The organism is Streptomyces sp. NPDC056486 (assembly GCF_042795295.1).
Classification (GTDB): Bacteria; Actinomycetota; Actinomycetes; order Streptomycetales; family Streptomycetaceae; genus Streptomyces.
This window is the reverse complement of sequence record NZ_JBHTSF010000009.1, coordinates 1-56,985: the sequence shown is the minus strand read 5'-3', so window position 1 is coordinate 56,985 and position 56,985 is coordinate 1. Positions and strand designations below refer to the sequence as shown.

The following is a 56,985-nucleotide window of genomic DNA, read 5'->3' as shown; positions in this document are numbered from 1 at the left end:
GCAGAGGAGGGCGGGTCACTGACCATGCTCGCCACCGTGCTCGTGGAGACCGGATCGCGCGCCGACGACTACTACTTCGAAGAGCTCAAGGGCACCGGCAACATGGAGCTCCGCCTCGACCGGGGCATGGCCGAACGCCGCGTCTTCCCCGCCGTCGACGTCACCCCGTCCGGCACGCGCCGCGATGAACTCCTGGTCCCCGCCGATGAGTTGACCGCTGTACGCGGGCTGCGGCGAGCCCTGCACGGCAGGGACCCGCAGGGCAACCTGGAGGCGATCCTCGATCGCCTCCGCAAGACCCCGGACAACGCCGCCTTCCTGCGGCAGGTGCAGCAGACCGTGCCCGGCGCCGGTTCCTCCAAGGTCAACGGCGGCTGAGGATGCCTCTACGGGCGCGTGACATGCACCCGATACCGGCCCTCCGCGTCGACGTCCGACACCGTGATGCGTACGCCAGTCTTCTTGTCCGTGAAGGTCTGTCCGGGCTCGTAGGTCGCGTCGGAGAGCTCCGCGTGGACGTTCGGCTGGCGCGTGCAGCCGCCGCTGTCCTTCGTGGAGTCGGCGACGCTGATCGGTCCCCGGCCCGTGTCGACCTCCGCGTCCACCCGGTAGATCAGGACGCCGGGCTTGCAGATCGCCTCGTCGTTGCCGCCGCGGGTGCGCACCTCGACGGCGTACCCCTTCGTCGTGCTCATCGGCACGAAGGCGAGCTTGGTGCCGCCGTTCGTCGCCAGCGGGCTCAGCGTGTGCTCGGTGGTGCCCGCGTTCGACGCGCAGCTGATCTGGTCGTCGTCGAGCCAGCCGAGCTTCCACTTGTGCCAGGCGAGGAGGTCGTTGTTGGCGCCCCAGTCCTCGCTCATGATGTCCCAGTGGCCGACCGCGCCGCCGCCCTCCTGCGTGTAGAGGTCGGGCAGGCCGAAGACGTGGCCGTTCTCGTGCGGGAGTACGCGGTAGCCGGTCTCGCCGTAGTTTCCCGAGCCGTCGTCCTGGCGGCTGTAGACGAAGGACGCGTTGGAGACAGGGACGCCGTCCGCGACGGGCGCCTCGGTGTTGCCCGCGAAGGTCACCGACAGGACCGTGTCGAGCGCGGAAGGGCCCGCGTTCGGCGTGATGAGGATGTTCACCAGGTCGTAATCCCGGAAGTCCACGTCCGGGTCCGCGGCGGCCACGATGTCCCGGACCAGCTCGCGGTAGCCCGGGTCGAAGGGCGCGCCGCGCTCTATCCCGTACTCCTTGAAGCTCTTGGGCATCCGCAGCCAGTCGGAGACCGGCGACTCGGGGCGGTAGTCGAGACGTCCGTAGGAGCTGGTGCGAAACCAGTCCGATGTCTGCGGGAAGAACTCCGCGAGGCGGTCGAGCGCGCTGCCCTCGCCGGGGGCGTCGGAGAAGTCGACCATGAGGTTCAGGGCCCGGACGGTGCCTGTGGAGCGGGAGTAGCCGGAAGACGTGGGCACGCCCTCCGACATCTGGACGCCCATCGTGCCGCTGATCATGCACGGGCTGAGGGTCGTCGCGCGGGCCAGGGACACGGGGCCCGCCGCCGAGGGGGACTCCTCCATCAGGCGGCCGGTGCTCGCCGATGTGGTGACCGTGAGGGCAAGGATGGCGCAGGTGGCCAGTGCCGCGCCACGTCGGGCTCCGCGTATCTGCCTCCAGGTCGGCTGCTGCATCCGTGGGCCTTCCCCTCGCGGCAGCCGCCGGTCCTGGCTGCACCCTTTCGATCACCCTGTGCCGGTGGGTGCGCGGGCGCTCGCTGGGTGCGACCGATCGTGGGTTTTTCGCGCACAGAGGTGTGACGCGGGTCACGGGAAGAAAGTCGGGGAGCGGGAAATATCCGGGGAGTCTTTCCCCGTTTAGACCTGAGTCCGAGCGAAACGGGGAGTGATTCCCCGCATCGCGCACCCGAGGCTCCGGCACCGTCCGGGGCGTCAGAGGCTCCGGCACCGTCCGGAGTCCCGACCACAAGCTTGAGGAGAGCCGCCGTGGAGACCGCGACCGCTGAGCAGCGCCGCACGCCCCGCCCGCGGGCCGACGCGCTGCGCAACCGGGAGCGGATCGTCGCCGCCGCACGCGAGATGTTCGTCGAGTTCGGCCCCGAGGTGCCGTTCGACGAGGTCGCGCGCAGGGCCGGCGTCGGCAACGCGACGGTCTACCGGCACTTCTCCGACCGTTCCGAACTGGTCCACCAGGTCGTCCTTCTTGTCACCGACCGCGTCTCGGCACACGCCGAGGAGGCGATCGCGGCGGCCGACGCCGACGCGAGCGTCGCGTTCGACGCCCTGCGCCGGTTCGTACATGCTTCCGCCGACGAGCGCATCGGTGCCCTGTGCCCGGTCCTCCAGGCGGCCTTCGACCCTGATCACCCGGATCTGGTCGACGCCCGTGAGCGGCTCGAAGCCGTGATCGACGGGCTCATGCACAGGGCGCGCGCGGCCGGGCAGCTGCGCACCGACATCGCCGTCGGGGACCTCATGGTCGCTCTCTCCCAGCTCACCAGGCCGCTGCCCGGCACGGCGTGCCTGAACATGGACCGCTTCGTCCACCGGCATCTGCAGCTGTTCCTCGACGGCCTGATGGCGCCGGCCCGCTCAGAGCTGCCCGGTGAGGCGGCGACCTTGGAGGACCTCCGCGAGTGCTGAGTCCCGCCTGACCACGCTCACCCGACTTCACGCCTGACCTCTTCACGCCCGATCTCTTCACGCCTGACTTCTTCCGCCTGACCTCGCTCGACTTCGCAGCAGGCGACTTCGCAGTACGCGGCTCGCGTCGCTTTTTCGGTCTTTTTCACCACTCGTATCGCTAGGTGGCTACTCCCATGTCAGAAACAGATCCCAGGCGCTGGAAAGCGCTGATCTTCATCGCGCTCGCGCAGCTGATGGTCGTGCTCGACGCGACCATCGTGAACATCGCGCTGCCCTCCGCCCAGCAGGACCTGGGCATCTCGGACGGCAACCGCCAGTGGGTCATCACGGCCTACGCCCTGGCCTTCGGTGGCCTGCTGCTCTTCGGCGGCCGAATATCCGACCTCTGGGGCCGTAAGCGGACCTTTGTGACCGGCCTGATCGGCTTCGCCGCGGCCTCCGCGCTCGGCGGCGCCGCGACCGGCGAGGCCATGATGCTGGGCGCCCGCGCCCTGCAGGGTGTGTTCGGCGCGCTGCTCGCGCCCGCCGCCCTCTCGCTGCTCGCCGTGATGTTCACCGATGCCAAGGAGCGCGCCAAGGCGTTCGGCATCTACGGTGCGATCGCCGGTGGCGGTGGCGCCGTCGGCCTCATCCTCGGCGGCTTCCTCACCGAGTACCTGAACTGGCGCTGGACGTTCTTCGTGAACATCCCCTTCGCCGCTGTCGCCGCACTGGGCGCGTACTTCGTCATCCGTGAGCCGGCCGGTGGCCGCAACCGCTCGCCGCTCGACATCCCGGGCGTGGTCCTGTCCACCCTCGGTCTTGTCGCCCTGGTCTACGGCTTCACGCGTGCCGAGTCCGAGGGCTGGTCGGACTCCGTGACCATCGGCATGTTCGTCGCATCGGCCGTCCTGCTCGCCGCGTTCGTCCTCACGGAGTCCAAGGTCAAGTCGCCGCTGCTTCCGCTGCGCGTCCTGACCGAGCGCAACCGTGGCGGCGTCTACATGTCGCTCGGCCTCGCGATCATCGCGATGTTCGGCCTGTTCCTGTTCCTCACGTACTACCTGCAGATCGTCCAGGGCTTCTCGCCGGTCAAGACCGGCTTCGCGTTCCTGCCGATGATCGTCGGCATGATCACGGGCTCCACGCAGATCGGCGCCCGCCTGATGACCCGCGTCCCGCCGCGGCTGCTCATGGGCCCCGGCTTCCTGCTCGCCGCCGGCGGCATGCTGTTCCTGACGCAGCTTGAGGTCAACACCTCGTACGCCGGTGTGATCCTGCCCGGACAGCTGCTGCTCGGCCTCGGTATGGGTACGGCGTTCATGCCCGCCATGTCGCTCGCCACGCACGGTGTCGAGGCGCGTGACTCCGGTGTCGCCTCCGCGATGGTCAACACTTCGCAGCAGGTCGGCGGCGCCATCGGCACGGCTCTCCTGAACACCATCGCCGCCTCCGCCACCACCGCGTACATCACTTCGCACGCGGCGGGCGCGACGACTCCGGCGGCACAGAAGCTGCTCCAGGCCGAAGCCATGGTCGAGGGCTACACCAGCGCGATCTGGTGGGCCGTCGGCATCCTGGTGGCCGCCTCCGCGATCGCCTTCGCGCTCATCAACACCGGTGCCCAGGGCGGCGCTCCCGCCGCCTCGGGTGACACCGACGGTGCCGCGGTGGAGGACGAGGTGCGGATCCCGGTGGTCGCGCACTGACCCCGGGTATCAGCAGGCAATAGCAGGTAACAGGGAGGCTCAGCGGAGCCAGGGCAGGTCCGCCCCCGCCTCCTTCGGCTGAAGTCCCTCGGCGACGATCACCATGATCTCGCCGAGGGACTTCTGCTGTTCCGGGGTGAGCCGGTCGAAGAGCGCCTGGCGTACGGCGGCGACATGGCCGGGCGCGGTCCGGCGCAGGACGTCGTACCCGTCCTCGGTGAGGATCGCGAACTGGCCGCGCTTGTCGGAGGGACAGTCCTCGCGGCGCACCCAGCCGTTCTTCTCCAGGCGCGCGATGGCGTGCGAGAGGCGGGACCGGGTGATCTTGGTGTTCCTGGCGAGCTCCGTCATGCGCAGCCGCCGCCGCGGGGCGACGGAGAGCTGGACGAGGAGTCCGTAGTAGATGTGCGGCATGCCGGCGTCGCGCTGCAACTGGCGATCGAGGTGATCCTCCAGGAGCGTGGTGGCCTGCAAGTACGCGAGCCAGGTGCGCTGTTCCTCGTCATTGAGCCAGCGCGGCTCCCCGTCGGGGGCGTCGGGGGGAGAAGTGGGTGCCGTATCCATGTACTCCACTGTACGCAGCCCTTTCTTGAAACTTAAACAAAGCAGGAGTAGGGTCATCGTCGAGCGAAAGCTTGAGAGTTAAAGTAAATCGTTCTTCGTACGCTCTTCGTACGTTCTTCGTCGCACGTTCCCGGTTCTCGGAGGCGCCGTCATGACCGCAACCCAGGAGCGCATGCCCGCCCTGTACCTCAGCCACGGCGCACCGCCGCTCGCCGACGACGAGCTCTGGCCCGACCAGCTCCGCGCCTGGTCCGCGGAGCTGCCGCACCCCAAGGCCATCCTCATGGTCTCCGCCCACTGGGAGGAGGCCCCGCTCGCGCTCGGCGCGACGGAGACGGCGCCGCTGGTCTACGACTTCTGGGGCTTCCCCGAGCACTACTACCAAGTGACGTACGCCGCTCCCGGCGCCCCTCAACTGGCTGATTCGGTACGTAAATTGCTGCGCGGGGCCGGTACGCCGGTGCAGGACACTCCGGATCGCGGGCTCGACCACGGAGCGTACGTCCCCCTCGTCGAGATGTATCCAGGCGCGGACATCCCCGTTCTCCAGATCTCCCTGCCGACCCTCGACCCACGGCGCCTGATGGACATCGGCCGCAAGCTGGCGCCGCTGCGGGACGAGGGCGTGCTGATCGTCGGCAGCGGCTTCTTCACGCACAATCTGGCGGCGCTGCGCCAGGGCGGTACGCCGTCGTGGTCGGTGGAGTTCGACGCGTGGGGGCACGAGGCGCTGGACGCGGGCGATGTGGACGGCCTCCTCGACTTCCGGCACAAGTCTCCGGCGGGCGAGCTCGCGCATCCGCGTACGGAGCACTTCGCGCCCCTGTTCGTGACACTGGGGGTTGCCGAGGCCTCGGGGGATCTGGGCCGGGAGCGGCAGCGGAGTGTGATCGACGGGTTCTGGATGGGGCTTGCCAAGAGGTCGGTGCAGTTCGGCTGATCTAGTTCGGCTGATCTCTGAGGCGGGTCTGCGCTACGTGAGCGGTTCGCTGATCTCTATCGCGCGCAGGGCTGCTTTCAGGGCCTGCTCGTCGCCCACGTCCAGTGCCGTGTCGGTGAACTTGATGACGTGCTCGTCCCCGTGCGCGAGCGCCCGCTCGAAGACCTCATCGGGGGCGAAGGTGCCGGGTGCGGTGTACGCGACCGGGGCGTCAGGGGCGTACATCGAGGTCACGGCGGCCGACGCCGTCCAGGCCGCGTGCAGGCTCGGCGCCCACAGGGTGCGGGGCAGCGCGGGCAGGGCGCGCAGAACGGCGTTGGGCGCGGTCGACGCGTGCACCAGCATGGTCGCCTCGCCGTGGCCGTGGGTGGCGTACCGGTGAGTGGCCGCGCGCACCAGTTCGGTGAGCCTGCGGTGCGCCTCGTCCGGGTCCGTCACGTCGGCCGCCCACGCGGGGAGGCCCGCGATCCGGCCGAGCCTGGCGGGGAAGCTGCCGCTGTCCCTGTCGGGGAGCGGCTCGACGGCGTCCAGGGCGGCGACTGCGGTGCCTCCCGGCTGCTGCGGCAGGAGTGCGATGCCGGTGGTGGGGTGGTGGCGGGCGGCCCAGTAGCCGAGGCCGTGGGCGAGTTCGGCGAGGCGGGGCTCCGTCGCCTCCCCCGCCAGGAGCGTGCGCACCGCGTGGCCCACCCGGATCACCGGGTGCGTGGAGCCGCCGTACATGCCGGGCAGCAGGAGCGGCCACCACGCGGCGAGTACGTCACGCCACGGGCGTTCGCCGATCTGCCTGTCGAAGTACGCGATCCAGTCGGCCGCGCGGCGCGGATCGCCGAGGGCCGCACGCCAGTTGTCGGCGGTGATTGACTCGACCGTGCTCGGGTACTCCTCCAACTTCGACGCGTACAGCTCAAGCCAGCGGTGGACGGCACCGGACCGGCCGTGCGCGGCGAGCGCCTCGACGGCCATCGGCGCGTGGTTGGTGAGCCGCCCGAGCCGCTCGGGTCCCGAGGCGTGCAGGCGCTGCAGGGCTTCGTCGAGGGTGCCGGAGCTGTCGGCTGCGGCGTCGGCTCCGGTATCGGCTGTGGCGTCCATGGAGGGACGGTAGGCGGGGCGCGAGCGGGGCGTAACGGCCTTGCGGACTAGGTCAGGACCTAGGACGGGGCCCGCGGGACCTAGGTCCCGCTTGGAGGCTGAGGGCCGAGGGGACGCTCGTACCAGGCAACGTCCCAGTAGCGGCCGAACTTCCGGCCGACTTCGCGGTACGTGCCGACGGGCCGGAAGCCGAAGCGTTCGTGGAGGCGGCCCGACGCGTCGTTCGGCTGGGCGATCCCGGCGTAGGCGCGATGCAGGTCCTCACCCTCCAGGGCCTCGAAGAGCGCCTTGTAGAGCAGGGTGCCGATGCCACGGCCCGCGGCATCCGGTGCGCAATAGACGCTGACTTCCACAGAGGTGGCGTACGCGGGCTTCGTTCGGAAAGGACTACTGGTGGCGTATCCGAGGATCAGTCCGGAATCCCGTTCCTGGGCAACCAATAGGCGGTGGGGGCCGTCTTCAGGATGGGAGAGCAGCCAAGGGCGGCGCTCTTCTGGCAGGAAGACGGCTGTGTCGAACGTGATCGCCGTCTCTCGTACGTAGTGGTTGTAGATATCGGTCAGTGCTTCGAGATCGGCCTCCGTGCCCGGCCTGACCTGCACCTCTGTACGTTCCGACGGCATCTGGCCTCCCCATGTGGCGGCACAGGGTACTGCAACGTCAAGAAAATAGGTGCGCGGCTTGGGAATTCTGTCCGGATTCCAGTCGTTGTTTCCATCGGAAGCAGGGCACCCGCGAGGGTGTGGTTTCCACCACAGAGGCCCGTGAAAAGGGCCGACCAGGACCTCCACACGCAAGGGAGCACGCATGGCAACCCGTGCCGTCGCCCGTCGTAAGTCCGCCTCCACCGGCGAGACCGACGCGGCACGCAGTGTTCGCGCCGTAGGCGGGGAGATCGCCGACCGCGACCTGGTCGGCATGTACCTCGACGAGATCGCGCGTACGCCGCTTCTCGACGCCGCCAAGGAAGTCGAGCTGTCCCAGATCATCGAGGCCGGTGTGTACGCCCGGAAGATAATCGACGGCGACATCGAGGACTCCGTCCCCGGCGCTGCAGCTTCCCGCGAGGAGCTTGAGGCGCTGGTCGCCGACGGCGAGCGGGCGAAGGATGTCTTCATCCGGTCGAACCTGCGGCTCGTCGTCGCTGTGGCCCGCCGCTATCCGAGGAGTGGTCTGCCCCTCCTCGACCTGATCCAGGAGGGGAACGCGGGCCTGGTGCGCGCGGTCGAGAAGTTCGACTACGCCAAGGGCTTCAAGTTCTCCACGTACGCCACGTGGTGGATCCGCCAGGCCATCACGCGCTCCATAGCCGACCAGTCGCGCACCATCCGTCTCCCCGTCCACCTCGTGGAGGAGCTGGGGCGGATCCGCCGGGTCATGCGCGAGTTCAACCGTAAGAACGGGCGCGACCCCGAGCCGGCAGAGGTCGCCGATGAGCTCGACTCCACGCCCGCGCGAGTGACGGACGTCCTGGACTGGGCGCGTGACCCGGTCTCGCTGAACATGGGCGTGGACGACAGCGGAGACACACAGTTCGGTGACCTGCTGGAGGACACTTCCGCGGTCTCGCCCGAGCAGTCGGTCCTGACCCTGCTGCGCAGCGAGGAACTGGACGACCTGATCGGCCGCCTCGACCAGCGCACGGCCTCCATCATCAAGATGCGGTACGGCATCGAGGACGGCCGCGAGCGGACCCTGACGGAGGTCGGCAAGCAGCATGGGCTTACGCGGGAGCGGATCCGTCAGATCGAGAAGCATGCGTTGCTCGAGCTGAAGAAGATGGCTCGGGACACGGGATTCGACGCGGCGGCCTAGGCCTGAGCGGCCCGCCAAACCGTCCATCAGCAGAGCCTCGGTGCCATCCCCCCGGCGCCGGGGCTCGCTAGGGTCACGCCCCCGACGCTCGCGTCAATCGGGAGCCCAGCCCCCGCAGGGACGCCACCAGTTCCGGGGGCTCGTGGGCCACGAAGTCGCAGCCGGCCATGGCGAGGCGGACGGCCAGCCAGTCGACGGAGTCCGTCACCGTCGAGCGGAGGCGACAAGTGGAGTCCGTCAGGGCCTCCGGCGTGCCGAGAGCCGCCGGAAACCTGGCCGCGACGGCCTCCGCGGAGGCCGCGAACGTCACGTCGATCGCGTACGAAGGCTGCCCCCGCCACACCGACCGGCGGATGAACTCCGCGGCGTCCCCCGTGGGCAGTTCGCGCGGCACGAAGCGGGCGCCGGTGGCGAAGGGGGACGACACCCGGTCCACCCGGAACGTACGCCAGTCGTCGCGGTCGATGTCGTACGCGACGAGGTACCAGCGCCGCCCGGTCGACACCAGACGGTGCGGCTCCGTCAGGCGCCGGGACTCCGTACCGTCGCCGGAGCGGTACGCGAAGCGGAGGCGTTCCTGGCCCGCCGCCGCTGACGCCATGACCGTGAGCGTCTCGGGCGCGATACTGGCGCCGTCCCCGCTGGTCAGCGGCGTCGTGGCGATCTGGAGCGCCTGGACGCGATGGCGCAGCCGGGAAGGCAGCACCTGCTCAAGCTTCGCCAGGGCCCGGACCGACGCCTCCTCCACCCCCTCCACCGCGTGACCCGCCCCTGCCCGCAGGCCCACGGCGATCGCCACCGCCTCCTCGTCGTCCAGGACGAGCGGCGGCATCGCCTTGCCCGCGACGAGGCGGTAGCCACCGGCCGTCCCCTGGCTCGCCTGCACCGGGTAGCCGAGGTCCCGCAGCCGGTCGATGTCGCGCCGCACCGTACGGCGGCTGACGCCGAGCCGGTCGGACAACTCCCCGCCCGGCCACTCGCGCGGCGTCTGGAGGAGGGAGAGGAGCTGCAGAAGCCGCGCAGGGGTGTCCGTACCGCCGGTGCCGCCCGTACCGCCGGACCTTTCCGAAGCCGAGGTCGTGCCCGAAGTCGAGGTCGAGGTCGTGCCCGAAGTCGAAGTCATGTCGTCCAGGATGCCGCGTATCTAGGACACGTACTGGCCTATATGACTTCTAGGCTTCTCTCATGACTTACAGCAGCCCTGCCACAGCACCGACCGGAACGGCGGCCGCCGCCGCCGACCGGCGCCGCTGGTTCGCCCTCGCCATCGTGATGACCGCGGCCTTCATGGACCTCGTCGACGTCACCATCGTCAACATCGCGATCCCGTCCATCCAGCAGGACGCCGGCGCCTCGTACAGCCAGATCCAGTGGATCACCGCGGGTTACGCGCTCGCGTTCGCGGCCGGGCTGATCACCGGCGGGCGGCTCGGCGACATCCACGGGCGCAAGCGGATGTTCCTCATAGGGATCGGGGGCTTCACGCTCGCCTCAGCGCTCTGCGGGTTCGCCGCCAACCCGGAGATGCTGGTCGCCTCGCGGATTCTGCAGGGCGGCATGGCCGCGATGATGGTGCCGCAGGTCCTGTCGATCGTGCACGCCACCTTCCCCGCGCACGAACGGGGCAAGGTCTTCGGGCTCTTCGGGATGATCGTGGGGCTCGGCGCGGTCTCGGGGCCGCTGCTCGGCGCACTCCTCACCGAGTGGAACATCTTCGGTCTCGAATGGCGGCCGATCTTCCTGATCAACCTGCCCGTCGGTATCGCGGGGCTGATCCTGGGGCGCAAGTTCATCAGTGAGTCCAAGGCGCCGAAGGCCCTCAAGCTCGACCTCGTCGGCGTCGTCCTCGTCACGCTCGGCCTGCTGATGGTGCTCTACCCGCTCACCCGTGGGCAGGAGCTGGACTGGCCGCTGTGGGGCTACGCCCTGATGGCGGGCGGACTCGTCGTCTTCGGCGCGCTCATCGCGTACGAGAAGGCGAAGGCGGCCAAGGACGGTTCGCCGCTGGTGGAGCTGTCCCTGTTCAAGGTGAAGAGCTTCGCCGCGGGCATCGCGGTGCAGACCGTGTTCGGTGTCGCGATGGGCATCTTCTTCCTGGTCTGGACGCTCTACATGCAGACGGGGCTCGGCTGGAGCGCGCTGCGGGCGGGCACGACCGGGGTGCCGTTCTCGATCGCCGTCTCGGCGGCGGCCGGTATGTCCGTGCAGAAGCTGGTGCCGCGCTTCGGACGCAAGGTGCTGCAGGGCGGCGCGCTCATCATGGCCACCGGGGTGCTGCTCTACATCTGGGAGGCGGACCGGTACGGCGCGGACATCGCGTCCTGGCAGATGGCTCTGCCGCTGACCGTGATGGGTGTGGGCATGGGACTGATCGTCGCGCCCCTGACGGACGCCATCCTCTCGGACGTGCCGCGTGAGCACTCGGGGTCCGCGTCCGGGCTCCTGAACACCGTGCAGCAGATGGGCACGGCGCTCGGACTCGGCCTGGTCTCCGTGGTGTTCTTCGGCGCGATCGACGAGAAGGCCGCGCGGAGCCAGGTGCCCATGGAGATCGTGGGCGCGTTCCAGAACTCGCTGTGGTGGGTCGTCGGCGTGCTCACCGTCATCTTCCTGCTGATGTTCGCCCTGCCGGGCAAGCCGCGCCAGCATGTCGAGGGTGGTGAGGACGCTGAGGGCGGGGACGTAACGTCCGAGGACGTCGATGAACTTCCGCAGCGGGAGCCCGCGTTGACCTCCTGAGCGGTGTCGGATCGGCGGGCGCGGCCCGGGTGGAGCCTAGAGCTCCGCCCGGGCCGCTTTCGCGTCAAGGGACTCGAGTACGGAGCCGGGGTTGCCGCCCTTCGTGACGGCGGCCCCGATCTCCTTGCGGATGGCCGCCCGTACCGTCGGCCACGAGCGCAGACCGACCGGCTGGAACTGTGCCTGCGGCATCTGGTCGATGAACTTCCACAGCGGGCGCTGGGCCGCGTCCGCGCGCAGCGCCGACGACGCGGAGCTGGTCACGGGAAGCGCGGCCTGGCCGCCGCCGTACGCCTTCGCCGACTTGCGGCCGTAGAGATGGCTGAGGAACTTGCCGCACGCGTCGCGGTGGCCGTTCTGCTTGAACGCCATCAGCCAGTCGCTCAGGCCCACCGGCGCCGCCGAGCCGCCGAGCCGCGTGGGGAAAGCGGCATGCGCGTAAGGGAACTTGGCCTTGTCGGCGGCGCCCATGAGCACCGGGTGCGCGATCAGCATCCCGATGCCGCCGCGCATGAACTGCTCGTACGCAGCCGTCCTGTTGAGCCCTGCCGGGTCGGCGCCCGCGAGCTCCTTCGCCACCAGTTCGTCCCGCAGCCAGGTCAGCGTCCGGACGTTGCTCGCGGTGTGGAAGTCGTAGCCGGTCGCCAGGGCCGCATAGCCGCCCTCGTCCGCGAGCATCCAGGAGAGGGCCTCGTCCTCGGCGGCCTCGGGGCCCAGCTGCAGCCCGTACGGCGTCTTCACTCCGATCCCCTTCAACGCTTGGGCCGCCGAACGCAGCTCGGCCCAGGAGGTGGGGGCGCCGCTGATGCCCGCCTGCTTGAAGAGGGCCGTGTTGTAGAAGAGGCGTGGGGTGCTGGCGAGGAACGGGATGCCGTACTGAACGTGCTTGACCGATCCCGCTTCGGCGTACGAGCGGGTGAAGTCGGCCTCGGTGCGGATGTCGAAGAGGTCGGACGCGCCGTAGAGCTGGTCGTCCTCGGCGTAGGGGGCGAAGACGTTCGACTGGGCGACGTCGGGGGCGTCACCGTCCTTCACTCGGCGGGCGAGTGTCCGGTCCAGCTTGTCGAAGGGGACGCGTTCCAGGGCGATCTTGACGGTGGGGTGCGCCTTCTCGAAGGCGGAGACCAGGCCGTCCCACTGGTCGCCGATGGAGGAGCCGACGCTTCTGTCGTAGCTGGCGACGAGGAGTTTGAGGGTGGTGGTGTCGCTGCCGGATGCGCAGCCGCTGAGGCTGAGGCCGAGGCCGAGGCCGAGGGTGGAGGCGCCGGTGAGACCGGCCGAGTTGGTCAGGAACTGTCGACGACGCACCGGGCTTGCCACCTTCTTGGACGTACTTGATCTCATTCTTGGACGTACTTGATCTCACCGTATTCGCGTGGTGGCAGATTCTGTCACATAGGCAGAATGTGCCTGAGTGGCCCTGTGCTTGAGTGGCCCTCTGCTCAGCCCCTTGGCATAACCTGCCTCGCATGCCCGCAAGTTCACCCAACTCGCCCGATTCGCTCGGATCGCACGGCTCGCACGGCTCGCACGGATCGCCCGGCTCGCTCACCGAGCGCCGCAAGGCGGAGACGCGCCTGGACATCGCCCGTGCCGCGGCCGCGCTCTTCGTCGAGGACGGGCTGCGAGCCACCCGAGCCGAGGACATCGCCCGCGCTGCGGGCGTCGCGCCGCGCACCTTCTACCGCTACTTCGCGACGAAGGAGGAGGCGGTCGCCCCGCTCTTCGTCGCCGGTGCGCAGCAGTGGGCCGAGGCGGTGCGGGGCGCCCCCGCGGATCTCTCCGTGCGGGACGCGCTGCGGCACGCGGCGGCGCGGGCGCTGGTCCCTGACAGTGATGCCGCGCCGGGGGTCGCCATCGGGGACGCGGAAGCGCTGGAGTGGGTGCGGGCGTTGCTGCGCATGGCGGGGGAGAGCGCTGCTCTCCGGGCGGTGTGGTCGGACGCCTGCCACGCCTCCGAGGAGACGCTGATCTCCGTTCTGGCCGAGCGGGAGGGTCTCGGGGTGGGGGTGCGGGCGCAGGCGCCTTCGCTGGAGCTGCGGCTGGTGGCGGGGGTTGCCAGTGCGGCGGTGCGGGTGGCGGTGGAGGCGTGGGCGCTGAGCGACGCCCCGGCCGGGGGTGCGGGTGGGCCTGCGGCCCTGGCGGAACGTTGCATCGAGGCCCTGGAGGGCTTCCGCTGGCCGTAGGGGGAGGGGGGCGGGTGGGTGCGGTGCTGGTTCGTCTGTGGGGGCGGGGCCGCGCCGGTATGTCCGTCCTCGCTATCCGCTACTGGCCGCTGCCCGCTTCGGTTCACTCCACCCCCTTGGTGACGCGGGGCAATCGGGCGAGTGGGTGGGAGAGGTCCCTTCGGGCGGCAACCCTTGCTCCCCGCACTCCCAGGACGGAAGTCCGTTTGTGTCTGCTGCGCGCCCGGACGTGTTTACTTTGCGGAAATCCGGCCGTAGTCTCGGAGATAACCCACAAGCTCGGGCATCAGGCGGAGGCAAACGGACATGTACGCACCGGAGCGCCAGCAGGAGATCCTGCGGCTCGCGCGCGACGGCGGACGAGTCGACGTGCTGTCGCTGGCCGAGGAGTTCAAGGTCACCGCCGAGACCATCCGGCGTGACCTGAAGGCCCTGGACCGCGCAGGCCTCGTACGCCGCGTGCACGGCGGCGCCATACCGGCCGGACGCCTCGACTTCGAGCCCGACCTCGCGGAGCGGGAAGGAACGTCCGCCGACGAGAAGGACCGCATCGCACGCGCCGCCCTCGCCGAGCTGCCCACCGAAGGCAGCGTCATCCTCGACGCGGGATCGACGGTCGCCCGCCTCGCCGCCTCGCTCCCGCTCGAATCGACGTTCACCGTCGTCACGCACGGCCTCCCCACCGCCGCCCGCCTCGCCGACCACCCCGGCATCCAGCTCCACCTCATCGGGGGCCGCGTCCGCAGCCGTACGCGCGCCGCCGTCGACGCGTGGGCGCTGCGGGCGTACGGAGAGATCCGCGCGGACGTCCTCTTCGTCGCCGCGAACGGCTTCTCCGCGGAAGCAGGCCTGACCACCCCCGACCTCGCCGAAGCGGCCGTCAAGCGCGCTGCGATCGGCGCGGCCCGCCGCGTGGTGCTCCTCGCGGACTCCACGAAGTACGGGCAGGAGCACTTCGCGCGCTTCGGCGGTCTCGATGATGTGGACCTGCTGATCACCGACACCGGGCTCGGTGTCGAGGACGCCGCCGCGATCGAAAGCGGCGGCACGGAGGTGATCCGGGCATGAGCGGCACGGACGAGAACGTGGACAGCAACAGCAGTAACAGCCATACGCAGGTCGGCAACGAAACGGTACGTACGCGCATGATCCTCACCGTCACCCCCAACCCCTCCCTCGACCGCACCTACGAGGTCCCCTCACTGGACCGCGGTGAGGTCATACGGGCCACCGGCGACCGGATGGACCCGGGCGGCAAGGGCGTCAACGTATCGAGGGCGGTCGCGGCCGCGGGCGGGGAGACGCTCGCCGTCCTGCCGCTCGGCGGTGCGCCCGGCGCGCTCGTCGACCAGCTCCTGGACGAGCAGGGCATCAAGGTCGCGCCGGTGTGGGTCGCGGGCCAGACCCGCTCCAACATCGCGGTGGCCGAACCGGACGGCACCCTCACCAAGATCAACGCGACGGGGCCCGAACTGACGCCGGTCGAGGCCGAGCTGCTGCTCTCCGCCGTGCGGGAGCGGTCCGTGGGAGCCGACTGGATCGCCTGCTGCGGCAGCCTTCCGCGCGGACTCGCCCCTTCCTGGTACGCGGATCTCGTGGCCCGCGCACACGCCGCCGGAGCCCGTATCGCCCTGGACACCTCGGGCCCGGCGCTGCTCGCGGCGCTCGCCGAGCGTCCCGACGTCGTCAAGCCGAACGCGGAGGAGCTCGCCGAAGCGGTGGGCCGCCCCCTGTCGACGGTCGGCGACGCGGTCAAGGCGGCTGAAGAGCTGCGGGAGCTTGGCGCGCGGGCCGTGCTCGCCAGCCTCGGTGCGGACGGTCAGCTCCTGGTGGACGACTCGGGCAGGTACTTCGCCAGCGCCCCGGTCGCCGCCGTACGCAGCAACGTCGGCGCCGGTGACTCCTCCCTGGCCGGTTTCCTCATCGCGGGCGGCACCGGCGCCACGGCCCTCGCCTCGGCGGTGGCGCACGGCGCGGCAGCGGTGCAACTCCCCGGCAGTGCGATGCCGACCCCGTCCGACCTCGCGCCCGACGCGGTCACGGTCACGTCGGAGGTCCCCCTGGACCGCGTACTGACGGAGCCGGTGTCATGAGTCCCCACCCCCGCAAGTACCTCCCCACCACCTCAACCCCCGTCTCCCCCTCCACCCCCATCTCCACCCCCGTCCCCGTCCTCACCCCCGCCCTCCGGGCGATACGCGTGCGAAGGAGCCCGCGATGAGCGAGATGATCACCGCGGAACTGGTCGACCTCGAAATCGACCGGTCCGCCGGAACCAAGGAAGCGGCGGCCCGTGCCCTCGCCGAGCGCATGGTGGCCCTGGGCCGGGTGACCGACCTGGACGGATTCCTCGCCGACGTGGCGGCCCGCGAGGCGCAGATGCCGACCGGGCTCGACGGCGGCATCGGCATCCCGCACTGCCGCAGCGCCCACGTCACCGAGCCGACCCTGGCCTTCGGCCGCTCGGCCGACGGCATCGACTTCGGGGCGCCGGACGGACCCGCCGACCTGATCTTCCTGATCGCCGCTCCGGCCGGTGCCGACGACGCACACCTGACGATTCTCTCGTCGCTCGCACGGCAGTTGATGGACGAGGAGTTCACGAGCGCGCTGCGCGGAGCTGAGGACGCGGCGACGGCAGCGGCTCTGATCAGCGGGGAGCCTGCCACCCGCAGCGCGGCGGAAGAACCCGCCGACCCGCGGCCGGAGAACGACGACCCCACCCCGGCGGAGCCGTTCCGCATCGTGGCGGTGACCTCCTGCCCCACAGGCATCGCCCACACCTACATGGCAGCCGAGTCCCTCGAGAACGCGGCCCGCGAGGCAGGCGTAGAGCTGACGGTGGAGACGCAGGGCTCCTCCGGCTTCACGCGCCTGGACCCGGCGGTCATCGCCGCCGCGGACGCGGTCATCTTCGCGCACGACGTCCCCGTACGGGAGAAGGACCGTTTCGCCGGTAAGCCCACCGTCGACGTCGGCGTGAAGGCGGGCATCAGCAAGCCCGCCGCGCTCATCGCGGAGGTCCGGGCGAAGGCGGCCCGTGGCGAGACCACCGCGGACGTCGGGCCGAGCCCCGTCGACAACGCCGGTGACAGCGGCGACGGCTACGGCACCAAGCTGCGCAAGTGGCTGATGTCCGGCGTCAGTTACATGGTCCCGTTCGTCGCCGCGGGCGGTCTCCTCATCGCGCTCGGCTTCGCCATCGGCGGCTGGAAGATCGACAAGGCGCCGTCCGTCGCCGAGCACTTCGTGTGGACGGACACCACAAGCTGGGCCGCGCTCCTCTTCCAGATCGGCGGGCTCGCCTTCGCCTTCCTGGTGCCGGTCCTCGCGGGCTACATCGCGTACGGGATGGCCGACCGGCCGGGACTCGTCCCCGGATTCGTCGGCGGCTCCGTCGCCGTCACCATCAACGCGGGCTTCCTCGGCGGTCTCGCGGCGGGCCTGATCGCGGGCGCGGTCGTCATGGGCATCCAGCGCGTGAAGATCCCCACCGTCCTTCGCGGGATCATGCCCGTGGTCGTGATCCCGCTGATCTCGTCCGCGGTCGTCGGCTTCCTGATGTTCCTCGTCATCGGAAAGCCCATCGCCTCGCTGCAGAGCGCGCTCACGGACTGGCTGGAGGGCCTCTCCGGCGCCAACGCCATCATCCTGGGCGTCATCCTCGGCCTGATGATGTGCTTCGACCTCGGTGGCCCGCTGAACAAGGTCGCGTACGCCTTCGCCGTCGGCGGCCTCGCCAACCCGACCGAGGGCAGCCTCAAGGTCATGGCCGCCGTGATGGCGGCCGGCATGGTCCCGCCGCTCGCCATGGCCCTCGCCACCACGGTCCGCGGCCGGCTCTTCACCAAGACCGAGCGCGAGAACGGCAAGGCGGCCTGGTTCCTCGGCGCCTCCTTCATCACGGAGGGCGCGATCCCGTTCGCCGCGGCCGACCCGCTGCGGGTGATCCCCGCGTCGATGGCGGGCGGCGCCGTCACCGGCGCCCTGTCGATGACCTTCGGCTGCACACTGCGGGCTCCGCACGGCGGCATCTTCGTGGTGCCGCTCATCGGGCAGCCGCTGCTCTACCTGGTCGCGATCCTCGCCGGTGTCGGCGTCTCGACCGTGTCGGTCATCCTGCTCAAGGGCACCCGGAAGCAGGCCCCTTCGGAGAGCGGCGCCACGGCTGAGGAAGCTGTGGCGGAGGAGCGCGTACCGGCGGCTGTCTGAGCTTCCAACTGGGCTCTTATCAGGGCTTCTGTCTGAGCTCTGACTGTTCGGCCCCTATGAGGGGGGTTGTGCGACATGCGTCACTTCGGGACGTAAGTCCTACAACCCCCCTGTCGTAAGCCCCGGATCGTGTTGTCTACTGTGCGGCATGCTCCAGAATGTCTCGATCCTCCAGCAGGCAGGCGTGGCCGTACTGGCCGTGGCGACCGCCGTCTGGGCCGTGGGCCTGGTGCGGGTGCTGCGTCGCGACCAGGTCGACGCGGACGTCTGGCGTCAGTCCCAGGCGCTGCGTGCGCTGCCCGCGCAAACAGGCCCTCCGCGCGCGGAGACGGTCGAGCTGACGGCGGCCGAGCGCGCCGCATTCGCCGTTCTCGTGCGGCAGTTCGGCGGCGACGGCAGGTCGTAGATCTACCTCGCACGTCTCTACTTCGTACGCCTCTGCCTCGTACGCCTCTGCTCCGTACGTCCTTCTACTTCGTACGCTGCCGCGGAAGGCTCCTCGCGCGCTGCTCCATCGCCGCGCGGGCCGCTTCCTCGGATACGTACACCTCGCACCGGTGCCGCTTGTCGGGCGTGACCGTGTGCTCGACCTCCCAGAGGCTGAGCTCGCTGCCGTCGAAGAGTAGGAACGCGTGCTCGTAGAGCGAGAAGCAGAGGCGTGCCTCGCCCGCGAGGCAGGGGCGGCCGAAGGCTTGTGTGATCTGGTGCGCGAACGCCGAGCGCAATAACCTCCCGATGTCCTCACCGGGCCGCCCCTCGCCCACCGAGTTCTCCGCGCGGCGCAGCAGCCTGCGCGCGTGATCCGCGGAGTCGTCAGGGATGTACGTGTGCCGGGGCTCGTCGGTGACCGGGAGCTGGAGCACGACGGGCTGCTCGCAGGCGGCGGCGGGGGTGTCGGGCGGGAGCGGCAGGCGCGCGGTGGCGATACCGGCCTCGTCCTCGTCCGCGTACAGCTCGTACTGGGCGTGGCTGCCGGGGCCCGTGTTGTGCACGAGCTCCCAGAGGGTGAGCGCGCCGGCGTCGGCGAGCAGCCACGTGTGTCGGTACGTCTCGCGGTGCAGGCCCGCGCTGTGATGCGCGGAGTGCAGCGAACTGTCGTACGCGAGAGCCGATTCCAGGCGTCCTATAGTGTCGTCCGGCAGGTCGAAGGAGTTCAGGGCGCGGCGAAGAAGCCGCTCGAGATGCTCCTGCGGAGAGTGCGGAGACTTCTGCTCGGCCGACTGTGGCTCGCACGCCGTCTCGTACTCATACGGAACGCTCAAGGTTTCTCCCGGCGTTGCTACATGTCACCTTGTGAGTGCATACCGTAGCCCCTGAGTCGGACATCATGCCCGGGAACGGGAAAACGCACGAGCCGCACGGCAAGTTCCCGTGCGGCTCGCGGTGTTGGCCCTGGTCAGAGGGCCGGACTCGGTGGCTGAAAAAAATCAGCCGGCGCTGCCCGCCGTCCACTCGCTCCAGGACATGTTCCAGCCGTTGAGGCCGTTGTCCGGGGCGACGGTCTCGTCCGGGGAGCCCTTGACCGTCACGACGTCGCCGATGAGGGAGTTGTCGTAGAACCACGCGCCCGGCGTGCTGGAGTCGCCCGCGCCCTGTGCGTCCTGCAGGCCGACGCAGCCGTGGCTGGTGTTGGAGCTGCCGAAGATCGAGGGCGAGCCCCAGTAGTTGCCGTGGATGAAGGTGCCGGAGGACGAAAGGCGCATCGCGTGCGGGACGTCCTTGATGTCGTACTCGCCGCCGAAGCCGACCGTGTCGCCGTTCATACGGGTCTGGGTGAACTTCTCGGCGATCACCATCTTGCCGTTGTACGTGGGGTTCGACGGGCTGCCCGCGGAGATCGGGATGGTCTTGATGACCTTGCCGTCCCGCTCGACCGTCATCTTCTTGGCGTTCACGTCGACCGTGGAGACCTGCGCGCGGCCGACGGTGAAGGTGACGGTCTTGTTCTGCACGCCGGTGGCGCCTTCGGCGCCCTTCACGCCCTCCAGGGCGATCTTCATCGTGACCTTGGAACCGGCCTTCCAGTACTCCTCGGGCCTGAAGTCGAGGCGCTGGTTGCCGAACCAGTGGCCCACGATCTTCTGGCCGCTGTCGGAGGTGACCTTGATGTGCGACTGGACGGACTGCTTCTCGGTGATCGCCTTGTCGAAGTTGAAGGAGACCGGCATGCCGACGCCGACCTTCGTGCCGCCGTCGGGGGTGTAACTGCCGATGAAGCTGTTGTCCTTCGAGACGGTGGTGAAGATCGAGTTCTCGGTCGCTTCCTTGCCCTTGGTGTCCTTCGCGTCGGCCGTGATCTTGTACTTCATGCCGCGCTCGAGCTGGGCCTTGGGCTTCCAGCTCGTGCCGTCGCCGGAGAGCGTGCCGTCGACCGCCGCCCCGGTGGAGACCAGGGTCATCTTCACCTCGGTCAGCTTGCCGCCCTCGACCTTGACGCCGGTGGCGTTGATGGAGGCGCCGGTCGAGCCGTCCTTCGCCGAGATGGTGATGTCGGCGCCCTGGGCCTTGGACCCGCCGTTCTTGTCGTCGCCGTTGCCGTCCCCGTCGCCGCTGCAGGCCGTAAGGGAGAGCGCGCCCACGGCGGCGAGCGCGGTGGCCGCCAGAAGGGTGCGCCGCCGGGGCTTGGCTATGTGCGACGTTGTCACGGGTGCTCCATCTTTATGCGAAGTGCGCGTTCTGATCCAGTAGGGGATAAGAGCGGCGAGCGGGTGGAAAGGTTCCGTCCGGTCGGTGTGAGGGTGGGCACAGCGGCATGGCCCGTCGGCGGCCCAACGGGCTGTGGTCTGTGGGTATTTGTAGCCGTTCTTTCTGGGGATTCCCTTAGTTGATGCTTTGGGGTGACTGAGAGCCCTACCGGGGCTGCTCGTCGTGGAGGTCCTGGAGGTCCTGGAGGTCCTGGAGGTCGTGGACGTCGTAGAGGTCGCGGTACGAGGGGAAGTTGCCGCCCGGTGTCTCCACGGACTCCGCAGCCAGGAGCGCCCGGACGATCGCCGCCGTCACCATGTCCGCGCCCGCCGCGAGGATCTCGTTCAGGGCGAGCGGGTTCTGCGCCGCTCCCGGCAGGGGACGCTCGCCGGTCGCGAGGGCGAAGACGGTGTCTCCGTCATTGAGGAGATGGACGGGACGTACGGCACGTGCCATACCGTCGTGCGACGTTCCTGCGAGCTTCTGCGCCTGCGCCTTGGTGAGTTCGGCGTCCGTGGCGACGACGGCGAGGGTGGTGTTCAGCGTAGGAGGACCACTCTCGGAGCCGGAGCCGGAGCCGGAGCCGGAGCCTGAGGCGGAGGAGGTGGAGGCGGCTGCTTCGGCCAGGCGTCGCGTGGCCTCCTCGTGGGCCTCCGGGGCGGGGTAGTTCACCCGACGTCCCTCGAAGTACCGCCCGTACAGCGCGCCCGTCTGCGGATCCACCCCCGAGCCCGCCGCGTTCGCCACGACCAGGGCGGCGACCGTGACACCCGATTCCAGCCTGACGCTCGCGCTGCCGATGCCGCCCTTGACCTTGCCGACCACCGCGCCGGTACCCGCGCCCACGTTCCCCTCCTCGACGGGAGTGAAGGGCTCGGTGCCCGCGGCGGCCTCCACTGCGGCGCGGCCCGTCGCGGCGTCGGGGCGCGCCTTGAAGTCGCCTCCGCGGCCGAGGTCGAAGACGCAGGCGGCCGGGACGACGGGGACGACGTGGGAGGGGTCGGGGCCGACCCGTACGCCGCGGCCCTGCTCCTCGAGCCACGCCGTCACGCCGCTCGCGGAGTCGAGGCCGTACGCGCTGCCGCCGGTCAGCACGACGGCCTCGACGCGCTGCACCAGGTTGCGGGGGTCCAGGGCGTCCGTCTCACGGGTGCCGGGGCCGCCGCCGCGTACATCCACGGCCGCGACGGCGCCGCCCACAGGGGCGAGCACGACGGTGGTGCCGGTGAGGTGGCCTTCGTGCGCCGGGGCGGTGCGGGTGGCATGGCCTACGCGAAGGCCGGGGACATCGGTGAGGGAGTTGAGGGAGTGGGAGGAATCCATGCCGACTTGCGTATCACGCGGGGGAGTTAAGCGGTCGTCATGGGAGCAGCACAGCAGACGGGTTCCGCCGCATCGGGCTGCGGCGCGCGGCGCCCCGCGGGTCGGCGGTGACACCCGGGCGCCGCGTGGCGGACGGCCTGGACCCGCTCGCGCACCGCGGCGGTCCACGAGGTCCGAAGGCCCCCTGAACTTCGTGTCTTTGGGCCGGCCCGCGCATGCCCTACGACTCTGCTCCTGAAGAGCCGCGCACGGGAGCCTGGAATGGTCAGGCCCCGGAGCAAGGTCGGGACCCGTAGCGAACTGGGAACCAACATGAGATCGCCTGCCGCCCAAGAAGCGCCGACCGCACCAGCGGGCACGACGTACGACCCCGTGCAGTACCGCCCCGGCAAGACCATCACCGACTGGGAGCCGGAGAACGAACTCTTCTGGAAGTCCATCGGCAAGAAGGTCGCCGCCCGCAACCTGTGGATCGCCGTCCCCGCGCTCCTGGTCGCGTTCGTCGTCTGGCAGGTGTGGTCGGTCACCGCGACCAACCTCAAGGACGTCGGCTTCGGCTTCTCCACCTCGCAGCTGTTCTGGCTGACGGCCGTTCCCGGCCTCACCGGCGGCACGGCACGCGTCCTCTACACCTTCCTCGGCCCGATGATCGGCCAGCGCCGCTTCACCGCGCTCTCCACGGTCGTCCTGGTCGTCCCGCTGATCTGGCTCGGCATCGCGGTCCAGGACCCGAACACCTCGTACGGCGTGATGGTCGCCATCGCGGCCCTCTGCGGCGTCGGCGGCGCCAACTTCGCCTCGTCCCTCGCCAACATCGGCTTCTTCTTCCCCAAGCGCGACAAGGGCAACGCCACCGGCATCAACGGCGGCCTCGGCAACCTCGGTGTCTCCGTCGTCCAGCTGGTCACCCCGATCGTCATCACCAGCTCGGTCATCGCGGTCGGCTCGGCCCAGCACAAGGCCGACGGCACACCCGTGTGGCTGCAGAACGCCGCGTTCCTGTGGGTGCCGGTCCTGGTGATCCTGGCCGTCGTCGCGTGGTTCGGCCAGAACGACCTGAAGGTCGCGTCGACCCCGTTCAGCCAGCAGAAGATCATCTTCAAGCGCAAGCACAACTGGCTGATGACCTGGCTCTACGTCGGCACGTTCGGTTCCTTCATCGGGTTCGCGGCGGCTCTGCCGATGCTCATCAAGACCACGTTCACGCCGATCGACGCGGCCTACTCCGCGGCGACGTATGCCTGGATGGGCCCGGCCGTGGGCGCGCTCGCCCGCTGGGCAGGCGGCTGGATCGCCGACAAGATCGGCGGCGCCAGGGTCACCATCATCTCGTTCGTCGGCATGGCGATCTCGATCATCGGCGTCATCAACTTCCTGCCCTCCGGCGGCGACAACGGCAACTTCTACGGCTTCTTCGCCTGCTTCCTGTGCGCGTTCTTCTTCTCGGGCATCGGTAACGGCTCGACGTTCCGCCAGATCCCGGTGATCTTCCGCGACCAGCACCTGAAGGGCCTGACGGAGGGCACACCCGGCTACACGAAGGCGCTGAAGCAGTCCGAGGTGGAGGCGGGCGCCGTCACCGGCTTCACCTCCGCCATCGCCGCGTACGGCTTCTTCTTCATCCCGGCGATGTTCGCCAACTTCCCGGTCACCAGCGCGATGTGGGGCTTCGTGGCCTTCTACGCCAGCTGTATCGCGGTCTGCTGGTGGTTCTACGCCCGCAAGGGCGCGGAGTCCCCGAGCTGACGCCCCGCCCCTGAAAGGCGTGGGCGCAGTGGGCCGGGTGTGGGAGCACCCGGCCCACTCGTATGTCCTGGCCCGGTACCACGAGATCTCCGGGAAATTCTTGTGAACACATTCACAAGCGGACTTGGGCCCAAAGTCCCGAAAGAAATGCCAGGTCAGAGTGGGTTCGCGCGATCGCAGGTGCGGAGAGAAGGGGCCTTGGGCCCTGAAGTGGGGACCATTGCGCGGCCTCTGATCGATCAAACCGGAGTGCAATGGACGCATAGCGAAAAGGCGATTCGGAAGGTGCCGGCGATGACTGCCACTCCCGCGGAAACGACAGCGCACGGTCAGGCATGGGACGGCTTCAAGGGCGGCCTGTGGCGGGATGCCATCGACGTCCGCGACTTCGTGCAGCAGAACTACACCCCCTACGAGGGCGACGACTCCTTCCTGACCGGCGCGACCGAACGCACCACCCAGGTCTGGCAGAAGCTCCTCTCGATGTTCCCCGCGGAGAACGAACGCGGCATCTACGACGTCGACGTGAAGACCCCGTCCCGCATCGACGCCTTCAGGCCCGGCTACATCGACCAGGACCGCGACCTCATCGTCGGTCTGCAGACCGACGCGCCGCTGCGCCGCGCCATCATGCCCAACGGCGGCTGGCGGATGGTCGAAAGCGCACTCAACGCCTACGGCTACGACGCCGACCCCGAGGTCAAAGAGGTCTACACGCACCTCCGCAAGACCCACAACGAAGGTGTCTTCGACGCCTATACGCCCGAGATCCGCGCCTGCCGTTCCTCGGGCATCATCACCGGCCTGCCCGATGCCTACGGCCGAGGCCGCATCCTCGGCGACTACCGCCGCGTCGCGCTCTACGGAGTCGACCGCCTCATCGCCGCGAAAGAGGCCGACAAGGCCCTGCTCGGCGAGGAATGGGCCACCGAGGACGTCATCCGCGCCCGCGAGGAGACCTCCGAGCAGATCAAGGCCCTGGGCGAACTGAAGGCCATGGCGATGTCGTACGGCCACGACATCTCCGCCCCCGCCACCACCGGCCGCGAGGCCGTCCAGTGGCTGTACTTCGCCTACCTGGCAGCCGTGAAGGAGCAGAACGGCGCGGCCATGTCGATCGGCCGCATCGACAACTTCCTCGACATCTACCTCCAGCGCGACATCGAGTCCGGCCGCATCACGGAGGCCGGGGCACAGGAGTTCATCGACGACTTCGTCATCAAGCTCCGCATCGTCCGCTTCCTGCGCACCCCCGAGTACAACGAGCTCTACTCCGGCGACCCGACCTGGGTCACCTGGTCGATGGCCGGCATCGGCGAGGACGGCCGCCCGCTGGTCTCCCGCACCACGTTCCGTGCCCTGCAGACCCTCTACAACCTGGGCCCGGCCCCCGAACCGAACCTCACGGTCTTCTGGTCGCGGGAACTGCCCAGAGGCTTCAAGGACTTCGCCGCCAAGGTCGCCATCGACACCTCGGCCATCCAGTTCGAGTCCGACGACCTGATGCGCCCCAAGTACGGCGACGACACCGCGATCGCCTGCTGTGTGTCGGCGATGGCCGTCGGCAAGCAGATGCAGTTCTTCGGAGCCCGCGTCAACGTCGCCAAGGCCCTGCTCTACGCGATCAACGGCGGCCGCGACGAGGTGACAGGACGCCGCGTCGTCGAGGGATTCGAGCCCGTCGACGGCGCATACCTGGACTATGACACCGTCGCCGAGCGCTACGACGCGATGCTCGGCTGGCTCGCCAAGACGTATGTCCACGCGCTGAACGTCATCCACTACATGCACGACAAGTACGCCTACGAACGCGTCGAGATGGCGCTGCACGACCAGGAGATCCTGCGCACGATGGCGTGCGGCATCGCGGGCCTCTCGGTCGCCGCCGACTCGCTCTCCGCCGTCAAGCACGCCAGGGTCAAGGTCATCCGCGACGAGACGGGCCTCGCCGTCGACTACGAGATCGAGGGCGACTACCCCGCCTACGGCAACAACGACGAGCGGGCCGACGTCATCGCGCGGCGGATCGTCTCGGACTTCATGGGCAAGATCCGTCGGCACCCGACCTACCGGAACGCGGTCCACACCCAGTCCGTCCTGACGATCACCTCGAACGTCGTCTACGGCAAGAAGACCGGCAACACCCCGGACGGCCGCCGCGCGGGCGAGCCGTTCGCCCCCGGCGCCAACCCGATGAACGGCCGTGACGAGCACGGCTACATCGCCTCCGCGCTGTCCGTCGCCAAGCTCGACTACGACGACGCCGAGGACGGCATCTCGCTCACCAACACCATCACGCCCGACGCCCTGGGCCGCACGCCCGGAGAGCGGATCCACAACCTCGCCGGAGTCCTCGACGGCTACATGGCCAGCGACGGCTTCCACATGAACGTCAACGTGCTCGACAAGGCGACCCTTCAGGACGCCATGGAGCACCCGGATAACTACCCGCAACTGACCATCCGGGTCTCCGGCTACGCGGTCAACTTCATCCGCCTGACCCGCGACCAGCAGCTCGACGTCATCAACCGCACCTTCCACGGCTCCCTCTGAGCCACCTGGAGCTCTGCCATGACTGCTCTGCTCGACACGGCGACCCCGGAGAACCCGGCGACCGAGAACCCGGCGACCCCGGCGGCCGCTGCCACCCGGCGTCCCGTCACCGGCTCCGTCCACTCCTGGGACCTGTCCACCGGCGTCGACGGACCCGGCTCCCGTTTCGTCACGTTCCTCTCGGGTTGCCCCCTGACCTGCCTGTACTGCCACAACCTCGACACCTGGCGGATGCGCGACGGCAAGCGGACCACCGCCGACGACGTGATCGCGGAGGCCGCCAAATACACCACGTTCATCTCGGCGGCGGGCGGCGGAGCCACCGTCAGCGGCGGCGAACCCCTCCTGCAGCCCGTCTTCACCGGCGAACTGCTGCACCGCCTCAAGCACGAACTGGGCCTGCACACCGCCCTCGACACCTCCGGCTTCCTCGGCACGCGCGCCACCGACGCCCTGCTCCGCGACGTCGACCTCGTGCTCCTGGACATCAAGTCCTGGGACCGCGAGACGTACAAGAAGGTCACCGGACGCCCGCTGCGGCCCACTCTCGACTTCGCCCACCGCCTCGCCGACCTCGGCAAGGACGTCTGGGTGCGGTTCGTCCTCGTCCCCGGCCTGACCGACGACCCTCAGAACGTCGAGGGCGTCGCCCGCTTCGCCGCCTCGCTCGGCAACGTCTCGCGCGTCGACGTGCTGCCCTTCCACAAGCTGGGCGAGGCGAAATGGGACGCTCTCGGCAAGGACTTCACCCTGCACGACACCCCCTCGCCGACCCCGGGGCAGGTGGCCACGGCCAGGGAGATCTTCGCAGCTCAGGGGCTCACGGCCGTCTGACTGCCGCCGCGACGCCCCACGGACGTACCCTGGAGGCATGAGCACCGCCCCCGCCCCCGAACCGCACGATCCGAAGGAACCGGAGACCCCGAAGGGCTCCACGGCGCCGAAGAAGCCCAAGAGCGCCCTGGTCTTCGACGACCCTCTGTCGCAGCAGTCTTCGGACGACACGGACCGCGGGTGGGGCGAGCGGCCCGCGGGCGGCGGCGACAGCGCCGCTGACCTGGCGCGCTTCCTCGACGAGAAGCCGCCCCACCACCTCTGAGCCCGCGCTACTGCCCGATCGGCCCCGGACCTGAAACCGGACCCGGACCCGAGTCCGGACCCGAGTCCGGACCCGATCCCGTGCCCCGCTGCGCGATCAGGGCGTCGCGGATCTCCTTGAGAACCTCCAGCTCCGAGATCTCGATGACCTCCTGCGTGCCCTCCTTCTCGGCCTTCCGCGCGGCCTGCCTCGCCAGGTACTTGGCCATGGGCAGCACCATCAGGAAGTAGACGACGGCCGCGGTGATGACGAAGCTGAGGGTCGAGCTGAGGACCGTGCCCCACATGATCGGGATGCCGTCGATGACCTCCCCCGAGGCGGCGTCCGTCTTGCACGGGGACTTGAGGCACGAGCTGTAGTGGTCGAGATCCTTCGTACCGAAGGCACCGACCAGCGGGTTGATGACACCCTTGACGACGGAGTTCACGACGTTCGTGAACGCGGCGCCGATGACCACCGCGACCGCCAGGTCGATGACATTGCCGCGCATCAGGAAGGCTTTGAAGCCGTCCCAGAGACCCGGTTCGTTCTTCTCGCTCACCACGAGGCCTTTCGTTGCAAGTGCAGTTCGTGAAGCAGACAGCTTCGCAAACTACGTCAGGGCCTGGCAGGACTGTCCAATTGGGTGCCACGAATGAGCGACTTGACAGGATGTCAGTGCAGTTGCACATGTCGTGAATCAGCACAGTGTCACCGCCAGTCGCATGCTGGCGCCGGCTCCGGCGAGCCGTGCCGCCGTCGACCGCGGCACGGAGAGCACGACCAACGCCCCGACCTCGGCGGCGCTCGCGGCCGCGCCCTCCGGAGGAGGCTCGGGCACCTCGGCCACCCTGGCGCCGGCAGCCATCACCCGCGACGTCGAGCCATCGGCGCCGACGACATCGACACGGTCGCCCCGGTGCAGCAGGCGCACCGTCTCCGCGTCCGCGATCCGCACCGGCGCCGTCACCAGGGCCCGGGAGCCCGTGCCCTCACGCTCCCGCGAGGGCGCGGCAGCGGCGGCCGGATGCTCACGCGGCCCCACCCGTTCGGAATCCCGCACCCGCTCTGCATCCCGCGGCCCCGCAGCCACGAGCGCCGCCGCGGTCACCGCGAGCCCCACGGCCATCGCCCGCCGTCTGTGCCGCAGCAGCCTTCGCAGCCGGTGCCGTACTTCGCCCCCACCTCGGACGCGCACGGGGGCGAAGTGCGGCACGGGACACAGCGGGGGAGGGGGAGGGGAAGAGATGTCTGAGGGAGCATGCGCCACGTCGGCCACCGCCTGCGGAGAGTCGAGAGAGCTGAGGATCTTGCCTTCCGCTCTCACGATGCAGGCCCGCGCCGAATCCCGCTGAGCCCCGTGCACTACTCGCCAGTTGTGGACAACTCCCTCACCCGAAGGGGGAGTTCCAGCCTCACATGCGTTCCTGACACCTCACGGCAGCCGAATCCCCGGCTCCATCCCACCCAGCGCCTCCGCACAAGCACAGTCCCGCCCGTCCTCCGCAGGCAGTCCCGCCACCGCGTCGAACAGCACCGTCCGCAGCCGGTCCACATTCGCCGCGAACACCTGCAGCACCTCTTCGTGCGAGACGCCCTCGCCGCTTTCCGCGCCCGCGTCCAGGTCCGTGACCAGCGTCAACGACGTGTAGCAGAGTTCCAGTTCACGGGCGAGCACAGCCTCGGGGTGCCCGGTCATGCCCACCACCGACCAGCCCTGCGCCGCGTGCCAGAGCGATTCGGCCCGGGTCGAGAACCGCGGTCCCTCGATCACCACAAGGGTTCCGCCGTCCACCGGCTCCCACTCCCGCCCGCATGCCGCCTTCAGCGCGGCGCCACGGCCCACGGGGCAGTAGGGATCGGCCAGCGACACGTGCACGACGTTCGGGACGCTCCCGTCCGGCAGCGGCACCCCGTCGAAATACGTCTGCGTACGCGTCTTGGTGCGGTCCACGAGCTGATCGGGCACCAGCAGCGTCCCGGGCCCGAACTCGGTCCGCAGTCCGCCCACCGCACACGGGCCGAGCACCTGCCGTACGCCCACGGAGCGCAACGCCCAGAGATTGGCGCGGTAGTTGATGCGATGCGGCGGCAGATGGTGTCCGCGGCCGTGCCGGGGCAGGAACGCGACCCGCCGCCCGGCGATGTCACCGATGAAGAGGGAGTCGCTCGGAGCTCCGTAGGGAGTGTCGACCTGGAGCTCGGTCACGTTGTCGAGGAAGGAGTAGAAGCCGGATCCGCCGATGACACCGATCTCGGCCCGCATCGCGTTCGCCGTGTTCGCGGTACTCGCGTTCGCCGTATTCACCATGTCCAGCACAGTAGCCGGGCCCAAAAACGCCGAAGTCCCCGCCGTCGAAGGACGGCGAGGACCTGGAAGAAAGATGTGCGCGGCGCTCTGCCCGGAGGCTAGGCGGCCGACGAGCTCGAAGAGCTGGATGAACCGGCCGACGAACCCGACGAGGAGCCGGAGGACTTCGAGTCCGACTTCGAGGAGGACGACGAAGCGCTCGCCGAGGACTTGGAGTCCGAGCCCGAGGAGTCCGACGACTTGGAGTCCGAGGACTTCGACGCGGACGCCGGGGACGGCGTGCTGCTCGACGACGAGCCGCGGCTGTCGTTGCGGTAGAAGCCGGAGCCCTTGAAGACGATGCCGACCGCAGAGAACACCTTCTTGAGGCGTCCGTCACAGCTGGGGCACACGGTCAGGGCGTCATCGGTGAACTTCTGCACCGCCTCGAGGCCCTCGCCGCATTCGGTGCACTGGTACTGGTACGTCGGCACTTGCTTCCTCCTGGCACTCTCACTCGATGAGTGCTAACGACGGTCCATAGTGACCTATTCCGCGAGATCAGTCCACCGTGACCGGCTCGCGGTGACCCACGCCACGTGCGACGGTGCGCCCGGCGGACCGCGGCACGAGCCGCGAGCGCAGGGTCACGAGCACCGTGAGCGCAAGGGCCGTACCGCCGAGCGGCACCAGGAATCCGGCGCCGTCCCAGAAGCGGTCCTCCAGCTGTCCGGCGACCGTGACGGCGGCCGCCTGGCCGAGCGCGACCGCGCCGGTGAGCCAGGTGAACGCCTCGGTCCTGCCGGTCGGGTCCACGAGACGGTCCACCAGCGTGTAGCCGGTGATCAGCGCGGGTGCGATGCAGACGCCGACCAGGAGACCGAGCCCGGCGAGCAGCACCACGGAGTGCGCGGCCCACAGCCCGGAAGCCATCAGGGTCAGCGCCGAGTACCCGACGAGGAGGCGCCGTTGCGGGGCGATCTTCCAGACGATGGCGCCGCAGATGAGACCGGAGAGCATGTTGCCCGCCGCGAAGGTGCCGTACAGGACGCCGTTCAGACCGGGTTCGCCGATGGACTCGGTGAAGGCGGCCAGCGAGACCTGCATGCCGCCGAAGACGGCGCCGATGCCCAGGAAGGTCGCGATAAGGACCCGCACACCGGGGATCCGCAGTGCCGAGACGTGCTCCACGCGCGCGTGCTCGTCGCGGGAGGCGGGCTTGGGCTGGGTGCTCTTCTGCGCGGCGAACAGCAGGCCGCCCACCAGCGTGAGTCCGGCCTCCGTGAAGAGTCCGGCCGCCGGGTCGATGGTCGTGCACAGCGCGGTCGCGAAGAGCGGGCCGAGGACGAACGTCAGCTCGTCCGTGACCGATTCGAAGGCGGCCGCCGTGCCCGCAAGCGGGGAGTCCTGGAGCTTGACGCCCCAGCGGGCCCGCACCATGGGGCTGATCTGCGGCTGCGAGGCGCCGGTGGGCACCGCGGCCACGAAGAGCGCCCACAAGGGGGCGTCGGAGAGCGCGAGCATCGTCAGGGCGAGCACCGACACCGTGTGGACGAGCACGCCCGGCACGAGGACGGCCCGCTGGCCGAACCGGTCGGCGAGCTTGCCGCCGAAGGGGGCGAACACCGCCATGGAGACACCGGTGACGGCCGATACGGCGCCCGCGACGCCGTACGAGCCGGTGGTGTGCTGCACAAGGAGGACGATGGAGATGGTCAGCATCGCGAAGGGCTGTCGCGCCGCGAAGCCGGGCAGGAGAAACGTCCAGGCGCCGCGGGTGCGCAGCAGCTGTCCGTATCCCGGGCGGGAGGTGACCGTGGATGCCACGGCCCGTGCCTTTCTGCCGCCTGGTAGCGCGGCCCCAATTCAGGGGGACGGCGCCGAGAGCTGTCCTCTTGCGCGGAACTGCGGTAGATGCCGGTTGCCCACTGCGAGGACACGCGGCCGCCATACGGTCGGCGCCAGCTCTGCTTCAGACAGAGTTGGTTCGATCAGTTGTTACAGAAGAAGTCTGCGTTCATCGTACAGGGAATGTGGCCCCTGAGGCCTGTGAATGCAGAGATTGAGGCGCCCATCACCTGCGATTGCCCTTCCTCTCCGGCTCCTGACCAGTGGTTCCCAGCCATCCGGCCAGCTTTCCGCCCTGTCCGACTGCCCGCAGCCGTCGCTCAGCGGCGTCCCGCACCGGGTCGGTCGCGACCACCAGGAGTTCGTCCCCGCGCTGCAGCACGGTCGTGGGCTGCGGAACGAACGATTCGCCGTTGCGAACGACGAGCGTGACCGCGGCCCCCGCGGGCATCCGCAGCTCGCCCACCTCGACGCCGTGCATCCGCGATCCCTTCGGGATCGCCACCGAGAGCAGATGTCCGCGAAGCCGCTCCAGGGGTGCCGACTCGACGCCCAGGTCGGCGGCGCCCGAAGAGTCGCCCAGGCGCAGCTTCTTGGCCAGCCACGGCAGCGTAGGACCCTGGATGAGGGTGTAGACGACGACCAGGACGAAGACGATGTTGAAGATCCGCTGGCTGTCGTCGACGCCGTTCACCATCGGAATCGTGGCCAGGATGATGGGCACGGCTCCGCGCAGGCCTGCCCAGGACATCAGGGCCTTCTCCTGCCAGGGCATGCGGAACGGCAGCAGGCTGGCGATGACCCCCAGAGGCCTTGCCACCATGGTCAGGATCAAGCCGATGATGATCGCGGGCCAGGTGTCGTCGAGCAGGTCGTGCGGGGTGACCAGGAGGCCGAGCAGGACGAACATGCCGATCTGCGCGATCCAGCCGAGCCCTTCGGCGAAGCCCCGGGTGGCGGGCCAGTGAGGCAGTTTGGCGTTGCCGAGGGCCATCGAGGCGAGGTAGACGGCGAGGAATCCACTGCCGTGCGCCATGGCTCCTGCCGCGTAGGCGGCGACCGCGATGGCCATCACGGCGATGGGGTAGAGGCCGGACGCGGGCAGCGCCACGTGCCGCAGGCCGTAGGCGCCGAGCCAGCCCACCGCGATGCCGATCGCGGCACCGATCGCCAGCTCCAGGGCGATCTCGGCGAGCAGGACGTACCAGTGCTCCACGGGTCCTGCCGTGGAGAAGGCCACGACCAGGATCACCACAGGAGCGTCGTTGAACCCCGATTCCGCTTCCAGGATGCCCGTCACACGTGAGGGCAGCGGCACCTTCCGCAGCACGGAGAAGACCGCCGCCGCGTCCGTGGAGGAGACCACGGCGCCGATGATGAGCGCCTGCCGCCACTCGAGGCCGACCAGGTAATGGGCACCGGCGGCCGTCACGCCGACGCTCACCGCGATGCCGGCGAGCGACAGGACGGCGGCCGCGGGCAGCGCGGGTTTGATCTCTTTCCACTTCGTGCCGAGGCCGCCCTCGGCCAGGATCACGACGAGCGCCGCATAGCCGATGACCTGCGTCATCTCCGCGTTGTTGAACGTGACGTTGCCGAGGCCGTCCTGGCCCATGGCAATGCCGATGCCGAGGTAGAGCAGCAGGCTGGGGAGCCCGCTGCGCGACGAGATGCGGACCGCCGCGACCGCGACGAGCAGGACGAGCGAGCAGACGAGCAGAAGCTGGTTGAGGTGGTGGACAGTCAGGGGCCGTTCCTTCCTCCGCGTGTGCCAAGTACTTCGTTACCTTACCTAATTGTTAACGCTTCCTTGACGCCTTCGAACGCCCATACGATAAGTCGAGATGTAGGTTCCTGACTCCGCGTCCGGGGCCGCAGTGCCCTGCGCCTATGGTTGCTCCAGCGCTCCCACCACCGCCCAGCCAGCCCTGCCGCTCGCGTAAGGACAGCAAGGACAGCGATGCCGTCGAATACCACCGCCTCTTCCGGTCATAAGTCCGGCAAGAAGAAGGGGCGCCGAGCCCGCCTCATCGTGATCGTCCTGGTCCTGGCCATCGTGGCGGGCATCGGTTACGGCGCCTACTGGAGCGTCAGTACGGTGCGAGCCTCCTTCCCGCAGACGAAGGGGACGATCAAACTCGACGGTCTCTCCGGTCCCGTCGACGTGAAGCGTGACGGCAACGGCATCCCGCAGATCTACGCCGAGTCCGACGCCGATCTGTTCATGGCCCAGGGCTTCGTCCAGGCGCAGGACCGCTTCTGGGAGATGGACGTCCGCCGTCATACGACCTCCGGTCGCCTCTCCGAGATGTTCGGAAAGAGTCAGGTAAAGACTGATGAATTCCTGCGGACGCTCGGTTGGCACCGCGTGGCGCAGAAGGAGTACGACTCCAAGCTCTCGCCCGCGACGAAGAAGTACCTCCAGGCGTACTCCAAGGGAGTCAACGCCTACTTGAAGGACAAGGGCGGCAAGGACATCTCCTTGGAGTACGCCGCCCTTGGCTTCACCAACGACTACGCGCCCCAGAAGTGGACCCCCGTCGACTCCGTGGCGTGGCTCAAGGCCATGGCCTGGGACCTGCGCGGCAACATGCAGGACGAGATCGACCGCTCGTTGATGACCAGCCGCCTGGGCCCGTCCCAGATCAAGGACCTGTACCCGGAGTACCCGTACGACCGGAACAAGCCGATCGTCCAGGAGGGCGCCTACAACAGCGTCACCAAGGAGTACGAGGGCAAGGGCAGCGCGGGCAGTCAGTCGCAGTCACAGACCGGCGGCGCCGCCGGCACGGGCCTTGCGGGCAACACCCAGGCGCCCGGCGGACTGCAGTCACAGCTTTCGGGTATCTCCGACGTCCTGGACAGCGTCCCGGACGCGGGCCTCGGCCCGAACGGCAACGGCATCGGCTCCAATTCCTGGGTGGTCTCCGGCGACCACACGATCACCGGGAAACCCCTGCTCGCCAACGATCCGCACCTGTCACCGCAGCTGCCCTCCACCTGGTACCAGATGGGCCTGCACTGCCGGACGGTCTCCAAGGACTGCCAGTACGACGTCTCCGGCTACACCTTCGCCGGGATGCCCGGCGTGGTCATCGGCCACAACCAGGACATCGCCTGGGGCATGACGAACCTCGGCGCCGACGTCACCGACCTCTACCTCGAGAAGTTCGAGGGCGACGGCTACGAGTACGACGACAAGGTGCTGCCCTTCAAGTCCCGCGTGGAGACCATCAAGGTCGCGGGCGGCAAATCCAAGAAGATCACCGTCCGGGAGACCGGTAACGGGCCTCTGCTGTCCGACCGTGACACCGAACTGGGGAAGGTCGGCAAGAAGGCCACGGTCGACAGCGCCGCCCCCGACCGGGGCGACGGCTACGGAGTCTCGCTGCGCTGGACCGCGCTGAAGCCGGGCAAGTCGATGGACGCCGTCTTCGAGCTGAACAAGGCGAAGAACTTCCCGCAATTCCGCAAGGCGGCCTCTTCTTTTGAAGTGCCCTCGCAGAACCTGATCTACGCGGACACCAAGGGCCACATCGGCTACCAGGCACCCGGCAAGATCCCGGTACGCGGCAAGGGCGACGGCGCGCTGCCAGCGCCCGGCTGGGACTCCGACTACCGCTGGACGGGATACATCCCGCAGTCCGCGCTGCCCTACGAGTACGACCCGAAGCGCGGCTACATCGTGACCGCGAACCAGGCCGTCGTCGGCAAGGACTACCCGTACAAGCTCACGTCGGACTGGGGCTACGGGGCGCGCAGCCAGCGCATCACCGATCTGATCCAGTCGAAGATCAAGAACGGTGGGAAGGTCTCCACCGAGGACATGCGCACGATGCAGATGGACAACAGCAGCGAGATCGCCAAGGTGCTCGTGCCCAAGCTGTTGAAGATCGACGTCAAGGACAGCTACGTCCGTGAGGCGCAGAAGCTCCTCGAGGGCTGGGACTACACCCAGGACCCCGACTCGGCTGCCGCCGCGTACTTCAACTCGGTCTGGCGCAACATCCTCAAGCTCTCCATCGGCAACAAGCTGCCCAAGGAGCTGCGGGTCAAGGGCCAGTGCCTGAACGTCGATCCCGCCGGGAACACGGGCCCCGCCGACGAGGCGGAGCCGGTGCGCGAGTGCGGCCAGCGGGACGCGGAATCCGCGCAGCCCGACGGCGGCGACCGCTACTACGAAGTGATCCGGTCGATCCTCGACGACGAGAAGAACGACTGGTGGAAGTCGCCCAAGACCCGCACGGACGCCGAGACCAAGACCCGCGACCAGCTGTTCGGCCGGGCCCTCGAGGACGCGCGCTGGGACCTGACGGCCAAGCTCGGCAAGGACGTCGACACCTGGAGCTGGGGCCGCCTGCACCGGCTGACCCTGAAGAACCAGACCCTGGGCGTCGAAGGCCCCGGCTGGCTCCAGTTCATGCTCAACCGCGGCCCGTTCAAGCTGGGCGGCGGCGAGGCGGCGGTCAACGCCACCGGCTGGAACGCGGCGGGCGGCTACGGCGTGCAGTGGGTGCCGTCGATGCGCATGGTGGTGAACCTCGACGACCTCGACAAGTCGAAGTGGATCAACCTCACCGGTGCTTCGGGGCACGCCTACAGCGCGCACTACACCGACCAGACCAGCAAATGGGTCAAGGGTGAGCTGCTGCCGTGGTCCTTCTCCGAGAAGGCCGTGAAGGGCAGCACGAACGACTCCCTGGTGCTGCGGCCCTGAGCAGCCGCACGGAACAGTGAAAGGGCCCGCCACGCGCGCGGGGGGGGCCCTTTCACGTACGGAGGGGGTCAGCGGAAGCGGCGTACTCCCGAGGGGGTGACGACGGCGTGCACCGGCCTGTCGTGCGCCTCCTGGGGGACGCGGGCGACGACCTCCGTGTCGTACAGGAGCACCACCAGGGCGGGATCGGCCTTGGCACGCCCGAGCCGGTCGAGCACCCTGTCGTACGACCCGCCGCCGCGCCCGAGCCGCATCCCGCGCTCGTCCACGGCCAGACCCGGAAGCAGCACGGCGTCCGCCGCCACGACGGCATCGGGCCCGAGCCGCGCCCCCGAGGGCTCCAAGAGGTCCATCTTTCCCGGGTGTTGCACACGGGCCAGCGAGGCCCCGCCCTCATAGGCGGCCCAGTCCAGGTCGTTGTCCGCGAGGAGCACCGGCAGCAGGACCCGCGTCCCGCGCGCGTGGAGGGCGTCAAGGAGCGCGCGCGTCCCAGGTTCGCTCCCCACGGAGACGTACGCCGCGACCGTGCGCGCCCCGGCGAGCTCCGGCAGCTCCAGCGCGCGGTCGGCGAGAACCGCGGCGGACTTCTGCGCGTCATCCCTTGTCAACCGGCGTCTCACCGCGAGGAATTCTCCGCGCAACGTGCGCTTGGTTGGCTTGTCCGAGCCGGTTTCTTCCATGATGCGCTCACAAATCCTTCCAGGTGCGCTCATATGAGAACAAAATGTTCTCACCCACAGATTTCGCACATACTCACCGGTTATGGTTACGGACATGACTGAGTCTCACCCCCCAAGGATCAGCAAGGCTGTCATCCCCGCAGCAGGTCTGGGCACCCGGTTCCTGCCGGCCACCAAGGCCACTCCGAAGGAGATGCTGCCGGTCGTCGACAAGCCGGCGATTCAGTACGTGGTCGAGGAGGCCGCCTCCGCCGGCCTCGATGACGTCCTCATGATCACGGGCCGCAACAAGCGCCCCCTGGAGGACCACTTCGACCGCAACTACGAACTGGAGTCGGCCCTTCTCAAGAAGGGCGACGAGGCGAGACTCGCGAAGGTCCAGGAATCCAGCGACCTCGCGACCATGCACTACGTACGCCAGGGCGACCCCAAGGGACTCGGTCACGCCGTCCTGTGCGCTGCCCCGCACGTCGGCAACGAACCGTTCGCGGTGCTCCTGGGCGACGACCTCATCGACCCGCGCGACCCGCTCCTCGCCCGCATGGTCGAGGTCCAGGAGCGGCACGGCGGCAGCGTCATCGCCCTCATGGAGGTGGCCCCGGAGCAGATCCACCTCTACGGCTGCGCGGCCGTGGACGCCACGGACGAGGGCGACGTCGTCAAGGTGACAGGCCTGGTCGAGAAGCCCGACGCGGCGGACGCCCCCAGCAACTACGCGATCATCGGCCGGTACGTCCTCGACCCCCACGTCTTCGACATACTGCGCAAGACCGAGCCCGGCCGCGGCGGCGAGATCCAGCTCACCGACGCCCTCCAGCAGCTCGCCGTCGACGAGAAGGTCGGCGGCCCCGTGCACGGCGTCGTCTTCAAGGGCCGCCGCTATGACACCGGCGACCGCGGCGACTATCTGCGTGCCATTGTCAGACTCGCGTGCGAACGTGAAGACCTGGGCCCGGACTTCCAGGCCTGGCTTCGCAGTTACGTGTCCGAGGAGATGTAGCACTTTGAGCAGCAGCGCGACGACCGAAGTCACCGGCCAGGAACATGTCTGGTCGGTGAGCGAGCACCTGGACGACATCCTCGGATCCGTCCGCCCCCTGGAGCCCATCGAGCTCCAACTCCTCGATGCCCAGGGTTGCGTCCTCGTCGAGGACGTCACGGTGCCCGTCTCGCTGCCGCCCTTCGACAACAGCTCCATGGACGGTTACGCGGTCCGGGTCGCCGACATCGCGGGCGCGAGCGAGGAGTTCCCCGCCGTCCTGACGGTCATCGGCGACGTGGCCGCGGGCCAGGGCGAGCAGCCCACCGTCGGCGCGGGCCAGGCCGCCCGCATCATGACCGGCGCCCCGCTGCCGCCCGGCGCCGAGGCCGTCGTCCCCGTGGAGTGGACCGACGGAGGCCTCGGCGAAGGCCCCGTCTCCGGGATGCGCGCGCACAGCGCCGCCCCTGACGGAGCCTCCGGAGAGGTCCGCGTGCACCGCCCCGCCGAGGCACGCGCACACGTGCGGGCGCGTGGCAGCGACGTACAGGCCGGCGACCGCGCGCTGACGGCGGGCACGGTCCTCGGCGCCCCACAGATCGGCCTGCTCGCCGCGATCGGCCGCGGCACGGTCAAGGTGCGCCCGCGCCCCCGCGTGGTCGTCATGTCCACCGGCAGCGAACTGATCCAGCCCGGCGAAGAGTTGGCGAAGGGCCAGATCTTCGACTCCAACAGCTTCGCCCTCACCGCCGCGGCCCGCGAGGCCGGAGCGATCGCCTACCGCGTGGGCGCGGTCGCCGACGACGCCGAGACGCTGCGCTCCACCATCGAGGACCAGCTGATCCGCGCCGACCTCATCGTCACCACGGGCGGCGTCAGCGTCGGCGCGTACGACGTCGTGAAGGAAGCACTCTCCTCCGTGGGCGACGAAGACGAGGACGGCAGCGGCATCGAGTTCCGCAAGCTCGCCATGCAGCCGGGCAAGCCGCAGGGCTTCGGCTCCATCGGCCCCGACCACACCCCGCTGCTCGCGCTGCCGGGCAACCCGGTGTCGTCGTACGTCTCCTTCGAGCTCTTCGTACGTCCCGCGGTGCGCGCCCTGATGGGCCTCCCGGACGTCCACAGGGCCACGGCGCGTGCGGTGCTCAGCGCCGACAAGACGCTGACCTCGCCCGCCGGAAAGCGGCAGTTCCTGCGCGGGCAGTACGACGCCGATGCGGGCAGCGTGCGGCCCGTGGGCGGCGCGGGCTCCCACCTCGTCGCGGCCCTCGCGCACGCGGACGCGCTGATCGTCGTCCCGGAGGACACCACATCGGTGGAGCCGGGCGCCGACGTCGAAGTGGTCCTGCTCGGCTGAAAGGCGCGCCCGCGCGGTACGGTGTCGCGCACATAGGCCCCCTTGCGCCGCACCGCGGGAGGCCCGGACCGGGAGCGCCACAGCACATGACCGCGATTTCCCGGGGGGAGACCCCCGGACCCTCTGAGCACCAGAGACTGACGCACATCGATGAGGCGGGCGCCGCCCGCATGGTCGACGTATCCGCGAAGGACGTGACCGCGCGCATCGCCCGCGCCAGTGGCCGCGTCCTGGTCTCGCCCCGCGTGATCGAGCTGCTGCGCGGTGAGGGCGTCCCCAAGGGCGACGCCCTCGCCACCGCGCGGATCGCGGGCATCATGGGCGCCAAGCGCACGCCCGACCTGATCCCGCTCTGCCATCCGCTGGCCGTCTCCGGAGTGAAACTGGACCTCTCCGTGGCGGACGACGCCGTCGAGATCCTCGCCACGGTGAAGACGACGGACCGTACGGGCGTCGAGATGGAGGCCCTCACCGCGGTGACCGTGGCCGCCCTCACGGTGATCGACATGGTCAAGGCCGTCGACAAGGGCGCGGTCATCACGGACGTACGCGTCGAGGAGAAATCGGGCGGTAAGTCCGGGGACTGGAGCCGAGAAGGAGCCGGATCATGACGGCCTACCGCGCCCTCGTCGTCACGGCATCCAACCGCGCGTCCGCCGGCGTCTACGCCGACCGGGGCGGGCCGATCATCGCCGACGCGCTGTCCGCGCTCGGCTTTCAGGTCGAAGGCCCCCAGGTCGTCCCCGACGGCGAACCCGTCGAGCAGGCTCTGCGCGACGGAGCCGACGCCGGATACGACGTGATCCTCACCACAGGCGGCACCGGCATCTCGCCCACCGACCGCACCCCCGAAGCCACCCGCGCCGTCATCGACCACGAAGTTCCGGGCATCCCAGAGGCGATTCGCGCGTACGGCAGACAGAAGGTGCCCACGGCCGCGCTGTCCCGCGGTCTCGCCGGAGTCGCCGGGCGCACGCTGATCGTGAACCTGCCGGGCTCCACCGGCGGCGTACGGGACGGGATCGCCGTCCTGGAGCCCCTCCTCACGCACGCCATCGAGCAGCTCAGGGGCGGCGACCATCCCAGACCTCCAGGCGGTGCGAGCTGAACAGCCCTTCCTGGCCCGTCGAACTGACGGACGGCGATGTCGCCCTCCGCCCGATAAAGATGCGCGACCAGCGGCCGTGGCGTGAGGTCAACCGGCGCAACCGGGACTGGCTGCGCCCCTGGGAGGCGACGATCCCGCCGCCCACGCCCAGCGGCCCGATCGTGCACCGTCCGACGTACCGTCAGATGGTCAGGCACCTGCGCGCCGAGGCGCACGCCGGGCGCATGCTGCCTTTCGTGATCGAGTACCAGGGGCGTCTCGTCGGGCAGTTGACGGTCGCCGGGATCACCTGGGGATCGATGTGCTCGGGCCATGTCGGCTACTGGGTCGACCAGTCGGTCGCGGGCCGCGGCGTGATGCCGACCGCCGTCGCTCTCGCGGTCGACCATTGCTTCCGATCGGTCGGACTGCACCGTATCGAGGTCTGTATTCGCCCTGAGAACGGGCCGAGCCGCAGGGTCGTGGAGAAACTCGGATTCCGCGAGGAGGGGCTTCGTCCACGGTATCTCCACATCGATGGCGCCTGGCGGGACCATCTCGTCTTCGCGCTCACCGCGGAAGAGGTACCGGAAGGGTTGCTCCGGCGCTGGCACCAGGCACGACCTCGGAACACCGCGTAAATAGAATAAGTGTTTGAAATAAAGCGGTGATCGACCGTCTGAGGCCCGACTTGGTCCCTCTAGAGCATTAATTTCACGATCTCGGTGACCTGTTGATCGCATCAGTCACAAAAAAAGTTCGAGATATCAGCGAGATCGTGCGACACACCGGCTCAATTGGCAGATGGCCTCAAGCAAACCCCTCTACCGTGTGAGGCGTGAGCAGCAGCGGCCTCATCTACGCAGTCATCGTCGGGGCCTGGGCCGCCTACTTGGTGCCGATGTGGCTCCGTAGGCAGGACGAGCTCAATGAAGCCCGTCCGACGGAACGCTTCAGCACCGCCATCCGGCTCCTGTCCGGACGGGCGGGGATGGAGCGCCGATACGCCAAGGACCTGCAAGCGCGCTCGCCTGAAGAGGAGGAGTCGCGCGCCCCGGACAATGCCACCGGCTCGGTGGACGTCCGGGCCTTCGTCGCGCCCCCGCATCGACAGGATCGGCAGGGCGGGCAGGAAGAGCGGCCCGAGCCGCAGGGCAAGGCGCCGGTCAAACACCAGGCGCAGCAGCCCTCGGTGAGACCGCCCGCGCAGCAGTCTCCGTCGCGGTCCCAGGCGCAGCAGCCTCCGCAGCGGCCCCAGACACCACAGCCTTCACAGCGGTCTCAGGCACAGCCCGCGGCGAAGTCCCCGGCCAAGCGCTCCGTGCGGGCGCAGGTGAACACCCCGGCGCCTACTCCGGCGCCGACCGGCGCGCGGCCTCAGCAGTCGCCCGCCCAACGGGCCGCGTCGGCGGAAGCCGCCGCGCGCGCCCGGCGCTCGAAGGTGCTCGCGCGCCGTCGGCGTACGACGGTGATGCTGTTCGTCGCCTTCACGCTCGGCGCGGTCGTCGCCGCGGTGGGCGGGCTCGCGTTCCTCTGGGCGCCCGCCGCACCGGCCGCGCTCCTGAGCGCGTACATCGTGTACCTGCGAGGCCAGGAGCGGCGCCGCTTCACCTACACCATGGACCGGCGCCGGGCCGAGGTCGCGGCGCAGCGGCTGCGGGAACGTCAGCCGCGCAGGCGTGCGTCGGGTGGCGCGGAAGCCGTCGTCGACGACGCGGAGGAAGGACCTGCGCCCGAGACGGAGACCGGACTTTCCGCGCTCGCCGCCGACCGCCGCGCCCTGGTCGAGCAGACCGACCACGCGGAGTGGGTGGACCAGCAGCGTGAGCGGCAGCGCCGCCCCGGGCACGGCGACAGCTGGGACCCGGTGCCGGTGCCCCTGCCGACGTACGTGACCGCGCCGGTCGCCCCGCGGGCCACCGGTGACGTCGACTTGAGCGCACCCGACGCCTGGAGCTCGGCGCGGTCGAGCTCCGTGGGCCCCGCCGCCGATGAGGCGGGCGGCGAGGCGGACGGGAGCGAGTACGCCGGGGCCACCGAGGCCTCCGAGGCCACCGAGTACACGGGGGACGGCGAGGGCGCGGAAGGTGCCGACGGCGTGGACGGAGTCGACGGCCGCAGTGACGCGCGGCGGGCTGCTTCCGCACGCCGGGCGCGCGAGCGCGGACGTACGCCGCTCTTCGATCAGTACGACGACGGGGAGCGGCCGCGGGCCGCCAACGAGTGAGGCCTGACCAGGCTGGTGGCCAGGCATGTGACCAGGCAGGTCACCAGCCAGGAACGGATTTCCGAGCACCCGGATCGGGATGCTAGAGTTTCACTCGTTGCAAGGGCCTGTGGCGCAGTCTGGTAGCGCACCTCGTTCGCATCGAGGGGGTCTGGGGTTCAAATCCCCACAGGTCCACTGCACATGAGATCCCGTCCAGTTCATCGAACTGGGCGGGATCTTTGCGTGTGCCTCAGACGCGCGGCATGGGGAACTACAGCTGCTTCGCGAAGCAGCGGCTCAGGTCCTCGAAGCGGTAGTGACCGAACTTGGCGGGGGCCGGGGTGTAGCCGGTCGAGGTGTAGAGGGCTATGGCCTCCGGCTGCTTCGTGCCCGTCTCCAGGACCATGCGTATACGGCCCGCGCCCCTCGCGTCGTCCTCCAGGGCCGCCAGAATGCGGCGGGCCAGGCCGAGGCCGCGGGCCTCCGGGATGACGTACATGCGCTTGATCTCGGCGTCGCCGTCCGCGTAGCCCTCGTCGTTCTCCTCGTGGCCGCGCCAGCCGCCGGTGGCCAGCGGGGTGCCGTTCTCGTCGTAGGCGAGGAGGTAAAGGCCGAGCGGGGCGGCGAACATGGCCGGGTCGAGGGGTGTGACGTCGCCCTCATCGCCGTACCGCTCCGCGTACTCGAGCTGTACGCGGTCGTTGAGCTTGACCGCGTCGGGGTGGTCGAAAGGGGTGGGGCGCAGCTCGACGGAGGGCCGCTGCAAGGGTGACTGGATACTCATGCGAACCATCGTACTTCTATGCGGTGGAGTGCGGTCATCCATCAAGTGTGCCGGTATCGTTCCGGGATGCTCACCGTGACCAGTGTGAATGTAAATGGGCTGCGCGCCGCTGCCAAGAAGGGCTTCGTGGAGTGGCTCGCCGAGACCTCGGCCGACGTGCTCTGCCTCCAGGAGGTGCGGGCCGAGCCGCAGCAGTTGCCCGAGGAGGTACGGGACCCCGAGGGCTGGCACGTCACGCACGCGCCGGCCGCCGCCAAGGGGCGCGCGGGTGTCTCCCTCTATACGCGCCGTGAGCCGGACCGGGTGCAGATCGGGTTCGGGTCACAGGAGTTCGACGGCAGTGGGCGCTACGTCGAGGCCGATCTGCCCGGCGTCACGGTCGCCAGCCTCTACCTGCCCTCCGGCGAGGTCGGCACGGAGCGCCAGGACGAGAAGATCCGCTTCATGGGGGAGTTCCTCACGTACCTGAAGGGGCTCAAGAAGCGGGCCGCCGCCGAGGGGCGCCAGGTCGTGGTCTGCGGTGACTGGAACATCGCGCACCAGGAGGCCGACCTCAAGAACTGGAAGGGCAACAAGAAGAACTCGGGCTTCCTGCCCGAGGAGCGTGCCTGGCTCAGCGAGGTCTTCGAAGGGGATGCCGACGACGGGGGTGCCGGGTACGTCGACGTGGTGCGCGGGCTGCATCCCGACGTCGAGGGGCCCTACTCCTGGTGGTCCTACCGGGGGCGCGCCTTCGACAATGACACGGGATGGCGCATCGATTACCAGGTGACGACGCCGGGGCTCGCGGAGCGCGCGGTCAAGGGGTTCGTGGAGCGGGCGGCCAGTCATGAGGAGCGGTGGTCGGACCACGCGCCCGTCACGGTGGTCTACGACATGTGAGACCGCGCGGCGGCATGGTTTGTTGCGGGCACGTACCTGACAATGACTCAACTGTCCGCCGTGTGTGGGGGAGACTTCATGTCCGGGAAGTCGTTGTCGCTGTCGTCTCGTCGGGGTGTGTTGCTCGGGGCCCTGGGTGTCGGGCTCGGGGCGGGGCTGCCGTTGGCCGCCGCGTCGCCCGCCAGTGCCGGTTCCGGTGCCGGTGTTACGGGCGGGGTGCCGCGGCATACGCCGCCCGTGCTCCTCACGGAGCAGGCGACCCAGCGGATTCTCGTTCTCGATCCGCGGCGCAGGGTCTGGGACGAGGAGGCCGATTCGTCCGTCGTGCGGTGGGAGTTCTCGCCGATGAGGCACGAGGGGTACGAGGATCTCGATCCGGAGTACAGCTGGGTGTATCCGAGCGAGTCCAAGGTGCGCAGGCACAAGGGGCATACGTACGTTCTGACGACCGCGTCCTTCGGCTTCGTCGCCGTCGTCCACTATCCCTCGGGCAAGCGCTACTGGGGCGCGGCGATCGGCCCCGGCGACGACCTCTTCAACCCGCACAGCGCGGAGATCCTGCCTGACGGCAATGTCGCGGTGGCGTGCAGTACGGGGGCGGTGGTCCGACTGTATGCGGCGTCGCAGGGGCCGCGGGCCTCGCGGTACGCCGAGGTGGAGCTCAAGGGGGCGCACGGGCTGCACTGGGACGGTGCGCGTGAGGTGCTGTGGGCCATCGGTGACGATGAGTTGGTCACGTACGGGGTGGGTGGGTCGCGGGCCCGGCCCTCCTTGAGGCAGCTGTCCTCGGTCGGGCTTCCTGTCGGGACGCCGGGCAAGACGCCCGGGGGGCATGATCTTTTTCCTGTGGCCGGGCGGCGTGGGCGGCTCTGGGTGACGACCAACGCGTCCGTCTTTCAGTACGACATCGGCAGTGGGGCCTTCGTGCGGGACTTTGCGGGGCATGAGGAGATCGCCCGGAAGTCGGTGAAGGCCGTTGGTGATGATCCGCGGACGGGGCAGGTTGTCACCACCGTGCCGGAGGGTGGGCTTGAGGAGACGTGGTGGACGCGGAAGGTGAGTGTTCATCTGCCGCGGGGGGAGTACGAGTTGGTTGGTGGCGGGATCTATAAGGCTCGGTGGTTCTTGCCGCGGTAGGGGGGCGGCAGGGGGGAGGTTTCGCCTCCGGCGGGGTTTCCCCCACCCCGCCCCTTCCCGAAAACCCGCTCGGCGCGGGGGCCTTGTGCGTGCCGTCATCACCGGCTTCGCCGAGTTCGTCCTCAAACGCCGGACGGGCTGAAAAACCAAACGCCGGACGGGCTGGTACCGCTACTGCTCTTCCGGCTTCTCTGCAGCCAAGCGGCGGTCCAAGGCCATCGACAGTTCCGCTTCCACCACGCTCTTCGCCAGTGGGCGCAGGCGGTCGATGCTTACGTTGCCTGCTTCGGGCGGGGTGTGGGTGCGGATTATGGTGATGAACAACTCCGCCAGCGCGTCCGCGTGTTCACGTACGCGTTGGCCCGCCTCCAGGACCGCCGCCAGGGGGATGCCCTCGCGGACCAGTGCCGATGAGACGTCCAGGAGGCGGCGGCTCACGTGGACGATTTCTTCGCCGTCCGTGCCGAGGTAGCCGAGGTCCAGGGCCGCGGCGAGGTTCTCGGGGGTGACCTCGCCCGCGAAGTGGTCGGCCAGTTGCTCGGGGGTGAGGCGGACCGGGGTCTCCTCGGTGGGTTCGCCGATGCCCAGGAGCTCGCCGACGTCGCGGCCGTTCTCGAAGGCCTCCGCGAGTTCCGCGATGCCGCTCAGGGTGTGGCCGCGTTCCAGGAGGGCGGCGATCGTGCGCAGCCTGGCCAGGTGGTGGTCGTCGTACCAGGCGATACGGCCCTCGCGGCGGGGCGGCGGGATCAGGCCGCGCTCACGGTAGAAGCGCACGGTGCGCACCGTGATGCCGGCCGCCTTGGCCAGCTCCTCCATGCGGTACTCGCGTGTCTCTGCCACGGCAGCAGCCTATGTGCTGCCGGATCCTGCGCGTCGTGTGCGTGTTCTACCGGCGGTAACTCGGGGCGCCAGACCCCTACCCATCAGTAGGCAGGTGTTCTACTCTCCCAATTGCGCCAGTGGACACTGGCAGAGTCGTGAGGCAGTTCGGGAGGCGGCGGCATGGCCGAGGATGAGGATGGGCGCCGACAGAAGCGCGGGCCGGGGAGCGAGCGCGAGCATGTGCGGGTAGCGGTGATCGGGTCCGGGTTCGGTGGGCTCGGTGCCGCGGTCCGGCTGCGCCGCGAGGGCGTCACCGACTTCGTCGTCCTTGAGCGGGCCGGCGCGGTGGGCGGCACCTGGCGGGACAACAGCTATCCGGGCTGCGCCTGTGACGTGCCCTCGCATCTGTACTCGTTCTCCTTCGCGCCCAACCCCGACTGGCCGCGCACCTTCTCGGGTCAGGAGAAGATCCACGAGTACCTGGAGCAGGTCGCCGACACCTTCCGGCTTCGCCCGCACATCCGCCTCAACACCGAGGTGAAGCAGATGCGCTGGGACGCGGACAAGCTGTGGTGGGAGGTCGAGACCGGCAACGGCACCACCCTCACCGCCGACGTCGTCGTCTCCGCCACCGGGCCGCTCTCCGACCCCAAGCTGCCGGACATCCCGGGCCTCGACACCTTCGAGGGCGAGGTCTTCCACTCCGCGCGCTGGAACCACGACTACGACCTGCGCGGCAAGCGCGTCGCGATGATCGGCACCGGCGCCTCCGCCATCCAGATCGTGCCCGCCATCCAGCGCGAGGTCGGCAAGCTCACGCTCTTCCAGCGCACCCCGCCGTGGGTCCTTCCGCGCATGGACCGCGCCATCAGCAAGGCCGAGCGCTGGCTGCACCGCCAGCTGCCGTTCACCACGCAGGCCCGGCGCGGAATTCTGTGGGGCATACGGGAGTTGCAGGTCCAGGCGTTCACCAAGCGGCCGAACGAGCTCGGCGCGGTGGAGCAGATCGGCAAGCGGAACATCGCCCGCGCCGTCAAGGACCCGGCCCTTCGGGCCAAGCTGACACCGTCGTACCGCATCGGCTGCAAGCGGATCCTGCTCTCCAACACCTATTACCCGGCGCTCGCGCAGCCCAATGTGGACGTCGTCGCCAGCGGGCTCAGCGAGGTGCGCGGCAACACCGTCGTCGCCTCTGACGGCACCGAGACCGAGGTCGACGCGATCATCTTCGGTACGGGATTCCATGTGACGGACATGCCGATCGCCGACCGCGTGGTGGGCCCCGACGGCGGGACGCTGATGGAGTCCTGGAAGGACGGGATGAAGTCGCTGCGCGGCGCGACCGCGGCAGGATTCCCCAACTTCATGACGGTCATCGGCCCGAACACCGGTCTCGGCAACTCCTCGATGATCCTGATGATCGAGGCTCAGTTGAACTATCTCGCCGATTACGTACGGCAGCTGGACGTACTCGGCGGCCGGGCGGCGCTCGCCGTGCGGAACAGTGCCGTGCACGCCTGGAACGACAAGGTCCAGGAGCGTATGAAGCGCACCGTGTGGAACACCGGTGGCTGCAACAGCTGGTACCTCGACGAGAACGGCGTGAACACGACGATCTGGCCGGGCACGACGACCGAGTTCCGCAACGCCACGCGGCGGGTGGATCTCGCCGAGTACGAGGTGGTGCGGCCGCCGAAGGTGAACGCGGACGCGGTGTCGCCGCCGAAGTCGCGTAAGACGAAGAAGGTCGAGGCAGGGGCATGAGCAGGCTGACGCATGTGACGAGCGGGCCCTTCGCGCCGCCTGCCGCGACGCGGGAACTGACCGTCGTGTCGGCGGACGGCGCGCGGCTGCACGCCGAGGTGCACGGTCCCGACGGTGCGCCCGCGATCGTGCTGGCGCACGGGTGGACGTGCTCGACCGCCTTCTGGGCGGCGCAGATACGGGACCTCGCCGTCGATCACCGGGTGATCGCGTACGACCAGCGGGGGCACGGGCGCAGTGTCGCGCCGGACGGCGTCGAGGGCTACAGCACCACTGCCCTCGCCGACGACCTGGAGGCGGTGCTCGCGGCGACGCTCGAACCCGGGGAGCAGGCCGTGCTCGCCGGGCACTCGATGGGCGGCATGACGATCATGGCCGCCAGCACGCGGCCCGTCTTCCGGGAGCATGCGGCGGCGGTTCTGCTGTGCAGCACGGGCAGTTCGCGGCTCGTCGCCGAGTCGCTCGTGGTGCCGATGCGGGCCGGGCGGCTGCGCACGCGGATCACGCGGTCGGTCCTCGGCGCGAAGGCGCCCCTTGGTCCCGTGACGCCGTTGGCCCGCAAGATCCTCAAGTACGCGACGATGGGGCCGGGTTCGGCCCCGGACCGGGTCGACGTGTGCGCGCACATCGTGCACGGGTGCCCCAGGGTGGTGCGCTACCGCTGGTCGCACGTGCTCGACGAGATCGAACTCGACGCGGGCGTACTGGAGTTGAATGTGCCGACCGCGGTCATCGCGGGCACGGTCGACCGGATGACACCCGTCACGCACGCGCGGCGCTTGGCCGGGATGCTGCCGGACTCCCTCGGTCTCACCGAGCTGCCGGGGCTCGGCCACATGACGCCGGTCGAGGCGCCGGAGGCGGTCACGGGCGGGATCAGGGATCTCGTGCAGAGGTACGTACGGGTGGACGGTCAGCAGGTTCACGGTCTTGAGGGTCTTGAGGGTCTTGAGGGGAGCAGCGCATGAGCAAGGTCAGCCTGGAGGGTCAGGTCGCGGTCGTCACCGGGGCGGCGCGGGGCGTGGGGGAGTTGCTCGCGCGGAAGTTGTCGGCGCGGGGTGCGAAGGTCGCGCTCGTCGGCCTCGAACCGGACGAGTTGAAGCAGGTGGCGGGGCGGCTGCACACCGAGGCCGAGGCCTGGCACGCGGATGTGACGGACCATGTCGCGATGGCCCGGGTCGCCCAGGAGGTCAAGGAGCGGTTCGGGAAGGTCGACATCGTCGTCGCCAACGCGGGTGTCGCCAACGGCGGTCCGTTCGTCGAGTCCGACCCCGAGGCGTGGCGCCGTGTGATCGAGGTCAACCTCATCGGCAGCGCGGTGACGGGGCGGGCGTTCCTCCCCGTCCTGATGGAGAGCCGGGGCTATCTGCTGCAGATCGCCTCGCTTGCGGCGATCACGCCGGCGCCGATGATGACGGCGTACTGCGCGTCGAAGTCGGGCGTCGAGGCGTACGCGCACTGTCTGCGGGCCGAGGTCGGCTACAAGGGCGTCAAGGTGGGCGTCGGTTACCTGTCCTGGACGGACACGGACATGGTGCGGGGTGCCGATCAGGACGACGTGATGCGGGAGTTGCGGCAGCGGTTGCCGTGGCCGGCCAACAAGACGTACCCGCTGGGTCCGGCCGTCGACCGGATCGTCGCCGGTATCGAGCGGCGCTCCAGCCATGTGTACGCGCAGTGGTGGCTGCGGGGGATGCAGGGCATCCGGGGATACCTGCCGGGGGTCATCGGCTCGGTGGGCCAGCGCGAGATGCGGCGGTTCGAACCCCGGCTCGGGTCGGTCTCCACGGGGCTCGTGGGGGCGGGGGGCTCCGCCGATGAACAGGTGCGTAGTGGGCGGTAGTTGATTTCGTGCGGCCTGCCCCGCCCCGGCGGTGGGGTGGGCCTTCGCTTCACCGCGGGTGGGGCTGCGCCCGGGTGCGGCGCCGGGGGGGGCGGTCCTGTCCCGCCGGGTGGGCCTCCGCTTCACCGTGGGGTGGGGCCCGGCTGTGGCGCCGCGGGGGGCGATCCTGTTCCACCGCTTCGCGGCGGATCACTCCCACCCGCCCACCCGTTACCCGGCGTTGGATCACCCCCCCCAATTACCTCCCGGGGCAATCGGGTGGGCGGGTGGGCAAACCCGCCGCGAAGCGGCGGGAAAGGAAAGCCCCCACCGGCCGCTAGGCGAACACGGACCGCCCGCAGCGGCGAGGCCAAACACCCCCACGCCGCCCGCAGCCGCGAGGCTGAACACCCCCGCCGCCCCAAAGAGATAAGGCCCACCCGGCGTCCCGGGGGGCCTCATCTGGTCAAGCTCAGCGCAGCGTCAGGCGTCGTAGTCCTGGTTGAACTTGTCCTGCTGCTCCTGCGCGGACCGCTTGCCCTCGTCAGGGGTCCGGGAAGAGCGCTCGCTCGCTTCCTCCTGGCCCTGCCGGCCACGCTCCTGCATGTCGTCGCGGCCCTGCTGGCCGCGCTCGCTCGCCTCGTCCTTGGCGCCGCCCATCGCCTTCTTGGCGCGGTCCTGCAGCTCGCCTGACTTGTCCTGGAACTGGTCCTTGATGCCCATGCTTGTTCACTCCTAGAGGGTGAGGTTGGAGGGGCCTCGACCAGACTTACATGGGGATACTTACCTCGCATTTCGATCATTGACGGGCAGTAACGGACGGCGAGAAGCCCTGCTAATCGCCGCGCGGCGGAAGCTTCGGCCGCCGCCGGTCCGGTACGTCCCCGAGCCCCGGCGGCGTCGCCGCAGGATGGCTTTCCAGGAGGTCGAGCGCCACCCGCACCGCGTCGTCGAGCTGTGCGTGCCGCCCCTCCGCCCAGTCCAGGGGTGTCCGGAGTACTTCCAGGTCCGGCGTCACGCCGTGGTTCTCCACGGACCAGCCGTACTCGTCGAACCAGCCCGCGTTCATCGGCACCGTGATGACCGTCCCGTCCCCGAGGACGTGCCGCCCGGTCATCCCCACCACTCCGCCCCACGTGCGCAGGCCCACCACTGGGCCGAGGCCGAGCAGCTTGAAGGCCGCGGTGATCATGTCGCCGTCCGACGACGTCGCCTCGTCGGCCAGGGCCACCACGGGCCCGCGTGGTGCGTTCGACGCGTACGAGACCGGCTGGGCGTTGCGCGTCAGGTCCCAGCCCAGGATCTTCCGCGTCAGCTTCTCCACCACCAGCTCGCTGATGTGGCCGCCCGCGTTGCCGCGCACGTCCACGATCAGGGCCGGACGCGAGACCTCCAGGCGCAGGTCGCGGTTGAACTGCGCCCAGCCCGAACCGCCCATGTCGGGGATGTGCAGGTAGCCGCACTTTCCCTCGCTCAACTCCCGTACGACCTCGCGTCGTTTGGCCACCCAGTCCTGGTAGCGCAGGGGGCGTTCATTGATGAGGGGGACGATCGCCACCCTCCTCGGCCTGCCCTCCGCCTCCGCCGCCTCGAACGTCAGCTCCACCGTCGTGCCGCCTGCCGCCGCGAGCAGGGGGAAGGGGCCCGTCACCGGGTCCACCGGGCGGCCGTCGATGTGCGTGAGGACCGCGCCCTCGCGGATGCCCGCGCCCGCGAGCGGTGAGCGCGCCTTGGAGTCGGACGAGTCGCCGGGCAGGATCCGTTTGATCATCCAACTGTTGTCCCGGCAGACCAGGTTGGCGCCGAGGAGGCCCATCGCCCGCTGGTAGTGCGGTGGCCCTTCGTTGCGGCGGGCGGCAGAGACGTACGCATGGGAAGTGCCCAGCTCGCCGAGGACCTCGCGGAGCAGGTCCGCGAACTCGTCGGGGGACGCGACCCGCTCCACAAGGGGCCGGTACTGGTCCAGGATCGCGGGCCAGTCGATGCCGCACATGTGCGGCTCCCAGAAGTAGGCGCGGATGAGGCGGCCCGCCTCGTCGTACGACTGGCGCCACTCGGCCGCCGGGTCGACCTCGTGCAGGATGCGGCGCAGGTCGATCCAGACGGTCGTGTCGCCGTCGCCGACCTCCGTCGAGGGCACCGCGCTCAGCTCGCTGTCGTCGACGACCACGAGCCGTGAGCCGTCGCCGCTGAGAGCGAACCAGTCGAGGTGGTCGACCAGGGCGGACTTCTTGCCCTTGGTGATGTTGAAGTACTCCAGGGTGGGGCGCCCCGAGGTGTCCGCCGGATTGGCGAACGTCTCGCCGAGCGCGCCCGAGATCGGCCAGCGCAGCCAGACGAGGCCGCCGCCGCTGACGGGGTGGAGCGCCGAGTACTTCGATGCCGAGACCGGGAACGGCGTCACCCTGCTCTCCAGGCCCTCCACCTCCACGCTGACGGCGCCGTCGATCGGCCTGCCGTCGGCCGGGTCGAGCCCGCCCGCGGCCGGGCGGCCGTCGGGGGAGAGGGCGAAGGGCGAGGGGGTCGCCGACGACAGGGGGACGAGGTAGGGGCGGCAGCCGAGCGGGAAGGACAGGTCGCCGGTGTGCACGTCGTAGACGGGGTCGAAGCCGCGCCAGGACAGGAAGGCCAGATAGCGGCCGTCGCGGGTGAAGACCGGGTTCTCGTCCTCGAAACGGCCGTTCGTGACGTCGACGATGATGCGGCAGGCCGGTCCCTCGATACGGGCCATTTTGATCTGGCGCAGCGAACGGCCGATGCCCGGATGCGACCAGGTCAGCCATGCTCCGTCCGGGGAGAACGCCAGGTCGCGCACCGGGCCGTTGAGGGAGCGGATCAGCTCCGTCACCTCGCCGTCGGACTCCTCGGACGCGTCGACCAGGAGGAGCCTGCCGTCGTTCGAAGCGATCGCCAGCCGTTCGCCCTCGGGGTCGGAGAGCAGTTCGAGGACCCGGCCGAGCTTCCCCTGCGCCAGCCTGCGCGGCAGGCGCGCGCCGCTGGCGCGCGGCAGATAGGCGATCTCGACGGCGTCCTCGCCCTCCGCGTCGGTGACGTAGGCGACCTGCCCGCCCTTGCCGAGCATCTCCGGAAGCCGGACGCGCACGCCCGGGGTGTCCGTGATGGTGCGGGCGGGCCCGTCCCGGTGCGTGAGCCAGTACAGGCTGCCGCGTACGACGACGGCGCTGGCCCGTCCCGTCGCGTCCACGGAGAGCGAGTCGACGTGCTGCGCGGCCGGTACCTGGTAGATCCGCCGTCCGGCGCGCGGCCCGCCGAGGCGTACGTCGAGGCGGCGCGGCACGGAGCCCGGGGTCAGGTCGTCCACCAGCCAGATGTCGCCCGCGCACTGGTAGACGACGCGGGCGCCGTCGCTGGAGGCGTGCCGGGCGTAGAACGTGTCGTGATCGGTGTGCCGCCGCAGGTCGGAGCCGTCCGGCAGGCAGGAGTAGAGGTTGCCGACGCCCTCGTGGTCGGAGAGGAAGGCGATCCTGCCGTCCACGAACATCGGGGAGTCCAGATGCCCGTCGAGGTCGGGCAGGAGCTGATCGCCGTGCAGCCACAGGCGGCCCGTCGCACCGCCCCGGTAGCGCTTCCAGGCGGCGGGCTCGTGCGGCGGCTTTCCGGTCAGGAGGAGCGTCTTGCGCTCGCCCTCGATGTCGTTGACCGCGATGTCGTACACCGGGCCCCAGGGCAGCGCCCCGCCGGGCGAGCCGTCGGTCGGCACGCTGTAGGCCCAGCAGAAGTACGAGAAGGGCTGACCGTGCGAGGAGACGGCGAGGATGTCGCCGTCGGGAGACCAGCCGCAGACCCGGGTGTCCGTACTCCCCCAGTAGGTGAGGCGCCGGGCCGGGCCGCCGTCCACCGGGGCGAGATGGATCTCCGGGTCGAGACTGCGCCATGTCGTGTACGCGATGTGGCTGCCGTCCGGCGAGAAGCGCGGGTGGCTCACCTTGGTCCGGTCGACGGTCACCCGCCAGGCCCGGCCCGCGGGCTCGCCGTCCGGGCGCAGCGGGGCCACCCAGAGATCGTCCTCGGCCGCGAAACAGAGACGGTCGCCGCTGAGGTGCGGAAACCGCAGGTAGGCGTGGTCGGCATGTTCAGCGTGGGCTTCATCTGCTTCATCGCGCGCGTCGGTCACTTCACCATGCTTTTCCGGTGTGGAGGGCCCGGCAACTCGTACATCCCGGACACGTGAGGCGAGTGCGTGACGCAGCACACGTACGAAACGGTTTCGTTTCGTTAAGGCGCCGAGTACAGTCATGGTGTACGAAACAGTTTCGACAAGGGTTCGACGGGAACTCGACGGAGACTCGACGAGGGGCGGAGGGATCATGGCTGAGGCGGCAACGGTGCGGCGCAGCCGGATCACACCCGAGCGCGAGGCCGAGATCTACGCGGCCGTGCTCGATCTGCTCCGCGAGATGGGCTACGAGGCGCTCACGATGGACGCCATCGCCGCCCGCACGAAATCCAGCAAGGCCACCCTCTACCGCCAGTGGGGGAGCAAGCCCGAGCTGATCGCCAGGGCGCTGCGGCACAACAAGCCGGTGTCCATCGCGGACATCGACACCGGGTCCCTCCGCGGCGATCTGCTGGAATCCGTCCACCGGTCGGACGACTGTCAGATGGAGCGGGACGCCGCGCTGATGCGGAGCCTGTTCCACGCCATCCACGACAATCCCGAACTCCACCACGCGCTGCGGCAGGTGCTCATCGAGCCGGAGATCACCGGCCTGAACACCCTGCTGCGCAGAGCCGTGGAGCGCGGCGAAGTGTCCCCGGACAATCCCGCGCTCGGCTTCGTCATTCACATGATGGTCGGCGGCTTCGTCGCCCGAGACCTGATCGAGGACCGCACGGTCGACCGCGAGTTCCTCTTCTCCTACATCGATGCCGTGATCCTCCCCGCTCTCGGCGTCTGACCAACTCCCCTCCCCAGTACGCACGTTCCACCTGACGCGACCGCTCACGTCGTCGGGCTGATCCCCCCCTGCCCCCAGACACCACGACCTGACCGGGAGTACGCCCTCGTGGCCACTTTCCTCTACAAACTAGGCCGACTCGCCTTCAGGCGACGGCACTTCGTCGCCCTGATCTGGGTGGCGCTCCTGACGCTCGCCGGAGTCGGCGCCGCGTCCGCGCCCACCGCCGCCTCCAGCTCCTTCTCCATTCCGGGGACGGAGGCCCAGAAGGCCTTCGACCTGCTCGAAGAGCGTGTGCCCGAAGCCAGTGCCGATGGTGCGAGCGCCAAGGTCGTCTTCAAGGCGCCGGACGGCGAGAAGGTCTCGGACCCGGACAACAAGGCCCAGATCCAGAAGACCGTCGCCGCACTCAAGTCCGGTTCGGACGAGGTGGCGAGGGCGGACAGCCCCTTCCAGGCCAAGACGGTCAGCAAGGACGGCTCCACGGCGTACGCGTCGGTCTCGTACAAGGTCACCTCGATGGAGCTGACCGAGGAGAGCCGTGACGCGCTGGAGAAGACGACCGACCAGGCGCGCGAATCCGGGCTCACGGTCGAGGTCGGCGGCGACGCGCTGCAGGCCATGCCGGAGACCGGTGCCACCGAGGTCATCGGCATCGCGGTCGCGGCCGTCGTCCTCGTCATCACCTTCGGTTCGCTGATCGCGGCAGGTCTTCCGCTGCTCACCGCGCTGATCGGCGTGGGCATCGGCGTCTCCTCGATCACCGCGCTCGCCAGCGCGCTCGACCTGGGCACGACGACCTCCACGCTCGCCATGATGATCGGCCTCGCGGTCGGCATCGACTACGCGCTCTTCATCGTCTCCCGCTACCGCGGCGAACTCGCCGACGGACGGGACCGTGAGGACGCCGCGGGCCGAGCGGTGGGGACGGCAGGTTCGGCCGTGGTCTTCGCCGGGCTCACGGTCGTCATCGCCCTTGTCGGCCTCGCCGTGGTGAACATCCCGATGCTCACCAAGATGGGCTTCGCGGCGGCAGGCACCGTGGTCATCGCCGTACTCATCGCGCTCACCCTCATCCCGGCGCTGCTCGGTTACGCCGGCAAGAAGGTCAAGCCGATGGGCGAGAAGAGCAAGGTGCTCGGCGGGGGCAAGAAGAAGGCCTCCGCCGCTGAGGGCGCCGCTGAGGGCGCCGCTGAGGGCGCTTCGGAGAAGGCTGCTGCGGAGAAGAAGGACAACCTCGGCACCCGCTGGGCGCGCTTCGTCGTCCGCCGTCCGCTCACCGTCCTGCTCATCGGTGTCATCGGCCTCGGCGCCGCGGCGCTGCCCGTCTCCTCCCTCGAACTGGGCCTCCCGGACGACGGCGCGCAGCCGACGTCCACGACCCAGCGCAAGGCGTACGACCTGGTCTCCGACGGATTCGGCCCCGGCTTCAACGGCCCGCTGATGACGGTCGCCGACCTCAAGGGGAGCGACGACCCGAAGGCCGCGGCCGGTGAGATCACCAAGACGATCTCCGGACTCGACGACGTCCTCTCGGTCGCGCCGCCGATGATCAACAAGGCGGGCGACACGGCGATCATCAGCGTCGTCCCGTCCTCCAAGCCGAGTGGCATCGAGACCGAGAACCTCGTGCACGCGATCCGCGACGCGGGCGCCGACATCAAGTCCGACACCGGCGCGAGTGTCATGGTCACCGGCTCGACGGCCATGAACATCGACGTCTCTCAGAAGCTGAACGACGCCCTGCTGCCCTACCTGGCACTCGTCGTCGGGCTCGCCTTCCTCCTCCTGATCGTCGTCTTCCGCTCGATCCTGGTCCCGCTCAAGGCGGCGCTCGGCTTCCTGCTCTCGGTCCTCGCGGCCCTCGGCGCGGTCGTCGCGGTCTTCCAGTGGGGCTGGCTCGGCTCGCTCTTCGGCGTCGAGCAGACCGGCCCGATCATGAGCATGATGCCGATCTTCATGGTGGGCGTCGTCTTCGGCCTCGCGATGGACTACGAGGTGTTCCTCGTGACACGCATGCGCGAGGCGTACGTCCACGGGGAGCGGCCGGGACAGGCGATCGTGACCGGCTTCAGGCACGGGGCACGCGTGGTCTCGGCGGCTGCCGTGATCATGATGGCGGTGTTCGCGGGGTTCATCGGCTCCAGCGAGCAGATGGTGAAGATGATTGGCTTCGGTCTCGCGATCGCCGTCTTCTTCGACGCGTTCATCGTGCGCATGGCGCTGGTCCCGGCTGTTCTCGCGCTGCTCGGCAAGAAGGCGTGGTGGCTGCCGAAGTGGCTGGACCGCGCGCTGCCGAACGTGGACGTCGAGGGCGATGGTCTCCGCACGGACGCTGAGAAGGACGCAGCTCAGGACCCGGACGCCGACCGGGAGCCGGTCAGGGTCTGAGCGAGGTCCCAGGAGCGGGGGCGGCGACGAGCGCAGG

The 56,985-nt window shown here is 69.5% G+C and carries 49 protein-coding genes and 1 tRNA gene (1 of these 50 only partly in view); 30 read left to right on the top strand and 20 right to left on the bottom strand.

Annotated elements, in window-relative coordinates; all coding sequences use genetic code 11:
• Window positions 1-378 carry the final stretch of a transcription termination factor Rho gene (gene rho / locus ACFQ7F_RS06750; protein WP_383267126.1) on the top strand. Its footprint begins 840 nt before the window's first position, so the window shows 378 of its 1,218 coding nt (coding positions 841-1,218); the start codon falls outside the window, past its left edge; the stop codon is at window positions 376-378.
• 8 nt (window positions 379-386) lie between these two features.
• On the opposite strand, the gene ACFQ7F_RS06745 is transcribed toward rho, so the two are convergent.
• A complete protein-coding gene (locus ACFQ7F_RS06745) occupies window positions 387-1,670 on the bottom strand; it encodes a M6 family metalloprotease domain-containing protein (RefSeq protein ID WP_383267124.1) in 1,284 nt (427 codons plus the stop codon).
• Between the two features lie 312 nt (window positions 1,671-1,982).
• Between ACFQ7F_RS06745 and ACFQ7F_RS06740 the strand changes: the two genes are divergently transcribed.
• Both ACFQ7F_RS06740 and ACFQ7F_RS06735 read left to right on the top strand, forming a co-directional pair.
• Window positions 1,983-2,639: a TetR/AcrR family transcriptional regulator gene (locus ACFQ7F_RS06740; RefSeq protein ID WP_383267121.1), complete on the top strand. Its 657-nt coding sequence runs from the start codon at window positions 1,983-1,985 to the stop codon at window positions 2,637-2,639.
• A gap of 176 nt (window positions 2,640-2,815) precedes the next feature.
• On the top strand, window positions 2,816-4,330 hold the full coding sequence (locus ACFQ7F_RS06735; RefSeq protein WP_383267119.1) for an MFS transporter: 1,515 nt from the start codon (window positions 2,816-2,818) through the stop codon (window positions 4,328-4,330).
• 39 nt (window positions 4,331-4,369) lie between these two features.
• Here the strand turns inward: ACFQ7F_RS06735 and ACFQ7F_RS06730 are convergent, their stop codons facing one another.
• Window positions 4,370-4,894 carry a MarR family winged helix-turn-helix transcriptional regulator gene (locus ACFQ7F_RS06730; RefSeq protein ID WP_383267114.1) on the bottom strand — a complete coding sequence of 175 codons (525 nt, stop codon included), beginning with the start codon at window positions 4,892-4,894 and terminating at the stop codon, window positions 4,370-4,372.
• 151 nt (window positions 4,895-5,045) lie between these two features.
• Here ACFQ7F_RS06730 and ACFQ7F_RS06725 point away from each other — a divergent pair, with 151 nt between their 5' ends.
• Window positions 5,046-5,834, top strand: coding sequence for a dioxygenase (locus tag ACFQ7F_RS06725; protein ID WP_383267112.1), 789 nt, complete (start codon window positions 5,046-5,048; stop codon window positions 5,832-5,834).
• A 33-nt stretch (window positions 5,835-5,867) separates the two neighbouring features.
• On the opposite strand, the gene ACFQ7F_RS06720 is transcribed toward ACFQ7F_RS06725, so the two are convergent.
• Both ACFQ7F_RS06720 and ACFQ7F_RS06715 read right to left on the bottom strand, forming a co-directional pair.
• Window positions 5,868-6,923, bottom strand: coding sequence for a questin oxidase family protein (locus tag ACFQ7F_RS06720; RefSeq protein ID WP_383267108.1), 1,056 nt, complete (start codon window positions 6,921-6,923; stop codon window positions 5,868-5,870).
• An 80-nt stretch (window positions 6,924-7,003) separates the two neighbouring features.
• Window positions 7,004-7,546 carry a GNAT family N-acetyltransferase gene (locus ACFQ7F_RS06715; protein ID WP_383267106.1) on the bottom strand — a complete coding sequence of 181 codons (543 nt, stop codon included), beginning with the start codon at window positions 7,544-7,546 and terminating at the stop codon, window positions 7,004-7,006.
• 184 nt (window positions 7,547-7,730) lie between these two features.
• On the opposite strand from ACFQ7F_RS06715, the gene ACFQ7F_RS06710 reads away from it, so the two are divergent.
• Window positions 7,731-8,738 (top strand): RNA polymerase sigma factor RpoD/SigA, encoded by a 1,008-nt coding sequence (locus ACFQ7F_RS06710; RefSeq protein WP_383267104.1) that lies wholly within the window; start codon window positions 7,731-7,733, stop codon window positions 8,736-8,738.
• Between the two features lie 73 nt (window positions 8,739-8,811).
• On the opposite strand, the gene ACFQ7F_RS06705 is transcribed toward ACFQ7F_RS06710, so the two are convergent.
• Window positions 8,812-9,861: a helix-turn-helix transcriptional regulator gene (locus tag ACFQ7F_RS06705; protein ID WP_383267101.1), complete on the bottom strand. Its 1,050-nt coding sequence runs from the start codon at window positions 9,859-9,861 to the stop codon at window positions 8,812-8,814.
• Window positions 9,862-9,923: 62 nt separating this feature from the next.
• Here ACFQ7F_RS06705 and ACFQ7F_RS06700 point away from each other — a divergent pair, with 62 nt between their 5' ends.
• A complete protein-coding gene (locus tag ACFQ7F_RS06700) occupies window positions 9,924-11,477 on the top strand; it encodes an MFS transporter (protein ID WP_383267099.1) in 1,554 nt (517 codons plus the stop codon).
• 36 nt (window positions 11,478-11,513) lie between these two features.
• On the opposite strand, the gene ACFQ7F_RS06695 is transcribed toward ACFQ7F_RS06700, so the two are convergent.
• Entirely contained in the window at window positions 11,514-12,785 is a 1,272-nt protein-coding gene (locus ACFQ7F_RS06695; RefSeq protein WP_383267096.1) for an extracellular solute-binding protein, read from the bottom strand.
• 161 nt (window positions 12,786-12,946) lie between these two features.
• On the opposite strand from ACFQ7F_RS06695, the gene ACFQ7F_RS06690 reads away from it, so the two are divergent.
• The 5 genes from ACFQ7F_RS06690 (at window position 12,947) to ACFQ7F_RS06670 (ending at window position 18,281) form a co-directional block, all read left to right on the top strand.
• Window positions 12,947-13,663: a TetR/AcrR family transcriptional regulator gene (locus tag ACFQ7F_RS06690; RefSeq protein ID WP_383267093.1), complete on the top strand. Its 717-nt coding sequence runs from the start codon at window positions 12,947-12,949 to the stop codon at window positions 13,661-13,663.
• 306 nt (window positions 13,664-13,969) lie between these two features.
• Window positions 13,970-14,731, top strand: a complete 762-nt coding sequence (locus ACFQ7F_RS06685) for a DeoR/GlpR family DNA-binding transcription regulator (protein ID WP_383267091.1) — start codon at window positions 13,970-13,972, stop codon at window positions 14,729-14,731.
• Between the two features lie 77 nt (window positions 14,732-14,808).
• A complete protein-coding gene (gene pfkB, locus ACFQ7F_RS06680) occupies window positions 14,809-15,756 on the top strand; it encodes a 1-phosphofructokinase (protein ID WP_383267242.1) in 948 nt (315 codons plus the stop codon).
• 124 nt (window positions 15,757-15,880) lie between these two features.
• On the top strand, window positions 15,881-17,875 hold the full coding sequence (locus tag ACFQ7F_RS06675; protein ID WP_383267088.1) for a fructose-specific PTS transporter subunit EIIC: 1,995 nt from the start codon (window positions 15,881-15,883) through the stop codon (window positions 17,873-17,875).
• A 148-nt stretch (window positions 17,876-18,023) separates the two neighbouring features.
• A complete protein-coding gene (locus tag ACFQ7F_RS06670; protein ID WP_383267085.1) occupies window positions 18,024-18,281 on the top strand; it encodes a hypothetical protein in 258 nt (85 codons plus the stop codon).
• Between the two features lie 64 nt (window positions 18,282-18,345).
• On the opposite strand, the gene ACFQ7F_RS06665 is transcribed toward ACFQ7F_RS06670, so the two are convergent.
• From ACFQ7F_RS06665 to ACFQ7F_RS06655, 3 genes are all read right to left on the bottom strand, one after another.
• Window positions 18,346-19,137 carry a DUF6227 family protein gene (locus tag ACFQ7F_RS06665; RefSeq protein WP_383267083.1) on the bottom strand — a complete coding sequence of 264 codons (792 nt, stop codon included), beginning with the start codon at window positions 19,135-19,137 and terminating at the stop codon, window positions 18,346-18,348.
• 165 nt (window positions 19,138-19,302) lie between these two features.
• A complete protein-coding gene (locus ACFQ7F_RS06660) occupies window positions 19,303-20,520 on the bottom strand; it encodes an Ig-like domain-containing protein (RefSeq protein WP_383267080.1) in 1,218 nt (405 codons plus the stop codon).
• Between the two features lie 205 nt (window positions 20,521-20,725).
• Window positions 20,726-21,883: a P1 family peptidase gene (locus tag ACFQ7F_RS06655; RefSeq protein ID WP_383267077.1), complete on the bottom strand. Its 1,158-nt coding sequence runs from the start codon at window positions 21,881-21,883 to the stop codon at window positions 20,726-20,728.
• A gap of 312 nt (window positions 21,884-22,195) precedes the next feature.
• On the opposite strand from ACFQ7F_RS06655, the gene ACFQ7F_RS06650 reads away from it, so the two are divergent.
• The 4 genes from ACFQ7F_RS06650 to ACFQ7F_RS06635 all read left to right on the top strand — a co-directional run bounded on the left by ACFQ7F_RS06650 (window position 22,196) and on the right by ACFQ7F_RS06635 (window position 27,281).
• Window positions 22,196-23,629, top strand: coding sequence for a NarK family nitrate/nitrite MFS transporter (locus tag ACFQ7F_RS06650; protein ID WP_383267075.1), 1,434 nt, complete (start codon window positions 22,196-22,198; stop codon window positions 23,627-23,629).
• 294 nt (window positions 23,630-23,923) lie between these two features.
• Window positions 23,924-26,182 carry a formate C-acetyltransferase gene (gene pflB, locus ACFQ7F_RS06645; RefSeq protein WP_383267073.1) on the top strand — a complete coding sequence of 753 codons (2,259 nt, stop codon included), beginning with the start codon at window positions 23,924-23,926 and terminating at the stop codon, window positions 26,180-26,182.
• A gap of 18 nt (window positions 26,183-26,200) precedes the next feature.
• Window positions 26,201-27,016 (top strand): pyruvate formate-lyase-activating protein, encoded by an 816-nt coding sequence (gene pflA / locus ACFQ7F_RS06640; protein ID WP_383267070.1) that lies wholly within the window; start codon window positions 26,201-26,203, stop codon window positions 27,014-27,016.
• Window positions 27,017-27,053: 37 nt separating this feature from the next.
• Window positions 27,054-27,281: a hypothetical protein gene (locus ACFQ7F_RS06635; protein ID WP_383267068.1), complete on the top strand. Its 228-nt coding sequence runs from the start codon at window positions 27,054-27,056 to the stop codon at window positions 27,279-27,281.
• Window positions 27,282-27,288: 7 nt separating this feature from the next.
• On the opposite strand, the gene mscL is transcribed toward ACFQ7F_RS06635, so the two are convergent.
• The 6 genes from mscL to ACFQ7F_RS06605 all read right to left on the bottom strand — a co-directional run bounded on the left by mscL (window position 27,289) and on the right by ACFQ7F_RS06605 (window position 33,145).
• On the bottom strand, window positions 27,289-27,825 hold the full coding sequence (gene mscL, locus ACFQ7F_RS06630; RefSeq protein ID WP_383267065.1) for a large conductance mechanosensitive channel protein MscL: 537 nt from the start codon (window positions 27,823-27,825) through the stop codon (window positions 27,289-27,291).
• 135 nt (window positions 27,826-27,960) lie between these two features.
• Complete coding sequence (locus tag ACFQ7F_RS06625) at window positions 27,961-28,476, bottom strand: hypothetical protein (protein WP_383267064.1); 516 nt, start codon at window positions 28,474-28,476, stop codon at window positions 27,961-27,963.
• 219 nt (window positions 28,477-28,695) lie between these two features.
• Window positions 28,696-29,571 (bottom strand): S-methyl-5'-thioadenosine phosphorylase, encoded by an 876-nt coding sequence (locus ACFQ7F_RS06620; protein WP_383267061.1) that lies wholly within the window; start codon window positions 29,569-29,571, stop codon window positions 28,696-28,698.
• Between the two features lie 98 nt (window positions 29,572-29,669).
• Window positions 29,670-30,044 carry an FmdB family zinc ribbon protein gene (locus tag ACFQ7F_RS06615; protein ID WP_383267057.1) on the bottom strand — a complete coding sequence of 125 codons (375 nt, stop codon included), beginning with the start codon at window positions 30,042-30,044 and terminating at the stop codon, window positions 29,670-29,672.
• Between the two features lie 67 nt (window positions 30,045-30,111).
• Window positions 30,112-31,377, bottom strand: coding sequence for an MFS transporter (locus ACFQ7F_RS06610; protein ID WP_383267055.1), 1,266 nt, complete (start codon window positions 31,375-31,377; stop codon window positions 30,112-30,114).
• Window positions 31,378-31,624: 247 nt separating this feature from the next.
• Entirely contained in the window at window positions 31,625-33,145 is a 1,521-nt protein-coding gene (locus ACFQ7F_RS06605) for a potassium/proton antiporter (RefSeq protein ID WP_383267239.1), read from the bottom strand.
• A gap of 213 nt (window positions 33,146-33,358) precedes the next feature.
• On the opposite strand from ACFQ7F_RS06605, the gene ACFQ7F_RS06600 reads away from it, so the two are divergent.
• Window positions 33,359-36,115: a penicillin acylase family protein gene (locus ACFQ7F_RS06600; protein ID WP_383267053.1), complete on the top strand. Its 2,757-nt coding sequence runs from the start codon at window positions 33,359-33,361 to the stop codon at window positions 36,113-36,115.
• A gap of 68 nt (window positions 36,116-36,183) precedes the next feature.
• Here the strand turns inward: ACFQ7F_RS06600 and ACFQ7F_RS06595 are convergent, their stop codons facing one another.
• Window positions 36,184-36,795, bottom strand: a complete 612-nt coding sequence (locus tag ACFQ7F_RS06595; protein WP_383267050.1) for a 5-formyltetrahydrofolate cyclo-ligase — start codon at window positions 36,793-36,795, stop codon at window positions 36,184-36,186.
• A 94-nt stretch (window positions 36,796-36,889) separates the two neighbouring features.
• Between ACFQ7F_RS06595 and galU the strand changes: the two genes are divergently transcribed.
• The 7 genes from galU to ACFQ7F_RS06560 all read left to right on the top strand — a co-directional run bounded on the left by galU (window position 36,890) and on the right by ACFQ7F_RS06560 (window position 42,622).
• A complete protein-coding gene (galU, locus tag ACFQ7F_RS06590) occupies window positions 36,890-37,795 on the top strand; it encodes a UTP--glucose-1-phosphate uridylyltransferase GalU (protein ID WP_351162871.1) in 906 nt (301 codons plus the stop codon).
• A 4-nt stretch (window positions 37,796-37,799) separates the two neighbouring features.
• Window positions 37,800-39,131, top strand: coding sequence for a gephyrin-like molybdotransferase Glp (glp, locus tag ACFQ7F_RS06585; protein WP_383267047.1), 1,332 nt, complete (start codon window positions 37,800-37,802; stop codon window positions 39,129-39,131).
• Between the two features lie 86 nt (window positions 39,132-39,217).
• The gene (gene moaC, locus ACFQ7F_RS06580) at window positions 39,218-39,742 is read left to right on the top strand and encodes a cyclic pyranopterin monophosphate synthase MoaC (RefSeq protein WP_383267045.1); all 525 of its coding nucleotides are present in this window, start codon (window positions 39,218-39,220) and stop codon (window positions 39,740-39,742) included.
• Window positions 39,739-40,239, top strand: a complete 501-nt coding sequence (locus ACFQ7F_RS06575; protein WP_383267042.1) for a molybdenum cofactor biosynthesis protein B — start codon at window positions 39,739-39,741, stop codon at window positions 40,237-40,239. The genes moaC and ACFQ7F_RS06575 overlap by 4 nt, the downstream gene beginning before the upstream one ends.
• The gene (locus ACFQ7F_RS06570; RefSeq protein ID WP_272902883.1) at window positions 40,236-40,859 is read left to right on the top strand and encodes a GNAT family N-acetyltransferase; all 624 of its coding nucleotides are present in this window, start codon (window positions 40,236-40,238) and stop codon (window positions 40,857-40,859) included. The genes ACFQ7F_RS06575 and ACFQ7F_RS06570 overlap by 4 nt, the downstream gene beginning before the upstream one ends.
• A 197-nt stretch (window positions 40,860-41,056) precedes the next feature.
• Window positions 41,057-42,445: a gephyrin-like molybdotransferase receptor GlpR gene (gene glpR, locus ACFQ7F_RS06565; protein ID WP_383267039.1), complete on the top strand. Its 1,389-nt coding sequence runs from the start codon at window positions 41,057-41,059 to the stop codon at window positions 42,443-42,445.
• Between the two features lie 103 nt (window positions 42,446-42,548).
• Window positions 42,549-42,622 (top strand) — tRNA-Ala (locus tag ACFQ7F_RS06560).
• 76 nt (window positions 42,623-42,698) lie between these two features.
• Here ACFQ7F_RS06560 and ACFQ7F_RS06555 read toward each other — a convergent pair.
• Entirely contained in the window at window positions 42,699-43,211 is a 513-nt protein-coding gene (locus tag ACFQ7F_RS06555) for a GNAT family N-acetyltransferase (RefSeq protein WP_383267037.1), read from the bottom strand.
• A gap of 66 nt (window positions 43,212-43,277) precedes the next feature.
• Between ACFQ7F_RS06555 and ACFQ7F_RS06550 the strand changes: the two genes are divergently transcribed.
• Both ACFQ7F_RS06550 and ACFQ7F_RS06545 read left to right on the top strand, forming a co-directional pair.
• A complete protein-coding gene (locus tag ACFQ7F_RS06550) occupies window positions 43,278-44,093 on the top strand; it encodes an exodeoxyribonuclease III (RefSeq protein WP_383267034.1) in 816 nt (271 codons plus the stop codon).
• Window positions 44,094-44,171: 78 nt separating this feature from the next.
• Window positions 44,172-45,230: a DUF6528 family protein gene (locus ACFQ7F_RS06545; protein WP_383267031.1), complete on the top strand. Its 1,059-nt coding sequence runs from the start codon at window positions 44,172-44,174 to the stop codon at window positions 45,228-45,230.
• Between the two features lie 171 nt (window positions 45,231-45,401).
• Here the strand turns inward: ACFQ7F_RS06545 and ACFQ7F_RS06540 are convergent, their stop codons facing one another.
• Window positions 45,402-46,046, bottom strand: a complete 645-nt coding sequence (locus tag ACFQ7F_RS06540) for a MerR family transcriptional regulator (RefSeq protein ID WP_383267234.1) — start codon at window positions 46,044-46,046, stop codon at window positions 45,402-45,404.
• Between the two features lie 186 nt (window positions 46,047-46,232).
• Here ACFQ7F_RS06540 and ACFQ7F_RS06535 point away from each other — a divergent pair, with 186 nt between their 5' ends.
• From ACFQ7F_RS06535 to ACFQ7F_RS06525, 3 genes are read left to right on the top strand one after another with little or no spacing between them, the layout of a single operon-like run.
• The gene (locus ACFQ7F_RS06535; protein ID WP_383267028.1) at window positions 46,233-47,816 is read left to right on the top strand and encodes a flavin-containing monooxygenase; all 1,584 of its coding nucleotides are present in this window, start codon (window positions 46,233-46,235) and stop codon (window positions 47,814-47,816) included.
• Window positions 47,813-48,784, top strand: a complete 972-nt coding sequence (locus ACFQ7F_RS06530) for an alpha/beta fold hydrolase (RefSeq protein WP_383267025.1) — start codon at window positions 47,813-47,815, stop codon at window positions 48,782-48,784. Before ACFQ7F_RS06535 ends, ACFQ7F_RS06530 begins: the two co-directional genes overlap by 4 nt.
• The gene (locus ACFQ7F_RS06525) at window positions 48,781-49,659 is read left to right on the top strand and encodes an SDR family oxidoreductase (RefSeq protein WP_383267022.1); all 879 of its coding nucleotides are present in this window, start codon (window positions 48,781-48,783) and stop codon (window positions 49,657-49,659) included. The genes ACFQ7F_RS06530 and ACFQ7F_RS06525 overlap by 4 nt, the downstream gene beginning before the upstream one ends.
• 462 nt (window positions 49,660-50,121) lie before the next feature.
• Here ACFQ7F_RS06525 and ACFQ7F_RS06520 read toward each other — a convergent pair whose 3' ends face one another.
• Window positions 50,122-50,361, bottom strand: a complete 240-nt coding sequence (locus tag ACFQ7F_RS06520; protein ID WP_383267019.1) for a hypothetical protein — start codon at window positions 50,359-50,361, stop codon at window positions 50,122-50,124.
• A 112-nt stretch (window positions 50,362-50,473) separates the two neighbouring features.
• On the bottom strand, window positions 50,474-53,773 hold the full coding sequence (locus ACFQ7F_RS06515) for a S41 family peptidase (RefSeq protein ID WP_383267016.1): 3,300 nt from the start codon (window positions 53,771-53,773) through the stop codon (window positions 50,474-50,476).
• A 211-nt stretch (window positions 53,774-53,984) separates the two neighbouring features.
• Between ACFQ7F_RS06515 and ACFQ7F_RS06510 the strand changes: the two genes are divergently transcribed.
• Both ACFQ7F_RS06510 and ACFQ7F_RS06505 read left to right on the top strand, forming a co-directional pair.
• A complete protein-coding gene (locus ACFQ7F_RS06510; protein WP_383267231.1) occupies window positions 53,985-54,557 on the top strand; it encodes a TetR/AcrR family transcriptional regulator in 573 nt (190 codons plus the stop codon).
• Window positions 54,558-54,665: 108 nt separating this feature from the next.
• Entirely contained in the window at window positions 54,666-56,948 is a 2,283-nt protein-coding gene (locus ACFQ7F_RS06505) for an MMPL family transporter (RefSeq protein WP_383267013.1), read from the top strand.
• Window positions 56,949-56,985 lie beyond the last annotated feature (37 nt).

Coding starts and splice junctions, on each gene's coding strand:
- ACFQ7F_RS06745 (WP_383267124.1), bottom strand. CDS start 1,670: ATGCAGCAGCCGACCTGGAGGCAGATACGCGGAGCCCGACGTGGCGCG.
- ACFQ7F_RS06735 (WP_383267119.1), top strand. CDS start 2,816: ATGTCAGAAACAGATCCCAGGCGCTGGAAAGCGCTGATCTTCATCGCG.
- ACFQ7F_RS06730 (WP_383267114.1), bottom strand. CDS start 4,894: ATGGATACGGCACCCACTTCTCCCCCCGACGCCCCCGACGGGGAGCCG.
- ACFQ7F_RS06725 (WP_383267112.1), top strand. CDS start 5,046: ATGACCGCAACCCAGGAGCGCATGCCCGCCCTGTACCTCAGCCACGGC.
- ACFQ7F_RS06720 (WP_383267108.1), bottom strand. CDS start 6,923: ATGGACGCCACAGCCGATACCGGAGCCGACGCCGCAGCCGACAGCTCC.
- ACFQ7F_RS06715 (WP_383267106.1), bottom strand. CDS start 7,546: ATGCCGTCGGAACGTACAGAGGTGCAGGTCAGGCCGGGCACGGAGGCC.
- ACFQ7F_RS06710 (WP_383267104.1), top strand. CDS start 7,731: ATGGCAACCCGTGCCGTCGCCCGTCGTAAGTCCGCCTCCACCGGCGAG.
- ACFQ7F_RS06705 (WP_383267101.1), bottom strand. CDS start 9,861: ATGACTTCGACTTCGGGCACGACCTCGACCTCGACTTCGGGCACGACC.
- ACFQ7F_RS06700 (WP_383267099.1), top strand. CDS start 9,924: ATGACTTACAGCAGCCCTGCCACAGCACCGACCGGAACGGCGGCCGCC.
- ACFQ7F_RS06690 (WP_383267093.1), top strand. CDS start 12,947: ATGCCCGCAAGTTCACCCAACTCGCCCGATTCGCTCGGATCGCACGGC.
- ACFQ7F_RS06685 (WP_383267091.1), top strand. CDS start 13,970: ATGTACGCACCGGAGCGCCAGCAGGAGATCCTGCGGCTCGCGCGCGAC.
- pfkB (WP_383267242.1), top strand. CDS start 14,809: ATGATCCTCACCGTCACCCCCAACCCCTCCCTCGACCGCACCTACGAG.
- ACFQ7F_RS06675 (WP_383267088.1), top strand. CDS start 15,881: ATGAGCGAGATGATCACCGCGGAACTGGTCGACCTCGAAATCGACCGG.
- ACFQ7F_RS06670 (WP_383267085.1), top strand. CDS start 18,024: ATGCTCCAGAATGTCTCGATCCTCCAGCAGGCAGGCGTGGCCGTACTG.
- ACFQ7F_RS06655 (WP_383267077.1), bottom strand. CDS start 21,883: ATGGATTCCTCCCACTCCCTCAACTCCCTCACCGATGTCCCCGGCCTT.
- ACFQ7F_RS06650 (WP_383267075.1), top strand. CDS start 22,196: ATGAGATCGCCTGCCGCCCAAGAAGCGCCGACCGCACCAGCGGGCACG.
- pflB (WP_383267073.1), top strand. CDS start 23,924: ATGACTGCCACTCCCGCGGAAACGACAGCGCACGGTCAGGCATGGGAC.
- pflA (WP_383267070.1), top strand. CDS start 26,201: ATGACTGCTCTGCTCGACACGGCGACCCCGGAGAACCCGGCGACCGAG.
- ACFQ7F_RS06635 (WP_383267068.1), top strand. CDS start 27,054: ATGAGCACCGCCCCCGCCCCCGAACCGCACGATCCGAAGGAACCGGAG.
- ACFQ7F_RS06620 (WP_383267061.1), bottom strand. CDS start 29,571: ATGGTGAATACGGCGAACGCGAGTACCGCGAACACGGCGAACGCGATG.
- ACFQ7F_RS06600 (WP_383267053.1), top strand. CDS start 33,359: ATGCCGTCGAATACCACCGCCTCTTCCGGTCATAAGTCCGGCAAGAAG.
- ACFQ7F_RS06595 (WP_383267050.1), bottom strand. CDS start 36,795: ATGGAAGAAACCGGCTCGGACAAGCCAACCAAGCGCACGTTGCGCGGA.
- galU (WP_351162871.1), top strand. CDS start 36,890: ATGACTGAGTCTCACCCCCCAAGGATCAGCAAGGCTGTCATCCCCGCA.
- moaC (WP_383267045.1), top strand. CDS start 39,218: ATGACCGCGATTTCCCGGGGGGAGACCCCCGGACCCTCTGAGCACCAG.
- ACFQ7F_RS06575 (WP_383267042.1), top strand. CDS start 39,739: ATGACGGCCTACCGCGCCCTCGTCGTCACGGCATCCAACCGCGCGTCC.
- ACFQ7F_RS06555 (WP_383267037.1), bottom strand. CDS start 43,211: ATGAGTATCCAGTCACCCTTGCAGCGGCCCTCCGTCGAGCTGCGCCCC.
- ACFQ7F_RS06550 (WP_383267034.1), top strand. CDS start 43,278: ATGCTCACCGTGACCAGTGTGAATGTAAATGGGCTGCGCGCCGCTGCC.
- ACFQ7F_RS06545 (WP_383267031.1), top strand. CDS start 44,172: ATGTCCGGGAAGTCGTTGTCGCTGTCGTCTCGTCGGGGTGTGTTGCTC.
- ACFQ7F_RS06540 (WP_383267234.1), bottom strand. CDS start 46,046: ATGGAGGAGCTGGCCAAGGCGGCCGGCATCACGGTGCGCACCGTGCGC.
- ACFQ7F_RS06535 (WP_383267028.1), top strand. CDS start 46,233: ATGGCCGAGGATGAGGATGGGCGCCGACAGAAGCGCGGGCCGGGGAGC.
- ACFQ7F_RS06530 (WP_383267025.1), top strand. CDS start 47,813: ATGAGCAGGCTGACGCATGTGACGAGCGGGCCCTTCGCGCCGCCTGCC.
- ACFQ7F_RS06525 (WP_383267022.1), top strand. CDS start 48,781: ATGAGCAAGGTCAGCCTGGAGGGTCAGGTCGCGGTCGTCACCGGGGCG.
- ACFQ7F_RS06520 (WP_383267019.1), bottom strand. CDS start 50,361: ATGGGCATCAAGGACCAGTTCCAGGACAAGTCAGGCGAGCTGCAGGAC.